The sequence below is a fragment of the Natrialba swarupiae genome, assembly GCF_008245225.1.
GTDB classification, from domain to species: Archaea; Halobacteriota; Halobacteria; order Halobacteriales; family Natrialbaceae; genus Natrarchaeobius; species Natrarchaeobius swarupiae.
The window spans coordinates 168,667-222,772 of the sequence record NZ_VTAW01000002.1 but is presented as its reverse complement, the minus strand read 5'-3'; the positions used below and the strand labels follow the sequence as shown (position 1 = coordinate 222,772).

The window sequence follows — 54,106 nt, the reverse complement described above, 5'->3', positions numbered from 1 at the left end:
GACTGTCGGACCAACCACCACTCTCGCCCACCTCAAACCCGACCTCGCGTTCATCGAGGACATCGTTCGCCTCGGAACGCCGAGTATGATCGAACAGAGCACGAGCGCGCTGGCGATGATCGCCCTGACTGCGATGGTCGTCACGTTCTCGCCGCCGGTCGTCGCCGCCTACGGGCTCGGCAATCGGCTCATCTCGCTCGTGTTCCTGCCGGCGATGGGGCTAGGTCGGGCGATCGACACGATGGTCGGACAAAATCTCGGCGCTGGTCGGGCCGATCGAGCGTCCCGTTCGGCGTGGCTCGCCGCGTCGACCGGCGCTGGCGTCATGTTCCTCGTCGCGGTCGTCGCCGTGACGTTCACCGAGCCGATCGTCGGCGTGTTCCTGGGGGACGTCCCCGACGCGCCGGCGACGATCGCCTACGGCGTCGAGTACGTCCGAATTCGCTCGGTCGAGTTCGCGTTCATCGGCGTCTCGCAGGTGATGCTCGGCGCTTTCCGCGGCGCCGGCAACACCAAGATCGCGATGACGATCTCCGTGATCACGCTGTGGGTCGGCCGCGTCGGAACCGTCTTCGTCCTCGTTTTCGGGCTCGGCTGGGGCGAGACCGGCATCTGGACCGGGATGGCCGTCGGCAACGTCCTCGGCGCGATCGTCGGCGTCGCCTGGTTCTCTCGAGGAACGTGGAAGAGCACCTATATCGACGAGTCCGACGCTGAACCGGTCGCGGAAGAACCAGCAGGCTGATACGGACTGCGATGCGTCTGTCCCGGTCGATCGCAGATCGGTAAGCGATCGACCGGCAATCAGTCATCGCAACCCGTAGAGTCGAGCCGGGTGTTCGACGTCGCCGCCAAATCGTCAGCTCTCTCGTCGCAATTCACTCGTCATCGTCGTCTGACCCCATTGGCCTGGCGGGGACGCCGGCGACGGTCCCGCCCGGAGGGACGTCCTTCGTCACTAGCGAATTGGCCGCAACCCGTGCGTCTGCCCCGATTTCGACGCCGGGCAAGACGATGGCACCGGCGCCGATCATCGCCCGTTCGCCGACGACGACTCGGCCGGTTCGGTACTCGTCTTGCAGGAACTCGTGACAGAGCAACGTCGCGTCGTAACCGACGATAGCGTGATCTTCGACCGTGAGGAGTTCCGGCCAGAAGACGTCCGGCGTTGCCTCGAGTCCCCAGGAGACGCCCTCACCAACCGTCGTACCGATTCGGCGAAGGAGCCAGCGCTTGAGCCGGAGGCTCGGCGAGATGCGGACGAGCCAGACGACGACGTAGTTGATCGCGATCCGTATGGGGTGTTTCGCCGCGGTCCAGGTGGCGAGCGAGTTTCCGACCCCGGGCGTGGCGTGGCGGCTAATACGGTCGTGTCGGGTCCTATCCTCGGTCACTGTCGGTCCTTCGACGTATCGTTACAAGAAACCGACCGTTCCGGCACGGACTCGAGACCCGATTCCACGTCGGCGTCTGTCGCCGACCGGCCACGAAGCGGACCGACGAGAGAGCGAAACTCTTCGGCCGAGAGCCCACAGCGGTACGCCGGCTTGTACATCATGTTCGACCCGCCCGCCCGTACGTTCCAGCCCGCCTCGATCGACTCGCGGAGATAGTACTGTGCACGAACGTTACCCGGTTTCACCTCGTACTCGCTGAGGCGGATCGGATGACGATCGAAGAGGCCACCCGGTTCGCGCCCGTCGACGAAGACGACCGTCTTCTCCTCGAGGTAGAGCGTCCCGTCTCGAGCGCGCTTCGCGTGAGCGTTCTCCGCGTGTCGCTCGAGGATTGCCTCTCGCTCGGCTCGTGGGGTGTCGGGCGTGACGACGTCGACCCGGTCGACCGTTGCGTATCCGATCAGGTACCGGTGTGCCCTGTCGCCATCGGGACGGCGCAGGCCGACGTAGAACCCCACGACGTCCCCGTCCTCGAGCGACTGGAGCCGAGAGACGTAGCCGCTGGTCCTGTGCTCGCCGTAGGTGAGCGCCTCGAAGTTCGGGTCGTGGTGAAGCGGCCAGGACTCGAGTTCGGAACCGCTGACGGCGTCGACCCCTCCGCGGACGGGCTGTGGCTCGATTCGCGTCGTCAGGTCGGCCGCGACGCGACCGTCTGCCGATAAGGACCAATCCCCGAGGGTCGTGGATTCGGTCGTCTCGGCCGTCTTCTCCGGAATCGGGACGTACTCGAACCGGCCGTCGTCGTACAGCGGCCCGAGAGCCCCGAGATTGGTGCTATCGGCGCCGACACCTGCCAGAACCACCGTCATAGTACTAGATCCGGATGACGACGGGTTAAACGCCTCGAATTTCGAGGAAGGTACGGACGACTCGAGCCGAATCCTGAGCAGATTACCGGTGGCTCGAGCGTGACGTGTAGAACAGTGGAATCAGGAGGACGAGAAAGAGCGATCCCATGACCGCGATTCCGATCCAGATCGTCGACAACAGCGCTTCCGGGATCAGTCCCGCGACGTCAGCGACCCAGAGCAGACTGTACACCCCGGCGACGAGCAAACTTCCCACGTACAGCCGCAACACGAGACGCACGACGTGATACAGCGTCGTCCTCGTAACCTCTGGCGGCAGTCGGTTCTCGAGTACGCCGATCATCGACTCACCGTTCGACCCGTGTCCCCGCCTCCGTCGAACGCACACGTCGTCGTGAGGTCGCCGAACGAGACCAGTGTTCCCGAACGACACGTCGATCTGTGGGAGTGATGCCGTCCCTTGCGGTCATTGAACGTACACTCCTATCTGGACGGTCCGACCGCTTGAATCTTTGTATCAGTTTACAGCTCGAGTCGGAACCGTTTCGGTCCGTACAGTGCTTGCTCCATACTTTTGGGTCCACGGCCCGATTCGACGGTATGGCGTCGAAAACTCCCGTCGAGTGCCCCCTCTGTCGTCGAGTCGTCGAGCCGACGCTGACGCTCGAGAACCATCTGCTCGAGAATCACTCGAAGCGGGAGTTGGCGAGGTTCGTCGTTTGCGAGAACGAAACGTTGACGTACGGTGACGTCTCCTGACAAGAAGTACCGAGAATCTGCTTTTGTTTCAGGGCTTGAGGACTGCTCGCCCTTGGATTTCACCGTCTTCCAGTTTTGCGGCGACGTCGTTTATTTCCGCGAGCGGATACTCGACGGTCCGAACGTCAATTTGTCCATCCTCTACCAACGACATCAATTCTTGGAGTTCAGTGAATGATCCGCACAGCGTTCCACAGTAATTGATCTCGAGACCCACCATCGCCTGAGCCGGTGCAGTCACGTGACCGCCATAGCCGACGACGTAGTGATCCCCGCCCTGTTTCAGCAACGACAAGCCGAGATCAAGCGTCTCGTCGGAACCAACAAAATCGAGTATCGCATCGATACCGTGTTCATCAGTCACTGTATCGACTAGCTCAGATATCTCCTCGTCTCTGAGATTTACAGTATGGTCGGCAGAATCTGCTAATGCGAGCGCCTCATCTTTGATGTCTGCGGCGATGATTGTAGCTGCTGTCAGTTCATCGAGCAATTGAATGCCGATGTGTCCGAGGCCACCAACTCCGATTGCAAGCACCGTATCACCTGGTACGAGATTGGCACGTGCGCGCTTGACTGCTCGATAGGCCGTAAGTCCAGCGTCTGCGTGAGGTGCCGCCTCGACGGGATCTACGTTGGTTAGCTGGACTGCACTCCGTTCGCTTGTTCGCATATACTCTGCGAATCCACCGTCCGTGTCCATACCGCAAAACACGTGTTCATCGCAGTACATTTCTTCACCGAGTCGACAGGAGCGACAGGTTCCACACGTGAGTGCTGGATGAAGGACTACCTCATCACCGGGGTCCACTGCTGTCACTTCGTCACCGACCGACTCTACGGTGCCAGCGTTCTCGTGGCCTGGGGTGTGCGGCAAATTGATATCCGCAACCCCTTCAAAATCTCCATGGACGATATGGTTGTCGGTGTGACACCACCCTGCTGCTTCGATGCGAACGACAATATCGTCTGATCGTTCCGGTTCCGGCCTTGGTAACTCCTCAAACGAAAACGCCATCGACATCTCGTCTGTGTATTCATGCAGGCGTGCAGCGTCCATGATTGGTGTAAGTTAACTCATCACAGTTATTTCTTGTGTGAGAGTGCCAATGTAGGCAGAAATGGTTCTTTATGTATCTGTTTATTCAATGTCCATTTGAGAAAGGATTTTGAAGGATATTCACCATGTATGGTGTATGGTATCATTGGACGATACCCTCGTGGTCGACGCCGTATCACATTCATACAACCTGTCGCCCTCGAATTATCGGGTTGCCGAACAAGCCGAGCCGGTCGCCAGAAACGGATACGGGTTGGAATCGTCGATGCCAGACAAATACGTTCGAACAGAAGAGACGTTCCTCGACGACTGGCAACTCGCAGACACTGAGTCCACGCTATTTCAGGAGAGTGCTACCGACTTCAGTGTTTTCCACCCGCAAACGATCATGGTCTTCGAGGATGGGTTAACCTCATACGAGAAAGCAAAGCAATTCGTAGAGAGGAACCCGAACCAGGGGGCAGCCCTGGCCGGAATCGATCCGATTGGAATGGATAATCCGAAAGAAGAGTTGACGAGACAGGTCGAAGAGTTAGGTGCACACGGTGTGAAGATATACCCATCATACTGGGAAGCAGACGGCACTCATCGCGGTTTCAGAATGGACGATCCAGAAACTGCATTTCCACTATGGGAACACGCTGCCGATCTTGGACTGGATGTCGTAGCCGTACACAAAGCGTTCCCCTTCGGTACGGTTCCGATGAAACCGTATAAGGTCGATGATATTGAGGAAGCCGCGATCAGTTTCCCAGATCTGAACTTCGAGATAGTTCACGGTGGTCTGACCTTCGCGGAGGAGACTGGCTGGCAGATCATGCGCCACCCCAACGTCTACATCAATCTGGAGTTGACACTGTCCGAAGCCGTAACCACGCCGAAAACGTTCGTAGACACAATGCAGGAACTTCTGTACGCAGGTGGAAAACAGGCGGTAGACAAACTCATTTGGGGCACGGGTGCTCCTCACTTCCATCCGCAACTGCTTCTCGAGCGGTTCTGGGAGTTCGATTTCCCGGAGATGGATGGTTTTGCCGGAACGTTCACAATAACTCAGGAAGACAAACAAAAAATCCTCGGCGAGAATTTTGCTAAGGCACACGGATTTGACCTCGACGAACTCAGGGCACAAACCGAAGCTGATGAGTCTGACGGTGAGGTCGCGGATCCGTGGTCAACAACGAACTTCGAGGTGGCCACAACATGAGCACGACTGAACGGGTCCGTGACTCCCTGCGTGAGATCGTCGATCCGTGTAGTGCTGCGACTGGTTCGAACCTCGACATCGTCGAGATGGGGCTTGTCGAATCTATCGAAATTAGAGAAGACAAAGCACTCATCCAGATGCGGCTTACTACACCGTCCTGTCACATGATTCCATACTTCATGGAGGAAGTCGAGGATTGCCTGGAAGACTTCTCGGAGATTAAAACGGTCGAGTTGGAAACCGACAATGGGTTCGAGTGGTCTCCTGATATGATGACTGAGCAGGCCAAACAGCGGCGACAGGCAGTTATAGACGAACACAAACGGAGGTATCTCCGTGAACAAGCAGATGAGTGAACAAATCAAGCGGACCGCTCAGGGTAGTAGCTCCCAGAAGGTGTCATATTTACTAGGATTCTAGTGGGTCGGGCTCAATTATTGGTCATGTCGCAAACTCGTAGGCCGTAACCGATTCCTCTGGAAACAGGGTCATCTCTAATATCCAACTCGAAGTGACCCGTACGCGCGGCGGAACTCACCAGTGACGTGACTACCACATTTCTGATACCGGTTTCGAGCCGATACGCTGGATTTCCAGTGTATCATTTATTGCACACCTCGGTATGAGAACGTTGAACAAAGAGGTGTCTGAGGTTCTTATTTTCTCGTGTTATTAAAATTCCAGTGGGACCGCCGAGAATTGAACTCGGGTCCTACGGACCCCATCCGCAGAGGATACCACTACCCCACGGTCCCGCACGTGGATCGACGGCCGTCTGCTGTTTAAGCGTGTCGTTTCGCTTTGCCCACACGGATCGGAACTCGAGTCGTTGGCCGGAGTTAGACGAGAACACGCTCGAGATCCACGACGACACCCGAATCGGCCTCACGGCTGCCGACGAGTTCACCGAGACAGACCGCCGCACCTGCGGGTGTGAAACAGGCGACGAGGTCACCGTGGCTGGCGTCGCTGCCGACGTCGAGTACGCCGGGTGCGTAGACCGGTGCGCCGTTTGCAACTTCGTGTGCGGCGCTCTCGGCGATCGTTACCCGCGCCAGATTTTCGAGAATTCGCTCGGCTGGGTCGACGACGTCGTACAGCGGTTCCGGATCGTCGTCCTCGAGCCAGAACGCGAGTGCATCGAGGAACTCGGTCGCGGTATGAAGGTCCGTATCGTCGAACGGCTCCGTCATCGTTCGGCGGAGCGCGCCCATGTGACCGCCCGTCCCCATCGCAAGTCCAAGGTCGTGACAGAGTTTTCGAACGTAAGTGCCGCTCTCACACCGGATCCGTAACAGGATCCGTCGCTCTTCTCGTTCCAGAACGTCGAGGTCGTGAATGGTTCGAACGCGCAACCGACGAGAGACGGCGCTCTTTCGCGGCGGCTTCTGGTAGATCGGTCCCTCGAACTCGGCGACGATCGATTCTGCGTCCGACGGCACCCGACCGTGACACTCGAGGACAGCAACGTACTCCTTTTTCCCCTCGAGAAACACCTGCGCGAGACGGGTTGCGTCGCCGAGCATAACCGGAAGACAGCCAGTTACCTTCGGATCGAGCGTCCCCGCGTGCGCGGCACGATCGATCGGTTCGCTCGCCTCGAGCGTCGAGAGTTTCTCGTCGACGGCGTCACGTATCCACCCACTGACCTGATGCGAGGATGGACCCGGCGGTTTGTCCAGGTTGACGACGCCGAACGTCAGGAGTTCGGCCGGCGACCGATCGCCGGGCGGGCCACGGAGCGTCATTCGAACTCGTACTCGAGTGAGACGTTCGCTTTTCCTTCGTCGCCGACGGCTTCGTACTCGTCGACGGCGGTCACGAGCATGTCGAGGACCGCATCCGGCTCCCACCGAGCGGTATTCACCGAGAGATCGTATATCGTTAGGTCCCGAATGTCGATGCCGTAGTACTCTTGATACCGTTGGGCCTCGCTGGCTTCACGCGCTTTCGTCTCTTCGGTTGCCCGGTCGGGATCTTTCTGTTCTCGTTCGGCGATCCGTTCGCCGCGGACTCGAGCCGGCGCATCGAGCCAGAATCTGAAGTTCGCCTCGTCGCCGGCGAGCCACCCTGCGAGTCGGGACTCGAGGACGAGATCGTCCTCCTGGAGGGCGATTTCGCGGAGCCGTCGATCCAGATCACGATCGATCTGATCGTTCTCCTCGGCCAGCTTGTTGAACTCGAGGGGGGTGTAGCCCCGTTCGTCCGCGAGTTCTCGGAAGATGTCGCCGCCGCTGACGTGATCGAGGTCGAACGCCTCGGCGAGCAACCCGGCGGTGGTGCTCTTCCCGCTACCCGGCGGACCGGAGACGGTGAGTAACATATTCGACCTGCGACGGCGTGACTAAAAGGGGTTTTGAATCCGTCGGGGCTCGATCAGGTTCCTGCTGGGGTCATATCGATGTTCAGCGCCTTGCGCAACAGCTGCGTAAAGCCCATCGAACAGAGGAAATACCAGACGATCCACGCCCACATCGGGCCGACGAGACCCTGGTTCAGCCGCACTTCGCCCGCGATCGGCATGATCATCGTCAATTCGGCCTCGCTGACGTGACCGTCGAGGATCTTCCAGTACATCCAGAGAAACAACGGAATGGTAAACAACATGATCCAGACCATCGGTCGGAACTGCTCTTTGAACATTCCGATGTTGTCGGCCATCGCCTCCATCTGTTCCTCGCGGACGCGGTCCATCTCGTTTTCGAGGCGTTCGATCTCGGCGTCGCTCGCGTCGCGTTCTTCGGCTTCTTTCTTGCGCTCGCGGACGTCTTTCTGTTTTTCCTGCATCGCCTTCATCCGCTTTTGGTACTTCCCGATGATCTCCGGATTCATCAGGTTGGCCTGCAACAGCGTCGAGTAGAGGCCGGTCAACAGCGCCACGGAGAGAATCACGGCGTAAAACGGGAGCGCGGCGTCGAGCGGTGCAAGCAGAAAGTCGATCGCTCCGCCGACCGTGTTCCGAACCGAATCGAGCCAGTAGCCGATCATCAATAGGACCGAGCCGACTGCGGCGATCTTGTCCCACTGGGACCACTTCGACTCCTCGTCGCTGATGTCGACGTCCGGCACTCCCGTCTCGCCGTCGCCGTCGCCGTCCAGCGCTTCGTCGTACGCCTCTCTGTCGGCGATCTCGAACCCCTCGTCCCCGTCAACCAACACTCCCTTCTCGATCAGTCGTCCCCATTGTCCGCTGGTCAGGTCGTCGTTGACGTCCTGCCAGGTAACCTCGCCGCCGTTTTCGTCGGCTTGCTCGCGGATCGTCTCGAGGCCGTCGGCGAGCGAGGAATCCTCACGAACGAGGGAGTTGATCTTCTCGGCTGTACGCGTCATCTGATTGTTCTAGCGGCCGTTCGGTATACAAGTGTTTATCTTCGTCGGAAGAGCGACGAACGAACGAGTGGTGGCCTCCCTCGGCGACATTCGACCGCTTGCTGGGGATTCTTTTCGGACATTGCCTCAGCACAGTGATTTGGACAACATTTATTATCTCGAAAACTAAATCAGTACAAAATAATGACTCCGGGAGCTGACCGACTCCGTCAGACACTGCGTGGAGACCGGGGGGTGTCTCACGTAGTGGGGTTTACGCTGTTACTCGGGATCGTGCTGATGGGTTCAGTGCTCGTTCTCGTGTTGGGGATCGGATTACTCGAGTCGCTCGAGGACGACAGCGAAGCGGAGATTACGCACTCCGCGATCGATACGACCGAACACAGTATCGAGACGACCGCATCGACGGACCAGACGACGTCTATTCCGATAGACAACTACCGGCCCGATGGCGAAGTTCACATCGCGTGGTACAACGCCTCCGCTGGTGCTACTAAACACGATGCGGTCGAAGCCGGGAACGAAACGGTCGAGATCGATCCACTCGGTGCACTCGTGGACGAATCAGACGACATGACGGTCATCCTCCAGGGTGGTGGAAGCTGGGTGGATCGAAACGGCGAGTACCGCGTAAATTCCGAACCGGACATCGGGTACGAGGACGAGTCCCTTCAGCTTCGACTGTTGACGTTGACCGAAGACGAGGTCCAGCAAAGCGAAGGGACTGCACAGCCAAACCCCGACAGCGATCTCTCCGAACGGCTCGAGGAAGCCAGCGAAAACGCGACCAGAGACGGCTACAACGATATGGCACTCGTGATCGAAAGCGAGTATCACGACGGCTGGTCGGAGTTTCTCACCTCCGAGTTCGACAATCGCGAAAACTTCACGGTGAACAGCGGCGAGACGAGCCCCGTGGTCGGTACCGGAAGCGACGAAACCGTCGAGGTCATCATGGAGAACGTCACCGACTCGAGTGCGGACTTCTGGATCAAAGAGGACCACGGCGTCGTCAGCGGCGAGGACGGCGAGAACAAACACGTCGGTACCGACGACCTCGAGTTCAAAGCGACCCTCGAGAACGTCGGTGAAGTAGAGGAAGAACAGGACGTCAAACTTGATATCATCGGCGGTCCGACGGTCCCAACATCCGAACCGGTTAACCTCTCTAGTGGTGATGAGGAGAATGTCACCTTCATCCTCGAGGACCCCCACGATTACCTCGAACAGGGAGAAGAGTACGACTACCAGATCTATACTGATCAGGACCGACTCGAACAGCCGGGTTCGTTTTACTTTAGCCCGGAACCGGAACCGTACCTCGATATCGACGTCCCGCACGTAGACGGGATGGATGCCAGTGACGAGGACGATCCGGTGGAAGCAACCGAGGAGAAGGTCACGCTCGAGGTAGACGTGACGAACACCGGCGGCTCCGACCTCTCAGAGTGGGGGACGGAGATGGGTGAACTCGAGTTGAGTCTCGAGCCCGACGAAACCTCTGAGAGTGACCCCTACGGTCTCGAGGGCTATACCGGAGAGATTCACGACCGAGACGTCGGAGAAACCGGAACAGCGACCTTTACTCTCGATCCTGACGATCTGTACGAAGGCGGCCACGAGTTTACCGTCTCGGCGTCGAACGGAGACAGCGCCACCGGGTACTTTACCGTCCCTGATGGAATTGATGTCGGAGACACGGAGGTCGTCATCGAACCGGGAACCGACGTTGACGTTTCAGTTGTTGGTACTGAAGTATCTGCAGAATATGAGTGGTATGGGAGTTGGCGGAAAGAGAATCCCGCAATTTCTGTTGACGTCAAAACACAACCAGTCGACGAAAACGGTGATTCAACCGGAGAACCCGCAAACTATTGGGATACTGGATGGGACGACAAGAACCTGAACACCTATCAGAACCGATGGGAGATCTGGGGGTCCAGTTTCACGGTCGAAGAGCGATCGAGCCTCCAACTCGAGGCCACATCGTACGAACGTGAAACGTGTCCATCGTGGGGATACAAAGACACCGTCGAATACGTCGATAGAGACTGGGATATTTATCAGTGTGACGAGGACGACCTTCCGGCCCACACCGAAGATAACATACTTCACACCATCGAGGCGGATACCGATAGTGATACTGCCGGTGTTCGCGTCCTGAGTCAGGAAAACAACCACCTACCTGAACTACGGGGTGGACACTACACACAGTTGAGCGCCGACGAAGTTCTCGAACGAGATGGCGTCGATGTCGACGTTGAAAAGGGTGAAGACGGCGAAGGGTACCTCCAACTCGATGAACACGAGTACATCTTCGTCTTTGAGATCACCGACGCGCCCGATTCGGGACAAAGTGCCGACGACTATTGGGAGGAAGCGTTCGGTGAGGGAAGCGACGATCCGAACTTCAACGACGCGATCGCACACGTCGAAATTACGCCACCGGAAGGTGAAACTCTTGATCCCCCCTCCTTCGATCCGGGAAGCGGTAGTGGCTCTGATTTCGAGCCCGGTGACGAATCCCACCGAGAGCAGGGTAACATAACCGAAAGCGACATCGACGTCGGAACGGACGAAATCATCATCGGGTAGCGTCGACTCGTGTCGCCATTTTCACAGTCGAACCTTCTTCAGATCGAATACTGCGTGCACTGAACGCGGAGAAAATCAGCTTACGCCGCGTCTTCGATCGTCGCCTTCACGTCTTCCCACACCTCGTCGGGAGCCTGCTCGCCGTCGACGCGCTCGAGGACGCCCTGCTCGTCGTAGTGGTCGATGACGGGTTCGGTGTTCTCGCGGTAGACGCGGAGTCGCTCTTTGACGGTCTCCTCGGTGTCGTCTTCGCGTTGCTCGAGTCGGTCCTCCACCTCGGGGTCCTCGGGCGGGTTGTACTCGAGGTGGTAGATCTCGCCGGTCTCGGGGTCGAGTCGGCGACCGGTCAGCCGGTGGACGAGTTCCTCCTCGCCGACGTCGAGAGAGAGGACGACGTCGAGGTCGGTCATCTCCTCGAGTTCTTCGGCCTGCTCGGGGTTGCGGGGGTAGCCATCGAGAACGAAGCCGTCGGCCTGGGTAAGTGCCTCGTCGACGATCGCGTTGACGACCTCGTCGGGGACGAGTTCACCCTGGTCCATGTACTCGCGTGGCGTGTCGTACTCGGTGTCCATCTCGGAGATGTCCATCTCCTTGTTCGCACGGAGTGCGTCCCCAGTCGTCACGTGTTCGACGTCGAACTCGGAGGCGATCTTCGAACTCTGGGTTCCCTTCCCTGCTCCCGGCGCGCCGAGAATCAGGACTCGTGGTTGTGCCATGTCGCCCCGTTCACCGCCAGCGCATAAAGGCTTAAAGAAACGAGGCCGAGGTGTATCGTATGACTCGATTCGAGGCCACCGATCCGACCGAGCGACAGAAACTCTACGTCGATTCCATTACGGCTCACCGGACTCGAGGGAGCCACTTCCTGACGCTCGAAGCCGACAACGACCGTCTCGAGAGCGATATGATGGCGAGTCCGTCCGACGAAAACGAACCGGGGACGGCGTCGACCGCCAGCGACGACGCCGAACTCGCTACCCCTCCGTGGATCCAGTTCGGTGACGGGACGATCAATCTCGACTGTACAGAGGACGAACTCGAGACCCTGAAGGGGCTGCTCGAGGAGTTTCCGGCGTTCAAGATCGACGAACTGACGCGTCCCGAGGAGGCCGAAGGAGTGAACGCCCGCGTGAGTGCGAAGGCGGATCCGAACCGAATCGCTCAGTTCGTCGACAGCGTCTTCCGTCGCGTGTACGACCTCCCCGAGGGATTTCGCGTCTGGGCTGTCGAAATCTAATCGCCCTCTGTGTGGTTATCCGATGTGCAGGTCGCCGTCCGTTCCGTCCTCGCCTTCGTCCCACTCGAGTTCGAACTCGACGCCGAGTTCGTCTGGCCCGCCGGAACTCGAGGTTTCACGCTCGGCTTTGATTTCGAACGTCGGTCGAGACGGCGGCGCCAGTGTCACCGACTCACCACCGGATTCGAGGGTGAGGTCCTCGTCCGACTCGAGGCTGTCGGCGACGGTTCTGAGGTAGTCGGCGATCTCCGCACGGTCCATTCGCCGTTCGAACTTGAAGAGGACTTCTTCCGTCATACCTGAACGTTGGGCCGAACGGTATAGAGCGTTACGCCGTGACCGGCGCGCGCGAAGCGAACGTCGTCCGTCCTGGCGACAGTCGAACGTCATCCGTCCTGCCGTACCCGCGTTCGAACCGAAGGTGTTCGACTCGGGTCGGCACGCGATCGAATAGCTGTCAACACGGATATAGGAAGCCGATCGATCAGCGATAGAAACAAGGTCGATGAATCCTACGAATCGGTGAGGGACCGAAGCGGGCAAACGGGGACAACCGGCGGTACCCGTGTGGTTTCGGCCGGTTTCGAGACAAAGCCACTATCGGCTCGTTTCCAAATAGATAAGTGCCCCCAGCGACCATCGTCCGACATATAAGCGGTCTTCAATAGAGGTGGATACAATCTACAGCGCACTCACGATCCCGATGCAGGTGCAGACACGCGTCGACGTGTTCGAGATGATTTTCCTCGTCTTCCTCGGACTCGGCACGCTCGTTGGTGCCGTCGTCATCGCGTACACTTTGTACAACGCGTACAAGTACCGCGACGAGGGCGAGACGAGCGACGGCGACGATGTACCAACACTCGGGGAACTACCGACGGGTGGAAAGGGCGGAAAGAAACTGTTCGTATCCTTCGGGCTGAGCGCCATCATCGTTATTTCGTTGATCATCTGGACGTACGGCTGGTTGCTGTACGTCGAGGATGGCCCACAGGAAGCCCCCGAAGACGCAATCGAAGTCGATGTCGAGGGATGGGCGTTCGACTGGGGATTCACCTACGAAAACGGTGTCGAGACGAACTCCCTCGGTGAGGGAATGGTCGTTCCGGCGGACACCCCGGTCTGGCTCGAGGTGACTGGCACCGACGTCTGGCATACGTTCGGGATCTCAGAACTCAAGGTGAAAGCCGACGCGATCCCGGGTGAAGTCGACGAAACCTGGTTCATGGCAGAGGAACCTGGCGAGTACACCGCCGAGTGTTTCGAACTCTGTGGACCCGGTCACTCGGATATGGACTCCGACGTAATCGTCCTTCCACAAGACGAGTTCGATCAGTGGATGGACGATCAGCTCACGCTGACGATCACTCTCGAGGACGAGAACGAAGAACCAGTCACCGACGGCTTCGAACTCTCCATCGAGCACCAGGAGAACGACGAGTTCGACGAGGATCTCTCGGCGACGCTCGGACCCGACGACTTCGAGGACGGAACGGTCGAACTCGGGGACTTCGAGCAGGGCGGTGCGTACGACGTGACGATCACGCCGACCGACGACGAGTTCGAAGCGATCGAAGACACGATCGACTTCACCGGTCCAACCGACGAAACCTACGAACTTGAGGACCCTGATGCAGACGACGAAGACGATGACAACAATAACGACGGAGGTGACGACGAATGAGTGACCTTCCCCCGATGACGTCAGTCAAACGGTGGCTGGTTACGACGAACCACAAGGACGTCGGGATTCTCTACATCGTGACGGCCCTGTTTTTCCTCCTCTTTGGAGGAGTAATGGCGCTCGCGTTTCGCGCACATCTGTGGGAGGCCGGCGGAATCGGACTCCTGAGCGGTAACGAGTTCAATCAGGCAGTCACGGCTCACGGCCTGTTGATGGTGTTCTGGTTCCTCTCGCCGATCGCATCCGGGTTCGCGAACTATTTCGTTCCGCTCCAGATTGGTGCAAAGGACCTCGCGTTCCCCCGGATGAACGCACTCAGCTACTGGTTCTACCTCTTCTCCGGCGTTCTCATCGCCTTCTCGTTCTTCCAGGGCGGGGCGTACGCCGGCGGGTGGACGATGTACGCGCCGTTGAACGTACCGACGTACACACCCGCAATGGAGGCGACGACGGGTGGCAACGCGACGATCCTCGGCTTGATGTTGTTCGTCATCTCGATCACCATCGGTACCGTAAACTTCCTGGTGACGATCCACCGGTCGCGCGCCGAGGGCCTCGGCCTCTGGAACATGCCGATTTTCACCTGGTCGTGGCTGCTCACGGTCTGGATGATGTTGTTCGCGTTCGCGGCGCTGCTCGCCGCGTTGCTGTTGCTCGCGACTGACCGGGTCTTCCTCACACAGTACTTCGCGGCCGAACAGGGTTCGAGCCTGCTGTGGGCGCACCTGTTCTGGTTCTTCGGCCATCCGGAGGTCTATATCGTCTTCTTCCCTGCGTTGGGAATCATGTTCGAGACGTTCCAGACGTTCACTGGTCGACGGTTAGTCGGCCGAAAGTGGGTCATCATCGCGATGGTTCTGGTGGCAGTCCAGTCGTTCCTCGTCTGGATGCACCACATGTACCTGACGACCATCAACTTAGAGATCAAGACGCTGATGATGGCGACGACCATCGGGATCTCGTTGCCGTTCGACCTGATGGTCTTCGCGTTGATCTACACGATGGTCAAAGGGCGCGTCCGGTTTACGACGCCGTTCCTGTTCAGCCTGGGCGCACTCGTACTGTTCATCCTCGGTGGGATCACCGGGGTGTTCCTCGGCGCAGTCGTGCTGGACTACGAGTTCCGGGGAACCTACTGGGTCGTTGCTCACTTCCACTACGTGATGGTCTCCGGTGTGACCGCGTTAGTCGCCGGCCTCTACTACTGGTGGCCGAAGATCTCCGGGAAGATGTACTCCGAGACGCTCGGAAAGATCAACTTCGCCGTCTACTTCGTCGGCTTCAACCTGTTGTACTTCCCGCAGTTCCTCGCCTGGGAGACGCCACGACGTGTCTTCCACTTCGCCGAGGGTGCCGAGTTCTACCACCAGCTTTCGACCGTGGGCGCGTTCGTCTTCGGCGCATCGTTCCTGATCATGTTCGCAACGTTCGCCCACAGCTATCTCTACGGACCGCGAGCACCCGACAACCCGTGGGAGTACTCGCGTACTGCTGAGTGGGCCGTTCCATCGCCGCCGCCACTCGAGAACTGGACTGGTCGGCCGAGCTACAGGACCGGCAATCTCGAGTTCGTCGAGGACTCGAAGGCGGCGACCGACGGCGGCGTCGCCCAGGGTGAGGCGGCGGCTGCCGAGGTTGCCTCGACTCACGAAGAAGACCACCCCGATCACGCGAGTATCTGGCCGCTCGGGATCGGTATCTCGACGTTCCTGTTCTTCTTCGGGTTAACGGGAATCACGCCGTATATCGCCGAATTCGCACAGGGAACCGAGACACCGCCCGAAGGTTTCGTCGGTATGGCTGGAGAGCCGAACATCGTCTATCCGATCCTGACGGTAGTCGGCATCGTGGCGATGGGATACACGCTGTTCAAGTTCGGCGTCGAACAGTTCGACGTCCCCGAGATGGCGGTCGCCGAACGATGGCCGTTCGGCGGCGTCGGTAACACGAAATTCGGTGTCTGGGTGTTCCTCGCATCCGACGTCGTCGTCTTCGGTGCCGTGATCGGTGCGTTCATCTTCATGCGCCTTCATACGGGCTGGAGCGACTGGACGACCGTTCCATTCGCCTCGTGGCCAGGTCTGCTCAACACCTACGTCCTGCTCACCTCGAGTTTCACCGTCATCCTGGCGCTCGTCTTCGCCGAACGCCAGAGTAAGAAGGGTCTACTCGGGGCGATGGGTGCGACGCTGTTGCTCGCGCTGACGTTCATGGGCGTGAAAGCCTACGAGTACGGCGTCAAGTTCCAGCAAGGCGAGTTCTGGTGGACCGGAATCGAGTACTCCATCTACTTCGTGACCACCGGCTTGCACGCGCTTCACGTGATATTCGGCGTGCTCATCGCGCTGTTCATGATCTACCGGATCGTCAGCGTGGATGCCTACCTCGAGGACCACCGGCCGGTCGAGTTCTTCGGACTCTACTGGCACTTCGTCGACATCGTCTGGGTCATCCTCTTCCCGCTGTTCTACCTGATGTAGCGGCGATTCGTTACATCAGTTCTCTCGACTTTCGACTCCGATAGTAATCGTCGAAACGATTTCCCCTCTGCACTCGAGCACTCAGCACGGCCAGTGCTGGCCGCTGTTTCGTGAGCGGGTGAGTGTTGGCGTTCAGTGGTTACTATTGGCGTGAACGAGCACGTCGAGTCGGATACTGCACCAACGACACGGATCTACACAGTGATCGTCCGGGCGCTGTGTCCGGACGAGAACTGATGGTCAATAGCGACGAGAGCCCGTAATCGGCGGAAACTGTCTCATACGAGTTCCTGTCCGTCAGTGCCGGCGCAGCCGCGACCCGTGGGGGATCCGCCGAGGCGTCGGCACAGTGATCCATCTCAGACGTCTCGGTCGAAAAAGGTGAGACCAGTTTCCGCGTAGTCGGGGTCCTGGCGATAGGTCAGCGCTTGGCTTCGGCGTATCTCCCGTGGGTCCCTCGTCAGATACGCGGAACCGATAAAGCGAATGTCCTCTCCGTCGGTCCTACTGGCCGATATCGTTACTTCGACATCCTCTGGCGGAACGTCGAACTCCGAGAATCCTTTTCGAAGCTGTTTCCCTTCGTGTTTATTCGTCGCCGTGGCGCTCCCGTAGACGCCGATTTCGCTTTCGGTGCTACGCGGGGTGACGGTCCACTCGCCGACGTGTCGGTCGTAGGACTCCGTCGTAGTCGGTTCGATCACCGCAAGTGACGATTCGTTGGGGCGGAACTCGCCCTCGATTTCTATACTATATCTCTTCTCATCTTAGATAGGACACAGAGTTTTTCTCTAGAAGGTTAAGTTCGGAGATCACGTGTCGATATTTCGGGCAACTACGACGAAAAGCCCCAACAGGACGGCAGCGACGGTGAGCACGATAACCTCGCCGATGGGAGACGTTGACATCGATTCGAGCCACGATTCGGCTTCAACATCGTCGGTCGAGTGGTCGTCACTCGCCTGTGTGCTGGCGACTTCCTCGGGTTCGACGCGTTCGTCAACTAACTGGGTCGCCGCGGCGTCTGCGTCGACGATCCCGTATCCGTACCGAGTGTCTTTCTCATCCGGTGCGTCAGCTGGCTTCCACGCTGTCTCCGTGAGGATTCTCGAGACGTCAGATGGCGTCGTATCCGGTTCGATCTCCAGTAACAACGCGATCGTTCCGGCGACGTGTGGCGTGGCCATCGACGTTCCGGGGAACGGTTCGTATCCCCCGCCAGGAACCGCGCTGTCGATCGCAACGCCAGGTGCGACGACGTCGGGCGCAACGTACGTTTCCGGCCCCGTCTCCCACTCAGTCCGCTCGAGACGTTCTCCCCCCGAGAAAGACGCGACGGTCCCGTCCGGACCCACCGCGCCGACGCTGATCGAATTGTAGACGTTCGCGGGCGATCCAGAGGTGTCCTCTCCCTCGTTTCCGATCGCCGCAACCACGGCAACGCCGCTCTCTTCTGCGTTCCGAACCGGGTCGGTCAGCTGGTGGTGTCGGCCGGTCGCCCCGAAGCTCATACTGATCACGTCGGCCTCTTCCTCGAGTGCCCACTCCATTCCGGCGATGATCTGTGCAAACGTCCCGCCTTCCTCGTCCAGGACGAGTCCGTGGAGCAACTCGGCCTCGGGAGCGACACCGATCGCCGTTCCGCTCTGATTTCCACCGGCGACGGTGGCACTGACGTGTGTTCCGTGCGCTCCCGAATCGTACGGCGTCGATCCCACGACGCGATCACCGCTCTCGTTGAACTCCGCCCAGCCGCCGGGATACGTCGGATCGGTTGGGTCGTCCGTGTGTAACTCGATGTCCGGATGGTCCGCGTCGACACCGGTGTCGAGGACGGCGACGCGGACGCCATCTCCACGAGCGTCGTGCTCTTCCCAGACCGTGGGTGCGTTCACCGCTTCGACACCCCAGGTTGCCGACGGATCGTCATCCTCATCGGCAACGTCGTCGCGTTCGTCCGGTTCCGGTGGCACCGATAGTTCGAAGTTCTCGTGGATCGCTTCGATTGCATCGAATCGCTCGAACGCCTCGAGGTCGACGCGATCCGTCTCGACCTCGAGTAAGACGGCATTGGTCACCCAGAACTCCTCTTCGACGGAGATCCACGCTGTTTCGGTCGCGTAATCGAGCAACGGTGCTTGTGTTTTTGCTGCGTGTTCCTCGAGGCGATACTCGACCTCGTCGTCGCTTGCATCCTCGGGGACGGTTGCTTCCTCGAATCGAACGACGAGTTCGACCGTTTCCGAGTCTTCGAGATCACGAAGACTGTCGTCGATTTCGAGGTCATCGTCACTGCTAACGAGGTCCGCGTTCTGGTTCGCTACTATGGGCACCACGAACCCCGAGATCACGAGAGAAGACACCAGCAACGCGCAGACGACGCAAGCGATCGTCCGTGACGTTGGCCGAAAGCGTACCACGATACGATAACTGGGAAGTCATCGAACAAAGACATTCTGGTGGCGCACTCGTTTGATATCCCACTATCGCCGCCGATGCGGACTCCTGTGGCGGTCAGTACCGACATACCGACGACGAGTTTACCGTTGTTCGATGACAACTTGTCCGGACGGACTCGAGGGCGTTGAGGAAGGTATAAGTGCCCCTCGCCCCGAATACCCAGCAATGGCTAACGTTCGAACGTACTCGCTGATCTACGTCGCATTGCTGGTGTTGGGTACGGGCAAGTTCGCCTTTTTCGAGTTTCTGACGTACGAAATGGCCCTCGCAGGGACGATCGTGCTCGCGGTGGCCAAGATACTGTTGATCGCGGGCTACTACCAACACCTCCTCGAAGAGCCACGGTCTATCTCCTACATGATGGGCCTCGCCGTGTTCATGGTATTTCTGCTGACGATCGCAGCAGGATACTCCATCCAGTAACGCCCGAGCACTCTGTTCTCCGTTCATCTTGGCGACAGTTCGATTCCGTCTCCTGTAGGAACCGGTACGGACCGCGATGTGTCTGTCTCGGTCGATCCCAAACCGCCGAGCGATCGACCGGCAATCAGTCATCGCAGGCCGTCTGACACACTCGAGCCACAGTGGCGGGTTTTCGAATGCGCTTGTTGCAAGCGATCCAATCGGCTTACGAGAAGAGATGGACGGTTCGAATCGTGGTCGCTCTCGAAGCGGATTGCGCTGTAGTGGCCATGGCTCGTACGCCTATTGTGATACGATTTACTGTAAATCATTTCCGGCGCAACCGCGACCCGGGCAGCCGGTGTGGCGGAACTGACTGATAGTAAACTGTAACAGTGACCGACTGGCCAGCAGAAAGAAAGAGACGCAGTCCGAACGAAATCGGGCCAAAGCGGCCCGGAGGTCCGTTACTCCTTGCCGAACATCTGGCGCATCATCGGATGCATCTCCATCATCTGCTCCTCGGCGATCTCTTCGTACAGTTTGTACGTGATCGAGACAGCCAGCAGCAGACCCGTTCCGGTAACGGCACCGATCGTTCCGAGCATGTTCGCCCAGACCGCCAGGATACCGACGAGCGCGCCGCCGATGACGGTCACCTGCGGAATGTACCGTTCCATGACTTTCTCGATGACGCCGACGTTCTGTCGGAAGCCAGGGATCTGCATCCCGGAGTTTTGGATCTGACGGGCCGTCGCTTCCGGCCCCATGTTCGTCGTTTCGACCCAGAAGATCGCGAAGATCGCGCCGCCGATGACCATAAACGTCAGGTCCACGGAGATACGGATCATCACCATCCACGCCTGCTGGGCGACTTCACCCGTCCACCACATCCAGTCGTTTGGCGAGTAGATCGGTGCGGTGTAGTAGAAGAATCCGCTCACGGGCTGGCCTTGACTATCGTAGACGCCGAGCCACGGTAACTCTCGGCCGAGCAACGCGATGGTCGACGCGTCGCCAGTCTGGCGGTTGAGAATCTGACCGATGAACTGAACGTTCGCCTGCAACGCGCGAACGAGGATCATCGGCAGGACGCTCGCGTAGATGAGCTTCACGGGGAAGCGACCGCGAGCACCCTTCACTCTGGCGTGACTCAGTGGGATCTCGACGCGGACAGACTCCGCATAGACGACGATCCCGAAGATCAACAGCGTCGTAAAGAGGGCGATAATGTGCCCGTCCTGTAGTAACAGCGTGTAGAGGCCGTCACCAGCAACGAGCGAGCCAACTTCTACCTGGCCGGTAAAGATCCGATACCAGTCGTAGAAGAACCCTCCCTCAGCTGGTTGGATAAACCCAGTAACGAGCTTCTGGCTCACGCCAGCGATGATGAACAGCCCGATCCCGCTGCCGACCCCCCACTTACTGACGACCTCGTCCATATAGAGGATGAGGACACCCCCGATGAAGATCTGGGTGAACATCAGCGCCTGAATCTGGGTCTGATCGAAAGTGAACCCGCCGAGCGTCAGCGACTGCTGGGGTGGCAGGAAGCCGCCGGCGAACACCATCGGGAGTGCGGTCAGCGCCGTCATGACGATGACGAGCAGCTTCTGTAGGCCCTGGTAGAGCACCTGATCTCGGGGATCGTCCGTATCCAGCCCGAGAAGGTTCGCCCCGCCGAGCAACTGCATGACGATGCTCGCCGTGACGATCGGTCCGATACCGACCTGCATCAGCGAGCCCTGTTCACCCGCAAGAACCGCACGGAACTCGCCGAAGAGGTCGTCCCCTGCACCGGATTCCATTCCGAACAGTCCGATGTTCGTCAGGAAGAAGTACAACACGAGGATCCCCGCCGTCCAGGTCAGCTTGCGCTTGAAGGGAACGTGTCCCTCCGGTCGCTGGACTGCGGGCATCCGCGTCAAGACCGGTTCGGCGGCTTCCTTCCATCCCATACGTTAGTCCTCGTTCTGTTCGGAGTCGTCGTCTTCAGCGTCCTGTGCTCGCTCCGAGAGCACTGCCTCACCGCCGGCAGCCTCGAGTTTCTCTCGAGCGGCCTCGGAGAAGGCGTCGGCCGTCACCGTCAGCTGGTTGCGGACCTGGCCGGATCCGAGGACTTTGACGACGTCGGCTTCGTGTCCGTCTTCGACGATGTCGCGAGCATCCAGTTCGTAGCCACCGTTGGCCTCGTCGGCGAGATCGTCGGCAACGTAGAGGATGGCGTCCTCGTCTAACTTCTGGACATCGATCTCTACGACCTCCTCGCGGATGTCGTGTGGACGTTTGAAGCCGTGTTTGCCTTTCGGTTCGTAGTTGTGGAACTCGTGTTTGCTTCGTCCGGCGCGGCCGCGTCCGCCACGGTGGCCAGCACCCCGTCGATTCTTGTGGGTACCACCGCTATGTGTCCGCGATCCGCGCTGACGTCGTTTTTTACTCGTCATGGTTATCGCATCGATTCTAGCAGGTCGTTAATCTGCTCTGTTGTATGCTTTCCGAGTTGGCCTCCCTCGACGGTCGGCTTTTTGATACCGTCGTGACCACCACGTGGTGGGTGGAGCCGAAGCGTCGGCGACAGCCCAACGTCTCGAAGCGTCGTCTCCTCTGTGAGGAGGGCGTTCGCGAGTGCGTCGAAGTCGTCGTACTCGGTGTTCTCCGCGAGCCACTCCCCGTCGACGTCGGACTGGTTGCCCTCGAGGGGTTCGGCGCGCTTTTCGAGCAGCGTCGCGAGAACGTCCTCCGTCGGCTCACCGTGTGCGACGTAGTCGTTGACCTTGGTGATCATCCCCTGATAGGTGTCGGTCTCGGGGACGAGCGCACAGTGGTTGACGCTGTGGATGTTGAGCATCTCCAGGGTGTCCTGGACGTCCTGCTGGCGGTTCACTTCACCGCGAATCTGGACGATTGCCTTCATTGGTCGGCCACCTCGGCTTCGTCACGGTCGCTTGTGCGCGGTGCCGGTTGTCGGGACTGCGAAGCGTTCTCGAGCGCGTTGAACGTCGCCTTCGCGAGGTTGACGGTCGTGCGCGTATTGCCGTGGCTCTTGGTCCAAGCGTTCTCGAGACCGGCCAGTTCGAGGACGTGGCGGACGGTGTCACTCGCGGCCAGTCCGAGCCCTTCGGGGGCCGGGATGACCTCAACCTCGACGGAGCCGGCCTTTCCGGTCGTCCGTCGGCTCAGCGAGTGTGGCCGCTCCGAACGGTCCTCCCACGAGCCGGATCCTCGAGGGACCTTGAGCATGTTCAGCTTCGCGATACCGATCGCCTTCTGGATGGCGGAGCCGACCTGATCGTCTCGGCCTTCCGCGTAGCCGACGTAGCCGTCGCGGTTGCCCACGACGACGACACATCGGAACTTCACGCGGCGGCCCGAGTCGGTCATTCGCTGGACCATGTTGATGTCCAGCACTTCGTCGTCCAGTCCAGGGAGGAGCTGGTCGACGATCTCGGGTTCCTTCAGCGGGAGCCCCGAGTTGAGGGCGGCTTCCATCGTGTCGATTTCGCCCTCCTGGACCTTCCGGCCGAGACGGGTGACGGGTTCCCATCCGTCGTCATTGTAGTTGTTTCCACTCATTCGAGAATCGCCTCTCGTACGTCGTCGAAGTGTTCTGGGAGTTCGGTCGCGTCGAACTCGCCGCTGTACAGCGGCTCGTCTAGCTGTTCTGCGTACTCGGCGATATGCTCGCCGCGGGTACGCGACCAGTCCGCGAGCACGCTATCGTTGTGCGGTATCTCGAGGCCGGCGTCGATTGCGCCTTCCTGAACCGCGAACACCTTGTTGCCGGGCGTCGCGGTGTTGAGGCCGATATCGAGAACCGCTTCCTCGAGACCAGCGTCGACGGCTCGCTGGCCGGCTAGCAGGCCGGTCAGGTACGCCGCCGAAATGTTGCTCGTGGGGGCGTCCCAGCCGTACTCCTCGAGATCGCTCGAGTGTGCGCTCGCGAGCGTTTCGTCGCCGTTGGGTCCGGGAACGATCAGCTGCGCCGTAGTGTGCTTGTTGCTCTTGCGAGCAACGAGGCGGGGCTTGCCCGATTTTAGCAGGCGCAACCTCTGATGGTAGTCCGTCCGGACCTCGCGCCGACGCCGCATCGGCACCTTGTATCGTGGTCCTGTCGCCATTATTGGTCACCGTAGTTTTCGTTGATATAATTCAACAGGTATTGGACGCTACGGAACTCCCCACCGCCAGCCTTCTTGTAGAGCTCGCGGTACTGCGTGGGCGTAACCTCGCCCTTGTCACGGAGTTCGCGCAGCTTCCGTCGCTGTGCACGAATCTTGTTCTGCCACTCGTCTTTGGGATTCTGGCGGGCACCCTTCTTGCCGCGGCGCTTGCCTGGCCCCTTCTGGTGGCCGTAGGCGCGCTTTGCGTTGCGCTCGCGGGCTCGGCCGCGGGAGTTGCCCGTTGCGTCTTCGGCCTGGATGAGGCCCTCGTCGACGAGTTCGCGGATCTCGTCGCGCGTGATCGCTTCGGCGATATCGGCCTGGGCGCTCGGGTCGAGCCAGATGCGATTCTTTCCGACGTCCAAGACGTCGGCCGCGAGTCGCTTCTGTGCGGAGAGATCAGTCATCGGATTCCACCTCGACTTCTTCGTACGTTGGGTTCAGGACACGAATGCCCTCGTCTTCCGCCGTCTCCTCGATCCGCTCGCGCTTGCGCGCGCCAACCGAGGACGCGATACGGACCGCTTCCGTGTCGCCGTCGACGCCCTCGAGGTCGTCCGTGTTCTCGACGTAGACCTCCTCGAAGCCGCTGGGGTGTTTTCCCCGAACGGCGTCGGGCGTTCGGTAGCCGGCTTCGACAGTCGGCCCTTTGCCCTTGACGCCACGGCGCTGTTTCGAGAGCTGTCCGCGGGGGCGGCGCCAGGATTCCGGCGTCCGTTTTTTCATGTGGTAATCCTGGCGGTTGAACTGCGGCTTCCCCTCGCTCTTACGGCGCTCGAGAAGCCGTGTCTCCTCATCGGAGAGCTCCGGCGTCTTCTCGACCAGTCCACGAGGCTGCAGTTCCGTCTCGACGTCCTCGGCCAGTTCCTCTTCTTCGTCAACGCCGTCGTCTTCGATCTCCGCTTCGGTCTCCTCGGAGACCTCGAGATCGCCGACGTCAGCCTTGATACGCGCGGCGAGCGCGTTGCCGATACCCTCGGCTTCGGCCAGATCGTCCTGGTCGGCTTCCTTGACGTCCTCGATGGACTCGAAGCCGGCCTCGCGCAAGGCATCGGCCTTGCTTGCGCCGACGCCACTGATGTCCTCGAGTTCCTCCGGTCCGTCGTCGGCCGGCGTCTCCTCAGTTTCTGGTTCGTCGTCTGCCATCTATCAGACACCTCTTTTGGCGGGTTTCTCGGTGATGTAGACCCCGTCCTGGAAGACGCGGGTGTCCTTGCCGCTGACTCGGGTCAGCTGTTCGATGTCTGCCGCCGTCTGGCCGACGTCCTCTTTGTTCGGGCCGGAGAGGACGACGACTTCGCCGTCGACGGAGACGTCGGTGTCACCGTGGATGTTCGTTCGTCGCGGTGCCTTCTCGCCGAGGAAGTTCTCGATGACGACTTCCTCGCCCTCCGCGCGGACCTGCATTGGAAAGTGAGAGTAGAAGACTTCCATCTTGTACTCCCATCCATCGGTCACGCCGCGGAAGGCGTTCTCGACGTGGCTCTCGAAGGTGCCGACGGTCGCGTTCGTTTTCGCGTCCTCGGACTCGCTTTCGATTACCACGCTGTCGTCTTCCACGTCGACGCTCACGTCGGGGTACCAGAGACGCCGGGTAACGGTGCCTTCTGGGCCGTCGACGGTCACGTCGAGATGGTCGATCTCGACGGTTACGTTGTCGGGGATTTCCAGTTCGACTCGCATGGTTAGTAGACGTATGCGATCACCTGGCCGCCGATCCCCTGTTCGCGCGCTTCGTAGTGGCTCATGATGCCACTGCTCGTCGTGACGACGAGTGCACCGAAGTCTCGAGCCGGGAGGAATCGTTTCTCCCACTTCTCGAAGTCGTCGGCACCGGCGCTGTATCGGGGTTTGACGGGTCCGCAGGCGTTGATCGCTCCTCGCAGTTCGATCTCGAACTGACCGGCTTTACCGTCGTCGACGTACTCGAAGCCGTCGATGTACCCGCGGTCGTAGAAGACCTCGAGTACGCTGCCGATCTCGTTCGAGGCGGGCGTTACCTCGTGGCTCAGTTTACCGACGCTCTCGGCGTTGTCGAGCCCCGAGAGCGCGTTGCTGAGTGGATCATTTCCAGTCATGTTATCGGTACTTCTTGAATCCCATGTCGCGGGCGATCTCGCGGAAGCACTGCCGGCAGAGGTTGATGTCGTACTTGCCAACCAGGCCTTGCTTGCGGCCACAACGCTGGCAGGCCGCTTCCTGGCCCGTGCGCTTTGCGGCGTGCTCGCCCGTGCTGTCGTGTTCGTGTTCGCTTTCACTCATCCTCGGGGTCCTCTACGGTGACGTCGAAGTTCGCCTCGAGGAACGCGACCGCGTCCTCGGGGGTGAGTCGGTGACTCGAGGGGATCGACCGCGTCGCCTTGTCACGTTTGGCGATACGGTAGCCCGGACGGACCAGGTTCACGGTGACGTCCAGACCGTAGATCCCGACGTTCGGGTCGTACTCCTGACTCGGGAAATCCGTGTGTTCGGCGATGCCGAAGCTGAAGTTGCCCGTGTCGTCGAACTGCGACGACGAGAGCTCCGCGATCGGCAGAGCCGTCTCGAGGAACTCGTGGGCGTCTTCGCCACGGATGGTGACCTTCGTGCCGATCGGGTCGCCCTGGCGGATGCCGAAGTCGGGTTCGGTGTGTTTGGCCTGGGTACGGACGCTCTGTTGGTCCGTGACCTCCTCGATGATGTCCTCGGCTTTGCCGAGTTCACGGCCACCCTGACCGACGCCCATGTGGACGACGACCTTCTCGACGCGGGGTTTGCGCATCTCGTGGAACTCGCCGGATTCGGCTTCGCTCATTCGTCGTCACCTCCGTCGTCAGTAAAGTTCTCGTCGATCACGACGACGTACTCTTCGACGGTCTCGAACCCGCCGTCGTCAGTGGAGACGGTGACGGTGTTCGAGCCACTTCCGGGCGTGACATCGATCGCTTCGATCTCGCCGATCTTGCCGCCGTGGTTGCCCTGGATGGCGGTGACGAGCGCACCTTCCTCGTAGGGGAAGTGTGCGACGATCGATTTGTCCTCGTTGTCGACGACGATGGAGTCGTTTGCGCTGTAGGATGGGTCGTCGACGATGACGTTCGTCCCATCGTGAAGCGTAAGCTGGGTGTCGCCGCCGGAGACCTGGCGTTTGCCGTCGATCTTGCCGAGGCGACTCCCGGCGGCCTCCTCGTCGATTTCGGTCAGCGCGAGCCGACCGCCCTCGTCGGGGAAGACACGGTAGTACTCCTCTCGTCCGGGGAAGGCGATGATGTCGAAGATTCCGATCGGACGCTGTTCGTCGTTGATCGCGACGCCGTTGACGAGGATCGAATCCTCCGAAAGGGCGTAGCGCGCTTCCTTCGTGGAGTCCACGTAGCCGAGGACGTCCCGCAGAAGAACGACGAGTGGAACGCCGTCTTCGCCGTGCGGTCCGCCACCGGCTTTGACCGTGAAGACATCGGTCTTTCGCTCGACCGGCCAGGAGTTCGGAACTGAGAGTCGTTTCTGGTGTTTCGTCATTCGCTATCACCTTCGAGACGCGCCTCGCGACGCTCGTCCGAGAGATCGAGGTCCGTAATTCGAACGTTCGAAGAGTCGAGCGGACGGGGAACTTCCTCGCCGTCGGCCGTCTCGATCGTCACGTCCTCGACGTGGATGACGCCGTCCTCGAGGACGACGCGTAGAACCTCGCCTTCCTCGCCGGCGTGGTCGCCACGCATGACCTCGACCGTATCGCCCGCGTTGACGCGGGTTCGACGCGTGTCGTACTCCTCGCGGAGGTCCTCGGAGAGCGTCGCGTGAAGCTGCTTCCCTCGCTGGTGCAGCGGGGCACGCTCCGTCTGATTTCGCTGTTTGTGTGGTTGTTTGCTCATTGTCTATACGATCATCGTCGCCGTGCTGGCGATTGCTCCGAAGCGCTCTGCGACTTCGCGGGCGATCGGCCCCTTGATCTCCGTGCCGCGGGGCTCTTCGTTCTCGTCGATGATGACCGCCGCGTTGTCCTCGAACTTGAGTCGAGTGCCGTCCGGTCGGCGGACCGACTTCCGCTGGCGGACGATGACTGCCTCGAGAACCTGTCGGCGCATCTCGGGGGTCCCCTTCGTGACCGAGACGGTCACTTTGTCACCGAGTCCCGCCTTCGGCTGGCGGTTCTTGGTGCCGTGGTAGCCCGCGACGCTGATGACTTTGAGTTCACGTGCGCCCGTGTTGTCGGCACACGTGACCAGCGACCCCTTCTTGAGTCCCTGGGTGACGTCAGCTTTCATCGCCTCCATCACTCATCACCTTCGTCTGCAGCCGCGGCGAGGTCTTCGTCCGAGAGTTCCGGCTCAGGCTCTGCCTGCCCCGTCAGCTCGGCGACGTCCACCGCAGTCGCTTCTTCGGTTATTTCGACGACCACGTGCGATTTCGTCTTCGACAGTGGTCGGGTCTCTGCGATCTTGACCGTGTCACCGACCGAGAGCGGCTCGAGCACGCCCGGCACGTGAGCCGGAATGCGCGAGCGTCGTTTCATGGAGCGGTCGTACTTCGGAACCGCTACATCGTACTCTCGTTCGACGACTACGGTCTTGTCCATGTCCGTCGAGACGACCTGCCCCTCGAGGATCTGTCCTCGAACGGAAAGGTCGCCGTAGAACGGGCACTTCTCGTAGTCGTATTCCTCCGGATTCTCAGGTTCCGGAGGGGTTTCAACGTCTAGTCCTATTGCCATGGTGAGTCACCATTCGTTTCCGTGCGTCGGGCGGGTCGTGAGAGCAGTCGCGATCCATCGACCGTAACGTAGGCTACACCCTCGCCAGCGCTGTCTGATGGTGCCGATCGCTCGGTTCCACCAGGTTGAGTGTCGGCCAGTTTGGACGTAGTCCCCGACTCCTTCGTGGAGTCGGCGGCTTCATCTGTGATCGCGAACTCGAACGTCGAGCCCGATTTTGGCACCGTGACGACCCGGGACTCCCCGTCGGTTCGAACCTCTATCGAGAGTGTGTTCGTCGTCTCGATGACGACGCGGCCCTCGAGGCCGACCCGTCCGTCGTCGTCGCTGTCGACGACGCGGACCGGAAGCCCGTTGAGTTCGTGTCGGGGGAGCGTCTCGGGTGTCAGTGCCATTGCTGTGTTATTCGTCGTCGAAATCGTCTTCTTCCTGCTGGATCGTCTTGATCCGCGCGATCGTCCGTCCGAGTTCGCCGATTCGACCCGGGTTCTCCGGGGCACCACCGGCTGCGAGGACGGATTTGGCGTTCAGGAGTTCGGTCTCGAGTTCCTCGAGTTCCTCCTCGCGTTCGGCGGGCGTCATGTCGCGAATTTCCTCGACGTGGATGATCGCCATCAGGCGTCACCTCCCTCGTCGTCGCTTTCGTCTGTGGCTTCCTCGTCTTCCATCTCGGCCATCAGCTCTTCGGCTTCGGCCTCGACGTCCTCTTCGAGGTCCTCGAGGTCCTCCTCGGCGTCGGCCTCGTCGTCCGCGTCGGCGTCAGCGTCGGCCTCAGCGTCGTCGTCCTCGAGTTCCTCCTCGATGACCTCTTCGACGACTTCCTCGTCGAGGTCGCCGTCCTCGTCAGCCGCCGTCTCGACGGCCTCGTCGGCCGGCGCTTCGACGCCGGCCTCGACGGCTTCCGCTTCCTCGGGTTCGCCCTCGAGCAGTTCCTCGACACCCTCGGCCTCGTTGGCCTCGACGGCATCGGGAACGAGCTCTTCGGGATCGAGGTCCTCGTGGACGCCGAAGTCGTCGGGGAGTTCGGCGTTCGGCGGGATGATCTTGACCGTGACGCCGATCGTTCCGAGCTTCATGACGGCGACGCCCTGACCGTGGTCGACGATCTCCTCGGCGGGTTCGCCGTTGTGCTTGATGTATCCTCGGTTGAACTTCTCGACGCGCGAGCGAGCGCCCGTGACCTTCCCGGAGAGGACGATCTCGGCGCCGAGCGCACCGGCTTCCATGATCCGGTCGATCGTCGTGTGACCGGCTTTGCGGAAGTACCAGCCGCGCTCGAGTGCGTTCGCCAGTCGGTCCGCGACGATCCGGGCGTTGAGATCCGGCTCGTCGACCTCCTGGACGTCGATCTGGGGATCCTCGAGGTTGAAGCGCTCTTCGAGCGCCGTCGTGACCTTTCGGATGTTCTCGCCGCCTTTGCCGATGACCATCCCTGGCTTCTCTGCCTTGAGGACGATCTGGGTTCCCATCGGCGTTTTGGCGACGTCCATGCCACCGTAGCCCGCGCGGCCGAGCTCTTCCTGGAAGAACTCGTCTATCTGGGACCGCTGCAGGCCGTTTTCGATGAACTGGTGTTCGTCAGCCATTAGTTGTCGTCCTCCTCGGATTCGCTTTCGTCGGCGTCCTCGACGACGATTTCGACGTCGACTTCGGGCGTGTTCCAGGCCGATGCTCGGCCCATCGCACGGGGTTTACGACCGACCGCCTCGCCGACCTTGTGGGCGGCGACGTGGACGATCTCCATCGACGAACCGTCGAATCCCTGATGGTCGGCGTTGGCCTCGACGTTCTCGAGTAAGTCGAGAAACGCCTTGGAGGCCTTCTCGGGATACCGGCCTGCGTCCCAGCCGTCGATGTCGGAACGGTGTCCGACGCCGCTGTTGTGGGACTTGAACGGAACCGACTGTTCGCCGTCGATCACGTCCTGAAGGTACGCCTGTGCGTCGTCGACGGTTCGTCCCTTCAGTTCGCGCGCGATTTCTTTGCTGTGCTTGTGGCTCATGTGACGCTCCCGAAGCATCGCTTTCGCGGTGGCGTCCGGGTCGGCGTCGACTGAGTAGTTGATTCCCATGCGTGGATCACTTCAGTGGGACGAACTTCGACGATCGAGTCGCGCCGATACCAGCCTGTCCGTGTTCGACGGAGTTGCGAGTCAGCTGGAACTCGCCGAGATAGTGTCCGATCATCTCGGGCTCGACGCGGACGCGCTCGAACGACTGTCCGTTGTACACCTCGAACGTGAGACCGACGAACTCCGGCAGGATCGGCATATCACGAAGGTGGGTCCGGATCGGCGCGTTTGCCGTCTCCTCTTCGCCTTTCTCGCGGGCCTTCTCGAGAAGCTTTTGTTTCTCGACGGAGAGGCCGCGTTTGATACTTCGCCGCTTGCGTGCGGGCAGCAGTTCCGCGACGTCTTCGAGCTCCATCTCCTGCAGCTCCTCGACGGTGTGACCGCGGTAGGTGAACTCCTCACCCTCACGGCCGGTTCGGTACTCCTGGCTCATTTGTTTCCACCTCGGCCGGTTCGGCGCGAGGAAATGTCACCGACTTTGCGTCCCGGCGGGGCGTCCCGCGAGACGGATTTCGGTTTCCCCGGGTGTTGGCGGCCGCCGCCACCGAACGGGTGGTCGACGGCGTTCATCGCGACACCGCGGACGCGGGGCCACTTGGTCCCGCGGGCTTTCATCTTGTGGTACTTGTTTCCGGCTTTGACCATCGGTTTCTCCGTGCGTCCGCCACCGGCGACGACGCCGATGGTGGCACGACACTGCGGATCGAGGCGCTTGACCTCGCCGCTTGGCAGCTGGACGACCGCGGCGTTGCGGTCGTGGGTGATCAGGTCCGCGTTCGTTCCAGACGCCCGGGCGAACTTCCCGCCGTCGCCGGGGTTGGCTTCGACGTTACAGACCGGCACACCTTCGGGAATCTCCGCGAGCGGCATCGTGTTGCCGGGTTTGATCTCCGCGGAGACGCCGACTTGGATCTCCTCGCCGACGCCGATTCCTTCCGGAGCGAGCACGAGTCGCTGATCACCGTCGTCGAACTCGATGGCGGCAATCGGCGCTGAGCGGGCCGGATCGTGTTCGATATCCACAACCGTTCCGCGAACGACGTCGCCGTCCTCTTCTTTCTTGTGATCGAGCTTCGCCTTGTATCGGTGCGACGGGGCACGGAACGTGGAGGTACCGCGACCACGTCGCTGTCCGAGAATTCGTCGTCCCATCTCAGAACACCCCGATACGCGAGGCGACTTCCTGGGCGTCGTCGTCCTCGGAGAGTCGAACTGTCGCTTTCTTCTTGCCCTTCATCGTTAGCTGGGTGTTGATGTTGTCGACCGAGACGTCGAAGCGCTCTTCGACCGCATCACGAATGTCGTGTTTGGTCGCATCCGGGTTGACGACGAACTGGAGCTTGTTCTCGAAGTCCATGTCGTTCATCGCCTTCTCCGTCACGAGCGGGTGTTCGATGATACCGGTCATCGGTCCGCCACCTCCTCGAGTGCGCTTTCGGTCCAGACGGTTAGTCGACCCGGCTGTGCGCCGGGTGCGAGATCCTCTGCGTTGACCTCGGCGGCCGTCGCGACGTCGGCCCCGGCGAGATTTCGTGCGGCCCGGGATGGGCCGGTCTCGCTCGAGGTGACGAAAAGGATCGACTTTGGCGTCTTGTACTTCCGGCCACGGGCTTTCCCCTGACCAGAGCGGACGCTGCGGCCCTCCTCGGCGCGTTCGATGTCGTCGGCGATGCCGGCGGCCTCGAGGAACTCGACGACCTCCTTCGTCTTCTGGAGGTCCTCGAACTCGTCGTCGACGACGACCGGAACGTCCGTGTCGGCGTCGAAGCGGTGGCCACGTTCGGCGACCAGTTCGGCGTCGGTCGTCGCGGCGACCGCGCTTCGGATGGCGAGTTTCTTCGTCTTCGTGTTGATCGATTCTCCCTGCTCTTTCTCGGCTTTCGGCGGGTGTGCCTTGCGTCCCTTGACCGCCTGGGGAACGCGGCGGGCACGACCGTCCTGTCGCGGGACGTGTGCCATCCCGCGACCGCTACCGAGCGATTCGGCCGGCGTTCGTTTGCCGGCGAACTCGTCGGCGCCGTAATCCTGTTTTCGGTTTGCCTGGGCGACGCGAACGGCACGAGCGATCAGATCCGGGCGGTACTGCGTGTCGAAGACCGCCGGGAGCTCGACCGAGTCCGCGTCCGAGCCGTCCAGGTTGCGTACTGTTACTTCCATTGTTTAGCCCTGGTTGGATGCGGTAGAGACGAACCGGACCTCGGGATCGAGGCGCGGCTGGTCTCCGGGTCGGATCGCCGGGCGGAAGCGTACGAGACGCTTCTGTGGCCCGGGGAGCGAGCCCTTGATCAACGCGTGCGGGCCGTCGACTTCGCCGTAGTTGACGAAGCCGCCGTCGACCGTCGCGTCAGCACCGTCGCCGATATCGACGAGGCGCTTGTTCAGTTCAGTCCGCTGATGGTAGCCCGTCTGACCCTGCTGTGGAACCGTCGAGCGAACGCGGCTCGGGTTCCACGGGCCGAGGTTACCGATGCGGCGACGCCAGCCCTGCCGGGCGTGTTTGCCCTTGCGTTTCTGGACGCCCCAGCGCTTGACGGGGCCCTGGGTCCCTTTTCCTTTCGTGACGCCGCTTGCGTCGACGTACTCGCCGGCGCGGAACACGTCGTTCATAACGTGCTCGCCGCCCTCGGCGATCGTCTCGAGCCCAAAGTCGACGCGTTCCTCGGCGGAACCGCCGCCGACTCGAGTTTCCATCACGTCGGGTTTCTTCTTGGGCACCGATGGAACGTCGCCAGGAACCGTGTGGGTGATGACGCGAACGTCGTCGACGCGACCCTCCGCTAGGAGGCCCCGAAGCTCGTCTTCGGCGGCGTCGACGTCGTAGTCATCACCGGGCAGGTCGAGGACGCGGTCGAGTTCGGGAACGAACTCGTCGGTCCAGACCTCGGTTACCGGCTGCTTTCCGTACGGTGTATCTTCGTACGCTCGCAGAGCGACGGCGCGCATTGGCGGCGTCTCCACGATCGTCACGGGGACGGTGGTCTCCATCCCCTCGGTCGCCGAGTTCGCTTTGTCGTCGACCATGACGGCGTGGGTCATGCCGGCCTTGTAGCCCGCGAAACCCTGGAGCGTCGGCTGTCCTTCGTCGTCCGGCCACGAGTTGAAGCGTGGGACCTCGCTGGTCGCACGCTTTCGTGGGCCGAACCCGAGTGAGCCTTTGCGTGGTGCGTTTGGTTGTGGCATTCTATCACGCTCTCAGTGAGAGGGGCGCGAGGGTGGCGAACAGAGCCTCCTCCGTTCGCACGACCTTGCTCCCCTGGTTCGGAACCGTGTTCAGCCAGAGGTCGAACCCTAGATCGCTGGGTTCGACTCTGCCACCACCGTCGTCGGTGGATGACACCTCGATTCCGAGGATGTCCGGCAGCCCTCTCTCGGGCGCACCGAACGCGACGGTCGTTCCGTCGGATTCGACGCGTCCGGCCAGCGTCTCGAGTCGCCCGACGGTGAGTTCTTCACCGTAGCGGGACGACGCGATGCAAACGCCGGCGTCCTCACGGCCGAGTGCTGCCGAAAGGTCCGTCCGCTCGACTGAGAGCCCCGGGAGGGGCTCGTCGACGAGTTTCGCCCGGACCGGTCGTCGCGAAGAGATCCTGATGGTCACGCGCTCGCCCTCGGAAACCGCCATTTTCGGCGGTACGTTGAGGGAGATCGGGTGTTGCATGCCGCAATTGACCCGCACGCGTTGATCAGGTCCGACCTCGGTCACGATCCCTTGTCTTGTCGACCCCGAACCGTTCGATTCGGAGCCGGTCTGTGTCGTGGCGCGGAGCGGCGGTAGGACGCCCGCATACTCCAGTTCGTCCCGCATGCCCCAGACCTCGTTTCTGAGGTACGGCGGCGTTGCGGCGTACCGCAAGACGGTGTTTACGAACCCGCCGTCGAATCGCCCGGTTTCGCCGTCCCGATCGGGATAGACGAGCAGGCGATCGACCCGAAAGATCGTCGCCGCGCGGGCGACGTATCCGAGCTTGCGAGTTGCCTCGCGTTTGTCCTCGGCTTCCCGGGTCAGTGACGACGGAACGAGTACGCTGACGGTCATGCCGAAACGCTTCGGCGCCGCGTCACTAGACTGTAGCGCTTTGTTGCCGATAGGGTCTTAAAAGGGTAGCGGAATCCATCCCGGCTGTGACGGCCTCACAGGGTGGTATTGAGGCAGTTTGGGCGACATTCACACGCGATGCAATTCATCGGCGATTGTTACGGACCGGTATCGTTCGGTGCCGGCGATCGCTCGGACGGGACCGACCCGGTCTCGCTACTCGAGAGCCGGTGATCCGGACAGTCTTCAAAAATCGATCGACGGCGTCGCGTTCGTCGTGGTGGCGCGTACCGAACCCGACTCGATTCGCAACCCTTATACATCCCTCCGGGAGTAGAATAGAGTGCAACAGGGCGCTGGTAGTGTAGTGGTATCACGTGACCTTGCCATGGTCACAACCTGGGTTCAAATCCCAGCCAGCGCATTTTCACTGGACAACAACGACGAGCGAAGCGAGTCGTCTGTCCAGTGAAAATCGAACCTGGATTTGAATCAGGGAGGAGCTTTGCTCCGACCGTGGTTCAAATCCCAGCCAGCGCATTTTTCGACGAACAATACCGACGACCAGAGCGAGTCGTCCGTTCCTCGAGGCGGTGCCTACTCCTCGAAGAGTGCGGTCAGTACCGCCGCTTCGGCTTTCCTGAGGTGTTCTGCCGCGGTCGACGTTGCACAGCCGAGCTCGCGTGCGACGTCTTCGCTCGTCGCTTCGCGGGGAGTGTCGTAGTAGCCGAGTTCGATCGCGGATTCGACCGCTTCCCGCTGGCGCTCGGAGAGTCGGTCGACGACGGTGTCGGGTGCGACCCGCGTTCCGCCGACGGAGTCGATCTCGACCGTGATGTCGTCAGGAATGTCTGCCACGGTGGACTGGGCGTTCGTGACCGCGGTCTGGACGTCGCCGTCTGAACCCACGACGGTGAACGTGTAGGTACCATCGGGGTTCCACTCCGCCGGCGGGATCGTCATCAGACTCCCCCGTTTGAAGTTCTCCCAGAGTGCCCGAGCGCTCGCCGACCCCGTCCCCCGCACGAAACAGTAACACTTCTCCGCCGACAGCGAGAGCAGTTCGTACTCGCTGATCGCATCGTCGCGCTCGAGAACCGATTCGAAACGCGACGTGTCGCCGCGGACCCGCAACAGAAAGGTTGCGGGTGACTCCGTGACGTTCCAGTTGACGACCGCCACTCGAGCGAACTCCTCGTCCGCCCCCGTGACGGCGTCGTACGTGAGTGGCAGATCCGAATCGCCCGGATCGATCGTCACTTGGACGCGTTTCATACAGCGTTGATTTCGCGATCCGGTGAAAAGCGTTGGCGAACGCGTCACAGCGCGGAACGGATCTCAGCCGTCGAAATATAAAGGTGGGAGAAATATGCGGCAGGAGTGCTTCCTCCCGTCGGAGCGTCTCCACCCGTATGAAGCGGATCGTTGCCGGAACCGGTCGGACCGCGGAGGGAATTGCGAGAATCGTCACGCTAGTGGGTGCGACCGTGGCGTCTCTCGAGGGCCGACGGACCAACGCGCTATTCGGGATCGATATCAGCGACCACTATCACGGCGACCGAACGGTGAGGCCGGAATGAACGGAAGTTGGATGGTGACTCTCGGGACGATCGCCGTGTCACTGCTCTTGATTCCCGGCGGACTCACCTACTTCTTCTCGAACGGCGGTCTGGCCGCGGTTGACGGCTCGCGGATGATCGTCGTCGGGCTGATCGCGATGCTTCCCGGGATTTTGATGGGGTCGACGGCGCTGTGGGTCACAGCCCAGGGGTAAGTGTATCGGGACTCGAGCAGTGAGTGGACTGGTTCGACGACGACTCGATTGGCGACGTCACTCGAGAACGAAGAGACGAGTCGTGGATCGGTATCGGCTCCCGGAACAGGGACGTCGGCCGTGAAAATTGGAACCGGTCGCGGAGATCGGTTAGTCGTCGTTGTCGTCGTCTTTCATCCCGTCGAGCTGGGAGACGAGTTCGTTCGTCGAGAGATCGGACTCGAACGACAGCTGGCCGTCGTGGTCGTTCTCGTGGACGTTGACCGCCTCGACGTCCTCCTCGTCCTCGCTCGTCTGCTCTCGCTGTTCGGACTCGTCGTAGCTACCAAAACCCATAGGACTACTGGTCGGTAGGTGGGTAAAGGCGTGGCGGTTCGTTGCCGTACTGCGAACTGCTCACACGTGTCGACGCGATCCGACCGCCAGTGTTCGTCGGCCCTCAGGGGCAACCGGTTCCGACCGTGGTCGGTCACAGTCGATGGTTCGCTCGAGGCCCGTCGACCGGGTGGCGACCACGTTACTTCAGCCGGAGGTACTGTCTGTCGTAGTCGGGTTCGTCCTGTCGGGGGTGAATCGTGATGAACGACTCCGGGGGCAGTTCGGCGAGTCTGGCTGGCAGGTCCTCGAGTTCGGAGTGCCAGCCGACGTCGCCACGACGCGGCGAGATGGCGACGATAAGATCGTCCTCGTCCGTCTGAGACTCGAGTAACGGCAGAAGGCGGCCCCAGTCGTCGATCGAATCGAACTCGGCTGGAACGTCCTCCTCGACGAGCTCGAACAGCTGTTCGAACTGGTGGGACGATCCCTCGACGACGACGACGTTCAGTTCGGCGCCGAGTCCAGACGTGATACGCTTGACCAGGTGGACCGCCTCGTAGAACCCCTCGTGGTGGTCGGCACCGATCGGGACGACGACGAAGATGCGGCGAGTCGTGTTGACCGGGTGACCGAGTCGCGAGATGAGCACGGGGAGTTTGGTTCGCTCGAGGACCTGGTCGATGATGCTCCCGAAGATGCGGTGGCGGAAGCTCTGTTTCGCGTCCCAGCCCATGATGATCTGGTCGGCCTGGACCTCGATCGAGCCCTGGACGATGCCGGAGGCGACGTTGTGGTTGATCCGAGTTTCGGTCTCGATGGGAACCTCTGCAGCGCTTCCGGCCGCGGCCAGGTCGTCGAGATCAGCTTGCACGTCGGTGACGCGGCGCTCCGTCTCCGCCTCGCCATCCGGTTGGACGACCGTGATAACGTTGACCGGCTCGGTTCCGCGATCGCCCTTGATCACGAACGCGAGCTCGAGCAGCCGTTGCTGGAGTTCGGCGTTACGAGACAGGGGCAACAGAATGCTCGGATCGTCGGTGTCGGCCTCGCCGTCGCCGACCTCGCGCTCGAGGGCGAGGCGGGTCGCCGCGCGCTCGGTAATCCAGGGGCTGACGAGGGCGGTCACGAGCAACATCAGGACGACAGCGTTGAGGACGCTGTCACCGAACAGACCGGCATCGTAGCCGACGAGAGTGATCGCAAGCGCCGCAGCGGCCTGCCCGGTCGAGAGCCCGAAGATGACCGCGCGTTCGTTGGCGGTGTATCCCTGGATCCGTGAAACGATCCAGGCGGCACTGCCCTTGGTGAGGAGCATGATTCCGATGATGGTGGCGGCGATCAGGAGCGTCGTCGGTCCGTCGAAGATGACGACCGGGTTGACGAGCATCCCGACGTGCAACAGAAAAAACGGGATAAAGAAGGCGTTGCCGACGAACTCGATGCGGTTCATCAGGGTACCTCCCTCCGGAATCAGCTGGTTGACGGCGATGCCGGCGACGAACGCGCCGAGGATCGGATCGAGCTGGAGCACTTCGGCGAGACTGGCGGCGGCGAAGATGGCGACCATCACGAACAGGAACTCGAAGTAGCTCTCCTCGCTGAAATTCTGGAAGAACCACCGCGATCCACGCGGCAAGACGAGCCAGACGGTTCCGAAGAGGACGACCAACGCGAGCAGTACCTGGGCGATCAGCCAGACGGTGAGTTCACCCTCCGTCGCGCCGGTGACGATCGCGAGGACGACCAACGCGAGCGTGTCCGTAAAGAGAATACCGCCGAAGACAGCGGTGACGGCCCGGTTTTTGGTCACGCCGAGTCGGTTGACGATCGGGTAGGCGAGCAACGTATGTGAAGCGAAGACAGCCGACAGCAACAGGGCGGCCCAAGGGTCGAATTCGAACACGAAGTACATCACCGCGGTGCCGACGGTAAACGGGAAGAAGAAACTCGTCAGCCCGAACAGCGCCGCGTTCTCCGGAGCCTCTTTGAACCCACGGAGATCGAGTTCGAGCCCGACGGTAAACAACAGATAGATGAGCCCGACCTCACCGAGCAACACGATCGCGCCGGAGTGGTCGACGATCTCGAGCGCGTCGGGGCCGACGAGCGCACCGAACACCACGATGCCGACGATTCCCGGCTGTCCCAGCCGTTTGACGATCAGCGGACCGGCGAGAAAGATCGCCATGGCGATGGTAAACACCAGCACCGGCTCTTCGAGCGGCATCTCGAGGACGTTCGCGACTGGTGTAGTGTTCATTCCGTCTCGGACCGACGTTCTCTGTTGCCGTGGCGATCGTTCGGTTCAGGCTATTGTTGCCGCATTCGTCGAATTTCAGATCGAAAGGCCGTGATTATCGCGGAATGATGTTCGGGGAGTTAATAAAATGTCTGACTTCTCCCGAGTTCGAGGGTTGATTGTGTTATTTCCTGCTACTAGCGGACGAGCTACTGAGTGAATGTACGAAACATCGGCTCCGTTCGACGAACGGTCGGATTCGATGGTCGTTCGGTGCCTACTCGCGATTCATCGAGGGGTACTCGGCGTTCGTGACGTCGTACTGCGGACGCCGATTGCTGTTCGATGGACATACTCCGGTTTAGACGGACATTCGAGTGGCTTTGCTCTCAGTTAGACGAGAAAGTCGACCGAACGTTGGGTGCGTGACGCGGAGGCGACGTCGCGGCCGGTCCAGCGAGTCGTCGTGTAGTCGACTGTTCAGGGACGTATTACGGTGTCTCGCCCCTGTCTAGTAGCCCGTCTATAGTAATGGGTTCGGACTGCCTGTGCTCCGATCATGTACGATACGGGATTTTCGTTGTACGCGAGGCGAGTGTCGGCAGCGTTCGACGGGGTGAGTCGCTGATGTGTGGGATCATCGGTCACGTCGGAAACGGCGACGCACTCGAAACGCTGTTGACCGGGCTGGAGAATCTCGAGTACCGTGGCTACGACTCGGCGGGCGTCGCCGTCCAGAACGGCTCCGGAATCGCCGTCGAAAAGCGCTCCGGAAAGGTCCAGGAACTCAAAGACTCGATCGAAGAAGTCTCACTCACGGGCGAGGTCGGCATCGGCCACACGCGCTGGAGTACACACGGTCCGCCGACCGACGAGAACGCACATCCACACACGGACGAGACGGAAGACGTCGCCGTCGTGCACAACGGAATCGTCGAGAACTACGCCGAGCTTCGGGAGTGGCTTCGCGGGAAGGGACACGAGTTCACGAGCGACACCGATACGGAGGTTATCCCACATCTCATCCAGTACCACATCGATCGTGGACTCGACAGCGAAGCCGCGTTCCGTCGCGCGATCGACGAACTCGAGGGGAGCTACGCCATCACCGCCATGTTCTCGGGCGAGCACGTCCTCTACGCTGCTCGTCAGGGATCTCCCCTGGTCGTCGGCATCGAGGACGATCAGTTCTTCCTCGCGAGCGACGTTCCCGCGTTCCTCGAGTACACGGACACGGTCGTCTATCTCGAGGACGGCGACGTTGCGATCGTCGACGAGGACGGAATCGAGTGTACCGATCTGGCGGGAGAGCCGATCACGCGCGAGCCAGAAACCGTCGAATGGGACCCGGAACAGGCGGGAAAGGGCGAGTACGACCATTTCATGCTCAAAGAGATTCACGAGCAACCGGTGTCGCTCTCGCAGGCGATCGAAGGCCGGGTTGATCCCGCACGGGGACGGATCGCTCTCGAGGAGTTCGGTCCGGCGACGTTCGAGGGAGTCGAGTCCGTCCAGCTGATCGCCTGCGGGACGTCCTATCACGCCGCCCTCTACGGCTCGCTCGCGCTGAACCGGGCCGGCGTTCGTGCGAGGGCGTTGCTCGCAAACGAGTACAGCGTTGGGGCTCCACCCGTCGACGAGAACACGCTGGTGATCGCGGTTTCACAGAGCGGTGAGACGGCGGATACGCTCAACGCACTCCGCCAGGCCAGTGCCGAAGGTGCAGCAACGCTCACCGTGACCAACGTCGTCGGCTCGACCGCCGCGCGGGTAGCCGACGAGACGCTCTTTATCAGGGCCGGACCCGAGATCGGTGTCGCCGCGACCAAGACGTTCTCCTCTCAGGCAGTGATGCTCGTCTTGCTCGCCCAACGAATCGCCGACGACGTCCGTGGCGGGCCAGGCGCAGACCTCGAGTCCCTGTTGACGGAGCTTTCCCGAATGCCGGCGGCGATCGACGACCTGCTCTCGTCGACCAACGCCCGATCGATCGCCAGGCGCTACGAGGGCTGTCAGTCGTACTTCTTCATCGGTCGCGGGCTCGGATTCCCCGTCGCGCTCGAGGGAGCGCTGAAGTTCAAGGAGATCACGTACGACCACGCCGAAGGGTTCGCGTCGGGCGAGTTGAAACACGGGCCGCTCGCACTCGTGACGCCGGAGACGCCCGTCTTCGCGGTGTTCACCGGAACCGAAGACGAGAAGACGTTGAAAAACGCCGAGGAAGCCCAGACCCGAGGAGCGCCGGTGATCGCCGTCTGTCCCGACGGCCATCGAGCGGTCGACGTCGCGGACGCACACCTCGAGATCCCCGACACCGACAGTATGCTCGCAGGGTTGTTCGCGAACGTACAGCTCCAGCTCGTCTCCTATCACGCGGCGCGCCTGCTCGAGCGACCGATCGACAAGCCGAGAAATCTGGCGAAAAGCGTCACTGTCGAGTAACAGGTTCGTTGTGGCAACGAGAATCGAGTACGAGTCTTCGAGACCAGAGGGACCGAAGGCCACCCCCGTAGCCCGACGTCCGATCGGCCTCGTCTACGGCGACTCGAACTCGAACGCGTCGGAATCGAATCTGGAGGGAATGCGGTGATCGAGTAGTGGTGTGATACCGATCGACACCCTCCAGTTTCTCTAGGAGTTCGATATTATATAAACCCAGCACCTGATCACTACGGGAACCGTCTCCTCCGTCGGAGAAAACCGCGAGACTGTGCGGGGTCGTTCGGATTGCCCGAACGCGAACGCGGTCGTCGTCGCGTTCTCACTCACGGACTGTCTTCGTTACCGGGTATCGGTGACTCCGGTCCGAACGATCACCGGTAGAATAGTACGACGATCCGTAACTATAGTAGCCACTGCAGGTCTTGCACACCTGATCGCCAGACAGATCAGCGATCAGTGTGCGAATCGTTTCATACGGTTTACTGTACGTCATTTCCGGCGCAACCGCCGCCTGGGTCGCGGTTGCGCCGGTACATCGTTACAGCAATCCGTATCAGTTGTTACTATTATCGATCGCGTTCGACGGTCTCACCTGGAGCCGTCGTCGTCCCAGTATCGAGTTTGAGCCCCGGTGTCAGGCTGGTGTTGATACCGGTTTTGACCCTGTCACCAGCGACGACACCGAACTTCCGACGTCCGGTAGAGACCCGCTTTCCTTTCACCGTAAACCGAACGGGATCGCCGTCGTGACGGAGGTTAGCGACGGTCGTCCCTGCACCGAAGTTCACGTTCCGGCCGAGCACGCTGTCACCGACGTACGAGAGGTGCCCGACCGTCGCTCCAGAGGACAGAACGCTGTTTTTCACCTCGACGCTGTGACCCACTTTCGCGTCGGTCCCGATCACCGTCGCGCCGCGAACGTACGCGTTCGGGCCGATCGTCGCACCCGACCGGACGAGAACCGGCCCCTCGACGACGACACCCGATCGTACCGTCGCGCCTTCCTCGACGATTACGTCTCCCTCGAGGAACGCGGCGTCGCTCACCTCGCCGTCGACCCGCCGCTCGAGCGTCCCGGCTTTCCACTCGTTGGCTTCGAGCAGTTCCCACGGACGGCCGACGTCCATCCACCGGTCGGTGGTGATCGGCGTGACGGAGTACTCGCCGATGACCCTGGCGAGTACGTCGGTGATCTCGTGTTCCCCACGTTCGCTCGCGGGGACGTCGAGCCACCGTCGTGCTTCCGCCGGAAACGCATACGCGCCTGCGTTCGCGAGGTTCGTCGGCGGGTCGGCAGGCTTCTCGACGATGTCGGTGACCGTTCCGTCAGTCGTGCTGAGCACGCCATACTGGCGCGGATCGTCGACTTCGACGGCACAGACGGCTGGACACGCGTCGAACAGCTGCTCGATCGCGTCCGGGTCGTACAGGTTGTCGCCGTTGAGGACGGCGAACGGGCCGTCGAGGTGCTCACGGGCGGTGTTGACCGCGTGTGCGGTTCCCGCCTGTTCGGTCTGGTGTGCGTAGCTGACGGGGACGTTCCGGTACCTCGAGCCGAAGTGCTCTTCGACGGTCTCGCTCTCGTAGCCGACGACAAGGACGATTTCGTCTGCGCCGGCGTCGACAGCCGCGTCGACCGTGTGTGCGGCGAGCGGCCGATCCGCCACGGGCAGCATCGGTTTCGGGACCGCGGTCGAGAGCGGTCTGATCCGCGTACCTTCACCTGCCGCGAGGACGACAGCTTTCATGGACCTCGCTACACCGATTCGTCGGATAACTATCCCCTCGCTACTCCGCCCTCTCCTGAGAGTGGGACGGAGAGATCTTCGAGTCAACTCGTCTGCGTGGCCATTCGACGCGGGAACAGGGTCGTTGGCAAAACTGCGATACGTTCATCCGTCGTTTACCCCACCTCGTAGATCAGGATAGAATCGTCGTTTGGAAAACCGCCATTCCGACCGTCCGTCGAAACGGTCCGCCGAGTCGTATCGACGATGGGGCTTGGAACCGGGCCTGGATTTCGGCGGAAAACATCCCATTACCGACCGGAAATATTTGATTTCGTGGCTAAGAAGCCGTGAATGCCAGGATATTCGAACCGTCACGAGCACCCATCTGTCGGGTGTGAAAGCCGAAACTAACCGATTCGAAACGAGTTATGCGGTCTATAGTAAATACCGTTCTGTGGTTACGGGTTGGTGATGTCGACGGAACCAACCGATGCCAAGTGGACGCCGATGACGTCCGGACACCAGACCAGCGCTCCGCAGTGTGTCAACTGTGGCAATCAGGTAACGCGCCAGTTCGCCCGCGTCTTCGGCGACAATCGGGACGTCGTCCACGCCTGCCCTGACTGCTCGACGTACCGCGAGATGAAAACGTCCGATTTTATCCCGAAAGAGCTCCGGTGACCCTCGGTCCTATCGATCGGCTGAGAGGACGCGTCGATGGCGTAGTCGGCTCTGGCCGGCTTACTCGTGTCGGCCGATCGACTCCGAGACGAGTGTCGTCGCTTCGTCGAAAACGGCGTCGACGTTCGATTCGGTGCGTGACTCCGCGGTGACGCGCACCAGCGGTTCGGTTCCGCTGGCACGGATCAAAAACCAGCCGTCGTCGGTTTCGACGCGAACCCCATCGAGCGTGTCGACGTCGTCGTATCGGTCGTCGACGCGCCGCCGAAGGTCGTCCACGACGGCGTCTTTCCCCTCGACCGAGACGGACGTTCGCCGGATCGGATACCGATCGATTTCCTCGACCATCGCGGAAAGCGATCCTCGCTCGTCGGCCAGTTCGACGAGAGCAGCGGCGGCGAGCGGGCCATCCGGACAGAGCGTTTCGTCCGGCCAGATCCAGGCCCCGCTTGGCTCTCCCCCGAAGACGACGTCCGCTTCGGTCGCACGTTCGGCGACGAACACGTCACCGACGCGCGTTCGCGTTACCGACGCCCCGACCTCGGCAACGGCGTCGTCGACCGCGAGACTCGTGTCGACGGGCGCGGCGATGCGGTCTCCCTCACCCGCGACGGTTCGCGCGAAGATCGCCAGCAGCGCGTCCTTCGGAACGAACCGCCCCGTCTCGTCGACGGCGAGCATTCGGTCCGCGTCGCCGTCGTGTGCGATACCGAGATCAGCCTCCGTCTGCCCGACCAGCGTGGCGAGGGTCTCGAGGGTCTCTTCGGTTGGCTCACTCGGCCGACCCGGAAAGGAACCGTCTCGCTGTCCGTTTAGCGTTCGGACGCGACAGCCCAGCTCGGCGAGAACCGCGGGCGTAATTCCGCCGGCACCGGTTCCGAGATCGACGATTACGTCCGGCGTTCCTTCCAGGTCGACTGTGCCTGCGATGCGTTCGGCGTGGGCCTCCCTCGCTCGCTCACGGCGTCGGCAAACGCCGAGTTCGTCCCAGGGAACGGGTTCGTAATCGCCGTCGCGGATCCGTCGTTCGATCGCCCTCCGACGATCGGGACCGAACGCTTTTCCCGACCGTGTCCAGAGTTTGATCCCGTTGTCCGGTGCGGGGTTGTGCGACGCTGTAACGACGACGCCCGCGTCAGCGTCGAACAATTCGACCGCGCGTGCGATCGTCGGCGTCGACTCGACACCGACCGTGAGGACGTCCGCACCGCACTCACGAAGACCGGCCGTGAGTGCGTCGACGAGCATCCGGCCGCTCTCGCGGACGTCCCGCCCGACGACGACGGTTCCACTCCCCTCCGAGGCGACGGCGCGGCCGACCGAGAGCGCGAGTTCGGCCGTTACGGTCGTTCCGACCCGTCCACGAATGCCGCTAGTTCCAAACATACCCGTCACTGACGTACCCCATCGCCTTACTATTCGCCGTCTACTCCCGGCCGGGACACACCTGTCCGTCGACGGTCGAGTTCACGGAACAGTCGCACCCGTCGACCGGCTCTAGTCGTCTCGAGAGAAAGACACGATCGGTAGCACGTCCCTATATCGCTAAACTGTCGACACCGACTATGTGGGGTCGGATCGACCCATTCGAACGAACCCATCCACATGAGTGCAACCGATCACGACGTCGACGACGGATCTAGCACCGCGATCTCGGAGCTCTCACCGAGTGCGAAGCTCGTCTACAAGGTCCTCGAGTACGAGGGCGAGATGACCCAAGAGCAGATCGTCTCCGAGTCGCGACTCTGCTCGCGGACGGTCAGGTATGCCCTCGGCAAACTCGAGGAGAGCGGTCTGGTCGCGAGTCGCGTTCACCTCGAGGACGCCCGTCAGTCGAAGTACCGGATCGACGGCTGAGACGGATTGTTGTACCGATCTACCTGTAACCGTAAAATGGATCGTACCGCGACTGACGGACGACAGGCTGGATGATTCGTACCGGTCGTCGAATCTCGACCGACTCCGGAGTCACTGCAGCTTTCGATACTGATCGATCACCAGATCAAGTCCGAACGCCCCCGCGGTGATCTCGTAGGTGGTCTCGAGGCGAGGGTTGAACTTCGCTTTGTACCGGTTGATACTCGGGACGCCAGCCCCGACGAGGTCGTAGCGATCGAGTCCCTCCCGGAGACCGTCGCGCATAACCGTCCAGTCGAGCAGATCGTTGATCGGGAGGTCGACGTCGACGTCGGGTTTGACGCCGCCTTGCCAGCGGTATCGGGTCGTTTCGGATTCGACGACGAGGATTCCTCCGAGGAACTCGCCGTCGCTCCGGCAGACGTAGGGACGGATTGCGCCGTCCGGTAGCGTTTCGTATGCCGATCGGGCGAACTCCGGGCTCAGGTGAAACGCACGCCCCTGGTTCTCGTATCGGTTTGCCACCTGGTCGACGATACGCTCGACATCGACGCCGTTGCCCTCCTCGACGATGTAGGCGTCCTCGTCGGCGTTTCGGACGTTGCTCCGTGCGTCGCTGCTGAACCGGTCGAGTAACGCCGATTCGTCTCCCTCGAGGTCGACGACGTAGGTGTAGCCGGGCGTGACGTCGTACTCGTTCCAGACGAACGGACGCACGTCCTCGAACTCGGCGGCGACGAACTTGCTGTACTGGGGTGCGATTTCCTCGTCGATCCACTCGAGAGTCCCCTCGAGAAACCGTGAGATTCGCCGATCGGCCTTGCGCTGTTTGAGTTTGTCGACGTTCAGCGTTGCGGGGCCGAGATAACACGACCACGACCGGGGTGCTGGAGAGAACACGCCGGTGATCGGTCCCTTCGTGTACTCGAAGACCGGAAAGATCCCGACAGCCTCCTGTCCCTTGAATCCAGCCAGGAGGTGTGCTCTGGTCCCCGTGTCCTCGGCCTGGAGTCGAAGCGCTTCGGCCCGGAAAAACGGGTTCGTCCCGTCCGATCGTTCGACGTACCGGTTCCACTCGTCGGCGTCGGTCCGCGGATTGAGAACGGTGATATCGACGCTCATAGATATCCGAGATCCGAGAGTCGATCCTCGACCGCTCGATCGTCCGTCGCCATGACCGGGGTCGACTCGTAGGCCGGATACTCGGCTTCGGCGCTCCCCTCGACGATCGAGAGCGTTTCCCCGTCGAAGTCGGCATCGACCGGTATCCCGAACAGCGAGCAGATCGTCGGTGCAACGTCGAAGATCGTCGCGCCCTCGAGCGAGCCGTGCTCGTCGAATGCCGGCCCCGTCGCCGCGACGATGCCCGTCCGCTTGTGGTTCCAGGACTCCATCGGCTCGCCGAATTGCGCTGTGCCGAGATCGGCGGCGAGCGCGGTGTCGAACGCCGCTGGAACGGTTACAATGTCGGGTGCATCCGCTACGTGCGGGCCGTCGAAGAACGCCTCTCGTGGCCCGACCGTCTCGAACATCGGTCCACCGTCAGGCGTTCGGACGTCCGACAGCGCCTCGACGACCTCCGCCCGAACCTCCTCGTACTCCGACTCGGAGACGGTCCCCTCGGGCTCGCGGCCCTCGAGGTTGATCCGGAGACCGAGTTCGCTCTTCGAGCGCATGTAGACCGCGGAGTTCGGGAAATCGACCTGTTCGCTGGCCGCCCGGATCATCTCGTTCGGAACCCGCCGCCCGATCGGCTCTTTGAGCCCGACCCGATCGAGGGCGTTCGCGACTCGCTGGGTCGTAATTCCGGCGCGGGCGGCGACGTTCATCGCTCGTTCGAGGACAGTCTCCTCGTATTCACCCGCGTCCTCGCCCTCGAGGAGGTCGTTCTCCCAGGCACGAGACCAGTCGGGCATTCCCTCGCCGCCGTTTTGCGCCGTGAGATAGCCCCGATCGCGGAGGAACTCGTTGATGCGGAACTCGAGACCCGACACCGGGCCGATGCCGTGGTCGCTGACGACGAGGACGTTGTCAGGATCGGTCTCGGCGAGCGTCTCCTCGAGTTGGCGGTCGACCGCGCGGTAGACCGCCTCGATCGCCGCCTTGTCGCCCGGGCGCTCGTGAAAGACGCTGTCGGTCTGTTGAAACTGGAGGAATCCGAACTCGGGTTTCATCCGGCGACAGAGGTACCGAAACGCCTTTCCGCGCCGTTCGATCGTCAGTTCGTACCCCTCGATCGACCGATCGGCGGCGGGCGTACTCTGTGGATAGACGTGATAGTCGCCACAGGCGATTTTGACGTCCTCGAGGACGCCATCCGGGTGACAGTCGGGGTCTTCGGGGGCGGTCATTCCTGGAATCAATGCACCGTCGAACTCGCGGGCGGGGTGAGTGACCGGCACGTTGACGACGACGCTTCTGATCCCGTGTTCGCCCAGGAGTTCCCAGATCGGCCGTTCGCGCACGTGAGTCGCGTTGACGACGTTCCAGTGGTAGCCGTCGAACGAGAGAAAGTCGTAGACGCCGTGTTTCCCCGGGTTCTTTCCGGTGAACATCGAGGGCCAGGCGCTCGCCGTCCACGGGGGAATCTGGGACTCGAGTGGTCCGTCGATTCCCGTCTCGAACAGTCCCTCGAGGGTTGGAATCTCGCCCGACTCGAACAGCGGCTCGAGCACCGGTCGACAGCCGGCGTCGAGCCCGACGACGAGCAGGCGAAGGTCGGTTTCGTCGGTCGGTTCCGTCATGGTCGGGCTCTCCGTGCGTCCGGGCTTTGTTATGCGAGTGCTTTGGGCCTGTAAGCCGGCTCTTCACGGCGTGTCGATAGTCGGTGATCCCGAGGAAACACGACTCCCCGTTCTCACGGCGGCGGTCGATCGAGGTCGTCTACAGGTCTCCTGGCTGGTCGGACTGTGCGAACGAACGCCAGTGTAAGGATCGGTTTCAGGCGCTATCTCGAGCGTACTGCACCCATCACTAAGGCCACTCTCGACGAGTTACCGACGGTATGGGCCAGGTAGTCGAGGCATGTTCTCTGACAACACGGGTCGTCGGTCGGGAGGGGCGTCGTCGATGATCGACGGAACGCCGTCGCTGTTCGTCGCCTCGCTGTCGAACCAACGGCCGGCCGGTATCGAACTGTTCGTCGAGCAGTTCGTTCGCGAATTCGCCTACTACGGGTCGGGAAAGGCCGCACTCAGGGATGGTCTCGCCGGACTCGTCGAACCGGGAGAGAACGTCCTCGTTCCGGCGTATCTCCCCGACGGCGTCGCCGAACCGTTCGCCGAACTCGGTCTCGAGACCCGTTACTACCGGATCGAGCCGTCGCTGGCACCCGACCTCGCCGACCTCGAGCAGCGGTTGGACGACGAGACGGCCGCCGTGGTCTCGGTCAACTACTTCGGCTTTCCACAACCGGGGCTCGCCGAGCTCGAGGCACTCGTCGCCGAGTACGACTGCTATCACGTCGACGACAACGCACACGGCTCGTTCAGCGTCGACGACGGAACGTTGCTCGGAACGCGGGGCCACCTCGGGATTACGAGCCTCTGGAAGGTGTTGCCGATCCCCGACGGTGCGCTCCTCTATCTGACCGACGAAACGGTAGCGGACCGGTACGACCCCTCGTCGTCGGCCGGTGTGCGAAACGGCATCGGGACCGTCGACTGTCGGTTCGTCGCGTCGTCGATCGTCGACGACCTGTTCGGGGCTAACGGAGCGGTTCGCCGATCCATCGACGCGCTCGTCGCTGGACGGGGTGACACGCCGGCCGTTGGCGGACCGCGTGAACGCTACGAGCGGGGAAAGCGGCCGATGGCGAAGCTCTCCTGGGACGTTCTCGAGGATGTCGACCCCGACGGAGTCCGGGCCGAACGCCGGAGAAACTACCGGGCGTGGCAGGAGATCCTCCAGGCGCGAGACGACCTCCAGGTCGTCTTCGACTCCCTCCCTACAGGAATCTGCCCCCAGGTGGTTCCGGTTCGTGCCGACCATCCCGAGGGCTTTCTCGCGGAACTCGAGGCCTGTGCGGTCGATGGCGTCCACACCTGGCCGCGGCTGTCCTCGTCAGTTCTCGACGACCCGGATTACGACACCGCGAGGCGTCTCTCCAGGGAGATCGTTACGCTTCCCGTTCACCAGCAGATCGACCCCGCGGCGATCGTCGATGCCGGAAATCGACTGGTTCGGTGATTTCACCGGCGACGACTCGTACGGTTTCCTGTATGTCGGTTCCTCACTCGTCACCGGCCACCAACACGAGCTTCGATCGAACGTCGTCAGCCAGCCCGTACCGCCGGTCGTCACTCCGATCGAGGATCGACTCGCTCCGAAGCTCGGAGAGTAAGCTCTGGACTGCGACCGGGGAGCGGCCAACCCGAACGGAAAGCGAGTCGACGTCGAGCGGTCCCTCACTGGCCAGTATCGCCAGAACCACCGCCGCAGTCTCCGTCGAACACCGCGATCGCTCGCTCCCCCGCTCGACCGGTTCGGCGATCCCGGCCGTCTCGAGGTAGTCAGAGAACTCCCGTCGATCGTTCGCGACGACGATCCGTGAACTGGTTTCCGGGTCGTCGACGCTGACGTAGCCGAACTCGAACTCTTCACCGCCGCCGTGGACGATCGCGTCGTCGGTCGACGAGTCGCCCGCCTCGACGTCCGCGACTGCGTTTTCGATCTCCTCGGCGTCCGCGGAGACGCTCGCGTCCGCGGATTCGTCCGGACGCTCGCCGTCGCGCTCGAGTTCGTCGACGCGGTTTCGAAGCCGTTCGGTCTCGTCTCTGAGCCGTCGGATCAGGTCCGAACGAGAGTCGAGTTCCGACTCGAGGGCTTCGATGCGCTCCTCGCGGTCCTCGAGTTCGGTCTGGAGCGTCTCGATGCGCCCCTTGCGGGCCTCGAGGTCGGCCTTCAGGTCGTCGCGTTCGTCCTCGAGTTCCACGACCTCGTCGTGGAGGCGGCGAAGCTCCTCGTCGCCGTTCGGTAACTTCGACTGGACGGTGTTCGGGTTGCTCAACGCGTCGGCCATCTGTTTCGCTGCGTTCGAGACGTCCCGGGCGGACTCGAGTTCGTTCTCCAAGGTTTCGATCCGTTTTTCCTTTTTCTGGAGTTCGGACTCGAGTTCGTGAACCCGATCCTGTTTGCGCTCCTTTCGTTCCGAGATCTCCTGGAGGTCGCCGACGAGCGCGTCGGAGACGGATTTGAGTTCGGGTCGTTCGAAGTCGTCGAGGCCGGGTGTCGCGCCCGCGTCGAACGTCCGCTTGCGCCGAAACTGCACCTTGCGGACGTCGGCTTCGGTCCAGTCGGTCTGGACGAACGCCTGGCCGTCGCCGAGATCGGAGACGAGTTCGGCGTACTCGGTGTCGATGATCCGGCCGACGACCTTGGTGTCGTTCTCCCAGGTGAGTCGGTGCCAGACGAGCCAGTTCGCCTGCGTGATAAAGTCCTTCTTGACGTCCGCGGGACGCTGGCTAATCCCCAGGATGCCGAGGCCGTGTTTCCGGCCGCGTTTGCCGATCTTGATGAGGAGTTTGCCGGTCTCGCCGACGCCGCCGCCCTCGGGGATGTACTCGTGGACCTCCTCGACGACGAGTAAGAACGGCTTTTTCAGTTTCTTCTCCTTGACGAACAGCTGGCGGGCGATCTCCTTGATGAGTTCGTCCGCGACCTCCTCGTCCAAGTAGCCGGAGACGTCGAGGATAACGGGGACGTTCTCCTCTAAGGCGAGCGTCGCCATCTGTTCGGCGTGTTCCGGACCGATCTGGATGTCACACTCCTCGTCTGCGCCCGCGTGCAACATCTCGTACTCCTCTTTCAGGCCGTAGTACTCCCCGTCGGTGTCGACGATGAGCAGCGGAAATCCCGCGTCGAGTAACTCCTCGGCGATCACCGACGCGGTATTGGACTTGCCGCTTCCGGACTTCCCCGTCACGAAGCCGCGACCGGTTAACAGTTGGACCACCGGAAGCGCGACGTCGGAGCCGTCGGCGGTCTCGCCGACGATCACCCGCTCGTCGCTCACGACCCGTTCACCTCGACCCGGTTCGATCCACACACGCTAGTCATAGAATTACCGTTTCAACACGACACCTTGAATATTCGTGTCGACGGGGCGGTCCTCTCGAGCCAACAGTGAAGCGGCCACCCCGATACGGACAGCGACGAGCCGATCCCGGTCGATCGACGAACGGCAGACGATCGACCGACAATCAGTCACAGCAGTCCGTATGAGCCGGCGGTGGAGCGCGTTCCGACGTCGATCCGTACCGGGAGGAAACCGGAATCGAGCCGCCGGTGGGCGACCGACCACCAATCGTACGGGAGTTCACAACTCGGTAATGCCATGATATACCACGCCTGAGAAACAATTATGTCATTCCCGGCAGACGTTTGGATCGACGGGTCGCACACCGCGACCGTTTCGACCGATGACCGCGCTCACAACCCATATCTCGGCTTTCGCACGCGTCAATAGCGCTGCGGAGGCTATCGCCGCCCCTGCTGAAGGAACCGGGGCGGCCTGGGGCGGGTTCGGCGCGGTCGTCGGCTATCCGATGTCGATTATCGGTGATATCGGGTCCGTCCGCGCCGCGTAAGCCCCGAACGCTGGCCGGACGGATCTCACCTTCTTCCACTCTCACGAAGTAGACGGTGTCGACCGTTCGGCCAGCCACGACGACCCTCGTGGGCTGGCCAGCCGGGTTCGGTCCCGGCCTCGAGTTCGACTCTCGACGAGGGCGTATGGCACGACAACTGCACGCCGTCGTGGTGAGACTCGCCGTGCGCGTTCCAGTGAACGCCACCGGGAGCCTCGCCGACGGTGCGACGAGAGTCGTCGAACGAATAGACGCCGTCTCCCACCTCGAGGACGTCGAAGTCAGGGGCGTCCAGCCCGGACTCAACGACACCGTCGTCGAACTCCACGTTCGCGCCGACCTGACGTTCGACGACGAGGGCGCGGACGACGCGCTGGTGAGACGCGAACTCGAGGGCGGCGTCGGCGTCCGACGCGTCGACGAGGTCGAAACCGTCGACGCCGAGCGGACGCCGGTCGCCGAAGTCGGCTGACCGAGGACGGACAGTGGGCCGCTCCGAACACCGGGAGATCGGTACGACTGTTCGTATCAGCTCTCGTCGGACGAATCGACCGTCCGTTCGCGAACCGTCATCCCCTTCCTCCCGAGATGCTGGAGCTGTCGGCGGGCGAACTCCTCCTCGCGCGTGCCCCGCGTCGCGAGCACGTAGACGAGCGCGCCGCCGGCGGGTCGCATCGTCCGGCCAGCCCGCTGGGTCCCCTGTCGTCGCGAGCCGCCGAGACCCGAGGCGACGATCGCGAGATCCGCCGTCGGGAGGTCGATCCCCTCGTCGCCGACCCGCGAGATCACGAGGAGGTCGCGTTCGTCGCGGCGAAACTCCTCTAACAGGCGCTGGCGCTCGTGGTGGTGGGTCTCGCCGCTGAGGAAGGGAACGTCGAGTGCGGCGGCGATCTCCCAGCCCTGTTCGAGATAGTCGACGAAGACGAGCGCCTTCGAGTTCGGGTGAGCCGACAGCAGGTAGCTGACCTCGTCGACCTTCCCTCGGTTCTCGGCGGCGATCCGGTACTTCTTGCGGCCCTCCGCCGAGACGTAGGCGTTTCGTTGCTCCTCGTCACCCCAGGGGACGTACCTGATCTCGAGTTCGGGCTCGGCGACGAAGCCGGCGTCGAACAGCGCCTGCCAGTCGGTGCCGATCGGCGGCCCAACGAGGGTGAAAATCTCCGTCTGTCGGTCGTCTTCACGGATTGGCGACGCTGACAGTCCCAGTCGGTTCCGCGACTGGAGGTGCGTACTCCGCCGGTAGACGTCCGAGGGAACGTGTTGGCACTCGTCGAAGACGACGAGCCCCCACTCCCGATCGTCGAACAGCGACCGGTGGCGGTCCATCCCGGCGATCTGGTACGTGGCGATCGTTACCGGTCTGACCTGCTTTTGCCCGCCGTGGTACTGTCCGACCTGTGCTGGCTCGAGGGAGGTGTACTCGACGACGGCCTCGGCCCACTGGCGGGCCAGATCCCGGCTCGGAACGAGAATCAGGGTCTCGCCGCCGACGTGGGCCATCGCACCCATCGCCGCGACAGTCTTGCCGCTGCCTGGCGGACCGACGAAGATCCCCTCGCCACTCTCAGCGAAGCGATCGACCCACGTTCGCTGGTACTCCCGCAGGCTGACCTCGAGGTCGATCGACAGCGACTCGCCAGAGTCGAGATCCCGGTGGTCCTGGACGGGGTAGCCAGCCTCGTAGAGAATTCGCTTGATCGCGGCTTCTGCCCCCTCACGGACCCAGTCTTCGGTCTCCGAGATCGGCGCGTGGACGTGTTCCTCGTCGAGTTTCTGGCGGGCGACGTTACCCATTACCTCCGGACTGTTCGCCTCGAGGACCGTGTAGCCGTCCTCGTGGGTCCGCAAGCGGAACTGGTGGGCACGATCCCACTGGCTGTGGACCCACTCCTCGAGCTCGTCGTTTCGCGATCCGAGCGCCTGGCGCATCGTCCGCTCGAGGGCCTCGAAGGAGTCGTGTGGGGCCTGCCAGACGTCCTCCGGTCGGACGACGTATCGGTAGCCGTCCGCGCCGTTCGCGTCGGCGAGGTGGGCGAACTGT

General features: G+C 61.5%; 62 protein-coding genes and 2 tRNA genes (2 of these 64 running past the window's edge). 18 read left to right on the top strand and 46 right to left on the bottom strand.

From position 1 onward, the window contains the following. Positions 1-745, top strand: partial view of an MATE family efflux transporter gene (locus tag FYC77_RS03160; protein WP_149080058.1) — the 3' portion only. The gene continues 845 nt to the left of window position 1, outside the view; only the last 745 of its 1,590 coding nucleotides appear in the window; its start codon lies off the left edge, out of view; it ends in the stop codon at positions 743-745. A gap of 133 nt (positions 746-878) precedes the next feature. On the opposite strand, the gene FYC77_RS03155 is transcribed toward FYC77_RS03160, so the two are convergent. From FYC77_RS03155 to FYC77_RS03145, 3 genes are all read right to left on the bottom strand, one after another. Then, positions 879-1,394 (bottom strand): acyltransferase, encoded by a 516-nt coding sequence (locus FYC77_RS03155; RefSeq protein WP_149080057.1) that lies wholly within the window; start codon positions 1,392-1,394, stop codon positions 879-881. Next, positions 1,391-2,266 carry an Nmad3 family putative nucleotide modification protein gene (locus tag FYC77_RS03150; RefSeq protein WP_149080056.1) on the bottom strand — a complete coding sequence of 292 codons (876 nt, stop codon included), beginning with the start codon at positions 2,264-2,266 and terminating at the stop codon, positions 1,391-1,393. Before FYC77_RS03150 ends, FYC77_RS03155 begins: the two co-directional genes overlap by 4 nt. 82 nt (positions 2,267-2,348) lie before the next feature. Next, a complete protein-coding gene (locus FYC77_RS03145) occupies positions 2,349-2,609 on the bottom strand; it encodes a hypothetical protein (RefSeq protein WP_149080055.1) in 261 nt (86 codons plus the stop codon). Between the two features lie 257 nt (positions 2,610-2,866). Here FYC77_RS03145 and FYC77_RS20330 point away from each other — a divergent pair, with 257 nt between their 5' ends. After that, positions 2,867-3,025: a hypothetical protein gene (locus tag FYC77_RS20330; protein ID WP_202911763.1), complete on the top strand. Its 159-nt coding sequence runs from the start codon at positions 2,867-2,869 to the stop codon at positions 3,023-3,025. A gap of 28 nt (positions 3,026-3,053) precedes the next feature. Here FYC77_RS20330 and FYC77_RS03140 read toward each other — a convergent pair whose 3' ends face one another. Continuing rightward, a complete protein-coding gene (locus FYC77_RS03140; protein ID WP_149080054.1) occupies positions 3,054-4,085 on the bottom strand; it encodes an NAD(P)-dependent alcohol dehydrogenase in 1,032 nt (343 codons plus the stop codon). 136 nt (positions 4,086-4,221) lie between these two features. Here FYC77_RS03140 and FYC77_RS03135 point away from each other — a divergent pair, with 136 nt between their 5' ends. Both FYC77_RS03135 and FYC77_RS03130 read left to right on the top strand, forming a co-directional pair. Then, a complete protein-coding gene (locus FYC77_RS03135) occupies positions 4,222-5,292 on the top strand; it encodes an amidohydrolase family protein (RefSeq protein ID WP_149080053.1) in 1,071 nt (356 codons plus the stop codon). Then, positions 5,289-5,648: a metal-sulfur cluster assembly factor gene (locus tag FYC77_RS03130; protein WP_202911762.1), complete on the top strand. Its 360-nt coding sequence runs from the start codon at positions 5,289-5,291 to the stop codon at positions 5,646-5,648. The genes FYC77_RS03135 and FYC77_RS03130 overlap by 4 nt, the downstream gene beginning before the upstream one ends. Positions 5,649-5,976: 328 nt before the next feature. On the opposite strand, the gene FYC77_RS03125 is transcribed toward FYC77_RS03130, so the two are convergent. From FYC77_RS03125 to FYC77_RS03110, 4 genes are all read right to left on the bottom strand, one after another. Next, a tRNA-Pro gene (locus tag FYC77_RS03125) sits at positions 5,977-6,047 on the bottom strand. Between the two features lie 84 nt (positions 6,048-6,131). After that, positions 6,132-7,040: an RNA-guided pseudouridylation complex pseudouridine synthase subunit Cbf5 gene (locus FYC77_RS03120; RefSeq protein ID WP_149080051.1), complete on the bottom strand. Its 909-nt coding sequence runs from the start codon at positions 7,038-7,040 to the stop codon at positions 6,132-6,134. Beyond that, positions 7,037-7,615, bottom strand: coding sequence for a (d)CMP kinase (cmk, locus tag FYC77_RS03115; protein WP_149080050.1), 579 nt, complete (start codon positions 7,613-7,615; stop codon positions 7,037-7,039). The genes FYC77_RS03120 and cmk overlap by 4 nt, the downstream gene beginning before the upstream one ends. A 53-nt stretch (positions 7,616-7,668) precedes the next feature. Then, positions 7,669-8,622 (bottom strand): DUF106 domain-containing protein, encoded by a 954-nt coding sequence (locus FYC77_RS03110; protein ID WP_149080049.1) that lies wholly within the window; start codon positions 8,620-8,622, stop codon positions 7,669-7,671. Positions 8,623-8,856: 234 nt separating this feature from the next. Here FYC77_RS03110 and FYC77_RS03105 point away from each other — a divergent pair, with 234 nt between their 5' ends. After that, positions 8,857-11,217 carry a DUF7289 family protein gene (locus tag FYC77_RS03105; RefSeq protein WP_149080048.1) on the top strand — a complete coding sequence of 787 codons (2,361 nt, stop codon included), beginning with the start codon at positions 8,857-8,859 and terminating at the stop codon, positions 11,215-11,217. A gap of 80 nt (positions 11,218-11,297) precedes the next feature. Here the strand turns inward: FYC77_RS03105 and FYC77_RS03100 are convergent, their stop codons facing one another. Then, on the bottom strand, positions 11,298-11,933 hold the full coding sequence (locus FYC77_RS03100) for an adenylate kinase (protein WP_149080047.1): 636 nt from the start codon (positions 11,931-11,933) through the stop codon (positions 11,298-11,300). 59 nt (positions 11,934-11,992) lie between these two features. Between FYC77_RS03100 and FYC77_RS03095 the strand changes: the two genes are divergently transcribed. After that, complete coding sequence (locus tag FYC77_RS03095; protein ID WP_149080046.1) at positions 11,993-12,454, top strand: hypothetical protein; 462 nt, start codon at positions 11,993-11,995, stop codon at positions 12,452-12,454. A 15-nt stretch (positions 12,455-12,469) separates the two neighbouring features. Here FYC77_RS03095 and FYC77_RS03090 read toward each other — a convergent pair whose 3' ends face one another. Further along, a complete protein-coding gene (locus FYC77_RS03090) occupies positions 12,470-12,751 on the bottom strand; it encodes an amphi-Trp domain-containing protein (RefSeq protein WP_149080045.1) in 282 nt (93 codons plus the stop codon). 406 nt (positions 12,752-13,157) lie between these two features. Between FYC77_RS03090 and coxB the strand changes: the two genes are divergently transcribed. Together coxB and FYC77_RS03080 are read left to right on the top strand one after the other, a co-directional pair. After that, the gene (gene coxB / locus FYC77_RS03085) at positions 13,158-14,138 is read left to right on the top strand and encodes a cytochrome c oxidase subunit II (protein WP_149080115.1); all 981 of its coding nucleotides are present in this window, start codon (positions 13,158-13,160) and stop codon (positions 14,136-14,138) included. After that, positions 14,135-16,618, top strand: a complete 2,484-nt coding sequence (locus FYC77_RS03080) for a cbb3-type cytochrome c oxidase subunit I (RefSeq protein ID WP_149080044.1) — start codon at positions 14,135-14,137, stop codon at positions 16,616-16,618. Before coxB ends, FYC77_RS03080 begins: the two co-directional genes overlap by 4 nt. A 359-nt stretch (positions 16,619-16,977) precedes the next feature. On the opposite strand, the gene FYC77_RS03075 is transcribed toward FYC77_RS03080, so the two are convergent. Then, entirely contained in the window at positions 16,978-17,322 is a 345-nt protein-coding gene (locus FYC77_RS03075) for a hypothetical protein (protein WP_149080043.1), read from the bottom strand. Positions 17,323-17,430: 108 nt separating this feature from the next. Then, positions 17,431-18,951 carry a S8 family serine peptidase gene (locus tag FYC77_RS03070; protein ID WP_238386777.1) on the bottom strand — a complete coding sequence of 507 codons (1,521 nt, stop codon included), beginning with the start codon at positions 18,949-18,951 and terminating at the stop codon, positions 17,431-17,433. Between the two features lie 292 nt (positions 18,952-19,243). Here FYC77_RS03070 and FYC77_RS03065 point away from each other — a divergent pair, with 292 nt between their 5' ends. Next, the gene (locus tag FYC77_RS03065) at positions 19,244-19,501 is read left to right on the top strand and encodes a cytochrome C oxidase subunit IV family protein (protein WP_149080041.1); all 258 of its coding nucleotides are present in this window, start codon (positions 19,244-19,246) and stop codon (positions 19,499-19,501) included. 446 nt (positions 19,502-19,947) lie between these two features. Here FYC77_RS03065 and secY read toward each other — a convergent pair whose 3' ends face one another. From secY to FYC77_RS02940, 25 genes are read right to left on the bottom strand one after another with little or no spacing between them, the layout of a single operon-like run. Then, on the bottom strand, positions 19,948-21,438 hold the full coding sequence (secY, locus tag FYC77_RS03060) for a preprotein translocase subunit SecY (RefSeq protein ID WP_149080040.1): 1,491 nt from the start codon (positions 21,436-21,438) through the stop codon (positions 19,948-19,950). A gap of 3 nt (positions 21,439-21,441) precedes the next feature. Further along, positions 21,442-21,924, bottom strand: a complete 483-nt coding sequence (locus FYC77_RS03055) for an uL15m family ribosomal protein (RefSeq protein WP_149080039.1) — start codon at positions 21,922-21,924, stop codon at positions 21,442-21,444. Positions 21,925-21,926: 2 nt separating this feature from the next. Beyond that, positions 21,927-22,394, bottom strand: a complete 468-nt coding sequence (locus FYC77_RS03050; RefSeq protein ID WP_149080038.1) for a 50S ribosomal protein L30 — start codon at positions 22,392-22,394, stop codon at positions 21,927-21,929. Further along, positions 22,391-23,053: a 30S ribosomal protein S5 gene (locus FYC77_RS03045; protein WP_149080037.1), complete on the bottom strand. Its 663-nt coding sequence runs from the start codon at positions 23,051-23,053 to the stop codon at positions 22,391-22,393. The genes FYC77_RS03050 and FYC77_RS03045 overlap by 4 nt, the downstream gene beginning before the upstream one ends. Continuing rightward, positions 23,050-23,598, bottom strand: a complete 549-nt coding sequence (locus FYC77_RS03040; protein WP_149080036.1) for a 50S ribosomal protein L18 — start codon at positions 23,596-23,598, stop codon at positions 23,050-23,052. The genes FYC77_RS03045 and FYC77_RS03040 overlap by 4 nt, the downstream gene beginning before the upstream one ends. Beyond that, positions 23,598-24,047 carry a 50S ribosomal protein L19e gene (locus FYC77_RS03035; RefSeq protein ID WP_149080035.1) on the bottom strand — a complete coding sequence of 150 codons (450 nt, stop codon included), beginning with the start codon at positions 24,045-24,047 and terminating at the stop codon, positions 23,598-23,600. Before FYC77_RS03035 ends, FYC77_RS03040 begins: the two co-directional genes overlap by 1 nt. After that, a complete protein-coding gene (locus FYC77_RS03030) occupies positions 24,040-24,786 on the bottom strand; it encodes a 50S ribosomal protein L32e (RefSeq protein ID WP_149080034.1) in 747 nt (248 codons plus the stop codon). The genes FYC77_RS03035 and FYC77_RS03030 overlap by 8 nt, the downstream gene beginning before the upstream one ends. A gap of 3 nt (positions 24,787-24,789) precedes the next feature. Then, complete coding sequence (locus tag FYC77_RS03025) at positions 24,790-25,323, bottom strand: 50S ribosomal protein L6 (RefSeq protein ID WP_149080033.1); 534 nt, start codon at positions 25,321-25,323, stop codon at positions 24,790-24,792. A 2-nt stretch (positions 25,324-25,325) separates the two neighbouring features. Next, positions 25,326-25,718: a 30S ribosomal protein S8 gene (locus FYC77_RS03020; RefSeq protein ID WP_149080032.1), complete on the bottom strand. Its 393-nt coding sequence runs from the start codon at positions 25,716-25,718 to the stop codon at positions 25,326-25,328. 1 nt (position 25,719) lies between these two features. After that, on the bottom strand, positions 25,720-25,902 hold the full coding sequence (locus FYC77_RS03015; protein ID WP_149080031.1) for a 30S ribosomal protein S14: 183 nt from the start codon (positions 25,900-25,902) through the stop codon (positions 25,720-25,722). Next, positions 25,895-26,434, bottom strand: coding sequence for a 50S ribosomal protein L5 (locus tag FYC77_RS03010; RefSeq protein ID WP_149080030.1), 540 nt, complete (start codon positions 26,432-26,434; stop codon positions 25,895-25,897). The genes FYC77_RS03015 and FYC77_RS03010 overlap by 8 nt, the downstream gene beginning before the upstream one ends. Continuing rightward, positions 26,431-27,138 (bottom strand): 30S ribosomal protein S4e, encoded by a 708-nt coding sequence (locus tag FYC77_RS03005; protein WP_149080029.1) that lies wholly within the window; start codon positions 27,136-27,138, stop codon positions 26,431-26,433. Before FYC77_RS03005 ends, FYC77_RS03010 begins: the two co-directional genes overlap by 4 nt. Beyond that, positions 27,135-27,491, bottom strand: a complete 357-nt coding sequence (gene rplX, locus FYC77_RS03000) for a 50S ribosomal protein L24 (protein ID WP_149080028.1) — start codon at positions 27,489-27,491, stop codon at positions 27,135-27,137. The genes FYC77_RS03005 and rplX overlap by 4 nt, the downstream gene beginning before the upstream one ends. 3 nt (positions 27,492-27,494) lie before the next feature. Next, positions 27,495-27,893, bottom strand: a complete 399-nt coding sequence (locus FYC77_RS02995) for a 50S ribosomal protein L14 (RefSeq protein ID WP_149080027.1) — start codon at positions 27,891-27,893, stop codon at positions 27,495-27,497. Continuing rightward, on the bottom strand, positions 27,893-28,330 hold the full coding sequence (locus FYC77_RS02990) for a 30S ribosomal protein S17 (RefSeq protein WP_149080026.1): 438 nt from the start codon (positions 28,328-28,330) through the stop codon (positions 27,893-27,895). Before FYC77_RS02990 ends, FYC77_RS02995 begins: the two co-directional genes overlap by 1 nt. Then, entirely contained in the window at positions 28,321-28,725 is a 405-nt protein-coding gene (locus FYC77_RS02985) for a ribonuclease P protein component 1 (RefSeq protein WP_149080025.1), read from the bottom strand. The genes FYC77_RS02990 and FYC77_RS02985 overlap by 10 nt, the downstream gene beginning before the upstream one ends. A gap of 7 nt (positions 28,726-28,732) precedes the next feature. Beyond that, complete coding sequence (rpmC, locus tag FYC77_RS02980; RefSeq protein WP_149080024.1) at positions 28,733-28,945, bottom strand: 50S ribosomal protein L29; 213 nt, start codon at positions 28,943-28,945, stop codon at positions 28,733-28,735. Further along, the gene (locus tag FYC77_RS02975; protein WP_149080023.1) at positions 28,945-29,916 is read right to left on the bottom strand and encodes a 30S ribosomal protein S3; all 972 of its coding nucleotides are present in this window, start codon (positions 29,914-29,916) and stop codon (positions 28,945-28,947) included. Before FYC77_RS02975 ends, rpmC begins: the two co-directional genes overlap by 1 nt. Beyond that, a complete protein-coding gene (locus FYC77_RS02970; protein WP_149080022.1) occupies positions 29,916-30,401 on the bottom strand; it encodes a 50S ribosomal protein L22 in 486 nt (161 codons plus the stop codon). The genes FYC77_RS02975 and FYC77_RS02970 overlap by 1 nt, the downstream gene beginning before the upstream one ends. A gap of 7 nt (positions 30,402-30,408) precedes the next feature. After that, the gene (locus FYC77_RS02965; RefSeq protein WP_149080021.1) at positions 30,409-30,834 is read right to left on the bottom strand and encodes a 30S ribosomal protein S19; all 426 of its coding nucleotides are present in this window, start codon (positions 30,832-30,834) and stop codon (positions 30,409-30,411) included. Then, complete coding sequence (locus FYC77_RS02960) at positions 30,831-31,553, bottom strand: 50S ribosomal protein L2 (RefSeq protein ID WP_149080020.1); 723 nt, start codon at positions 31,551-31,553, stop codon at positions 30,831-30,833. The genes FYC77_RS02965 and FYC77_RS02960 overlap by 4 nt, the downstream gene beginning before the upstream one ends. A 1-nt stretch (position 31,554) precedes the next feature. Further along, positions 31,555-31,809 (bottom strand): 50S ribosomal protein L23, encoded by a 255-nt coding sequence (locus FYC77_RS02955; protein ID WP_149080019.1) that lies wholly within the window; start codon positions 31,807-31,809, stop codon positions 31,555-31,557. Beyond that, on the bottom strand, positions 31,806-32,558 hold the full coding sequence (gene rpl4p, locus FYC77_RS02950; protein WP_149080018.1) for a 50S ribosomal protein L4: 753 nt from the start codon (positions 32,556-32,558) through the stop codon (positions 31,806-31,808). The genes FYC77_RS02955 and rpl4p overlap by 4 nt, the downstream gene beginning before the upstream one ends. A gap of 3 nt (positions 32,559-32,561) precedes the next feature. Then, positions 32,562-33,581, bottom strand: coding sequence for a 50S ribosomal protein L3 (locus FYC77_RS02945; protein ID WP_149080017.1), 1,020 nt, complete (start codon positions 33,579-33,581; stop codon positions 32,562-32,564). 4 nt (positions 33,582-33,585) lie between these two features. Then, positions 33,586-34,437 (bottom strand): putative RNA uridine N3 methyltransferase, encoded by an 852-nt coding sequence (locus FYC77_RS02940; RefSeq protein WP_149080016.1) that lies wholly within the window; start codon positions 34,435-34,437, stop codon positions 33,586-33,588. A 353-nt stretch (positions 34,438-34,790) separates the two neighbouring features. On the opposite strand from FYC77_RS02940, the gene FYC77_RS02935 reads away from it, so the two are divergent. Further along, positions 34,791-34,861, top strand: a tRNA-Gly gene (locus FYC77_RS02935). 173 nt (positions 34,862-35,034) lie between these two features. Here FYC77_RS02935 and FYC77_RS02930 read toward each other — a convergent pair. Further along, positions 35,035-35,712, bottom strand: coding sequence for a helix-turn-helix domain-containing protein (locus FYC77_RS02930; RefSeq protein WP_149080015.1), 678 nt, complete (start codon positions 35,710-35,712; stop codon positions 35,035-35,037). Positions 35,713-35,849: 137 nt separating this feature from the next. Between FYC77_RS02930 and FYC77_RS20090 the strand changes: the two genes are divergently transcribed. After that, positions 35,850-36,017 (top strand): hypothetical protein, encoded by a 168-nt coding sequence (locus FYC77_RS20090; RefSeq protein WP_162354466.1) that lies wholly within the window; start codon positions 35,850-35,852, stop codon positions 36,015-36,017. Next, positions 36,014-36,211 (top strand): hypothetical protein, encoded by a 198-nt coding sequence (locus FYC77_RS02925; RefSeq protein WP_149080014.1) that lies wholly within the window; start codon positions 36,014-36,016, stop codon positions 36,209-36,211. Before FYC77_RS20090 ends, FYC77_RS02925 begins: the two co-directional genes overlap by 4 nt. 150 nt (positions 36,212-36,361) lie before the next feature. On the opposite strand, the gene FYC77_RS02920 is transcribed toward FYC77_RS02925, so the two are convergent. Together FYC77_RS02920 and FYC77_RS02915 are read right to left on the bottom strand one after the other, a co-directional pair. Next, complete coding sequence (locus FYC77_RS02920; protein WP_149080013.1) at positions 36,362-36,547, bottom strand: DUF5786 family protein; 186 nt, start codon at positions 36,545-36,547, stop codon at positions 36,362-36,364. Between the two features lie 181 nt (positions 36,548-36,728). Beyond that, positions 36,729-38,789, bottom strand: a complete 2,061-nt coding sequence (locus FYC77_RS02915; RefSeq protein WP_149080012.1) for a cation:proton antiporter — start codon at positions 38,787-38,789, stop codon at positions 36,729-36,731. A gap of 606 nt (positions 38,790-39,395) precedes the next feature. Between FYC77_RS02915 and glmS the strand changes: the two genes are divergently transcribed. Next, on the top strand, positions 39,396-41,210 hold the full coding sequence (glmS, locus tag FYC77_RS02910) for a glutamine--fructose-6-phosphate transaminase (isomerizing) (protein WP_149080011.1): 1,815 nt from the start codon (positions 39,396-39,398) through the stop codon (positions 41,208-41,210). 566 nt (positions 41,211-41,776) lie between these two features. On the opposite strand, the gene glmU is transcribed toward glmS, so the two are convergent. Beyond that, entirely contained in the window at positions 41,777-42,958 is a 1,182-nt protein-coding gene (gene glmU / locus FYC77_RS02905) for a bifunctional sugar-1-phosphate nucleotidylyltransferase/acetyltransferase (RefSeq protein ID WP_149080010.1), read from the bottom strand. 453 nt (positions 42,959-43,411) lie between these two features. Here glmU and FYC77_RS02900 point away from each other — a divergent pair, with 453 nt between their 5' ends. Further along, positions 43,412-43,621, top strand: coding sequence for a DUF7563 family protein (locus tag FYC77_RS02900; RefSeq protein ID WP_149080009.1), 210 nt, complete (start codon positions 43,412-43,414; stop codon positions 43,619-43,621). A gap of 60 nt (positions 43,622-43,681) precedes the next feature. Here FYC77_RS02900 and glmM read toward each other — a convergent pair whose 3' ends face one another. Next, positions 43,682-45,007, bottom strand: a complete 1,326-nt coding sequence (glmM, locus tag FYC77_RS02895) for a phosphoglucosamine mutase (RefSeq protein WP_149080008.1) — start codon at positions 45,005-45,007, stop codon at positions 43,682-43,684. A 219-nt stretch (positions 45,008-45,226) separates the two neighbouring features. Between glmM and FYC77_RS02890 the strand changes: the two genes are divergently transcribed. Further along, a complete protein-coding gene (locus FYC77_RS02890; protein WP_149080007.1) occupies positions 45,227-45,478 on the top strand; it encodes a transcription initiation factor IIE subunit alpha family protein in 252 nt (83 codons plus the stop codon). A gap of 111 nt (positions 45,479-45,589) precedes the next feature. On the opposite strand, the gene FYC77_RS02885 is transcribed toward FYC77_RS02890, so the two are convergent. Then, positions 45,590-46,600: a lipid II:glycine glycyltransferase FemX gene (locus FYC77_RS02885; RefSeq protein WP_149080006.1), complete on the bottom strand. Its 1,011-nt coding sequence runs from the start codon at positions 46,598-46,600 to the stop codon at positions 45,590-45,592. Further along, positions 46,597-48,222 carry an alkaline phosphatase family protein gene (locus FYC77_RS02880; RefSeq protein WP_149080005.1) on the bottom strand — a complete coding sequence of 542 codons (1,626 nt, stop codon included), beginning with the start codon at positions 48,220-48,222 and terminating at the stop codon, positions 46,597-46,599. The genes FYC77_RS02885 and FYC77_RS02880 overlap by 4 nt, the downstream gene beginning before the upstream one ends. A gap of 325 nt (positions 48,223-48,547) precedes the next feature. On the opposite strand from FYC77_RS02880, the gene FYC77_RS02875 reads away from it, so the two are divergent. Continuing rightward, a complete protein-coding gene (locus tag FYC77_RS02875) occupies positions 48,548-49,666 on the top strand; it encodes a DegT/DnrJ/EryC1/StrS family aminotransferase (RefSeq protein ID WP_149080004.1) in 1,119 nt (372 codons plus the stop codon). Positions 49,667-49,709: 43 nt separating this feature from the next. Here FYC77_RS02875 and FYC77_RS02870 read toward each other — a convergent pair whose 3' ends face one another. Then, the gene (locus FYC77_RS02870; RefSeq protein ID WP_149080003.1) at positions 49,710-51,491 is read right to left on the bottom strand and encodes an ATP-binding protein; all 1,782 of its coding nucleotides are present in this window, start codon (positions 51,489-51,491) and stop codon (positions 49,710-49,712) included. Between the two features lie 406 nt (positions 51,492-51,897). Between FYC77_RS02870 and FYC77_RS20085 the strand changes: the two genes are divergently transcribed. After that, entirely contained in the window at positions 51,898-52,065 is a 168-nt protein-coding gene (locus FYC77_RS20085; protein ID WP_162354465.1) for a hypothetical protein, read from the top strand. Positions 52,066-52,210: 145 nt separating this feature from the next. Continuing rightward, entirely contained in the window at positions 52,211-52,537 is a 327-nt protein-coding gene (locus tag FYC77_RS02865; protein WP_149080002.1) for a hypothetical protein, read from the top strand. A gap of 56 nt (positions 52,538-52,593) precedes the next feature. On the opposite strand, the gene FYC77_RS02860 is transcribed toward FYC77_RS02865, so the two are convergent. Then, positions 52,594-54,106, bottom strand: the 3' portion of a protein-coding gene (locus FYC77_RS02860) for a DEAD/DEAH box helicase (protein WP_238386776.1). The gene runs 470 nt beyond the window's last position; the window shows 1,513 of its 1,983 coding nt (coding positions 471-1,983); its start codon lies beyond the right edge, outside the window; its stop codon occupies positions 52,594-52,596.

What these genes read in the sequence shown, in the direction of transcription:
- FYC77_RS03150 (WP_149080056.1), bottom strand. Translation starts at nt 2,266, where the DNA reads ATGACGGTGGTTCTGGCAGGTGTCGGCGCCGATAGCACCAATCTCGGG.
- FYC77_RS03145 (WP_149080055.1), bottom strand. Translation starts at nt 2,609, where the DNA reads ATGATCGGCGTACTCGAGAACCGACTGCCGCCAGAGGTTACGAGGACG.
- FYC77_RS20330 (WP_202911763.1), top strand. Translation starts at nt 2,867, where the DNA reads ATGGCGTCGAAAACTCCCGTCGAGTGCCCCCTCTGTCGTCGAGTCGTC.
- FYC77_RS03140 (WP_149080054.1), bottom strand. Translation starts at nt 4,085, where the DNA reads ATGGACGCTGCACGCCTGCATGAATACACAGACGAGATGTCGATGGCG.
- FYC77_RS03135 (WP_149080053.1), top strand. Translation starts at nt 4,222, where the DNA reads ATGGTATCATTGGACGATACCCTCGTGGTCGACGCCGTATCACATTCA.
- FYC77_RS03130 (WP_202911762.1), top strand. Translation starts at nt 5,289, where the DNA reads ATGAGCACGACTGAACGGGTCCGTGACTCCCTGCGTGAGATCGTCGAT.
- FYC77_RS03120 (WP_149080051.1), bottom strand. Translation starts at nt 7,040, where the DNA reads ATGACGCTCCGTGGCCCGCCCGGCGATCGGTCGCCGGCCGAACTCCTG.
- cmk (WP_149080050.1), bottom strand. Translation starts at nt 7,615, where the DNA reads ATGTTACTCACCGTCTCCGGTCCGCCGGGTAGCGGGAAGAGCACCACC.
- FYC77_RS03110 (WP_149080049.1), bottom strand. Translation starts at nt 8,622, where the DNA reads ATGACGCGTACAGCCGAGAAGATCAACTCCCTCGTTCGTGAGGATTCC.
- FYC77_RS03100 (WP_149080047.1), bottom strand. Translation starts at nt 11,933, where the DNA reads ATGGCACAACCACGAGTCCTGATTCTCGGCGCGCCGGGAGCAGGGAAG.
- FYC77_RS03095 (WP_149080046.1), top strand. Translation starts at nt 11,993, where the DNA reads ATGACTCGATTCGAGGCCACCGATCCGACCGAGCGACAGAAACTCTAC.
- FYC77_RS03090 (WP_149080045.1), bottom strand. Translation starts at nt 12,751, where the DNA reads ATGACGGAAGAAGTCCTCTTCAAGTTCGAACGGCGAATGGACCGTGCG.
- coxB (WP_149080115.1), top strand. Translation starts at nt 13,158, where the DNA reads ATGCAGGTGCAGACACGCGTCGACGTGTTCGAGATGATTTTCCTCGTC.
- FYC77_RS03080 (WP_149080044.1), top strand. Translation starts at nt 14,135, where the DNA reads ATGAGTGACCTTCCCCCGATGACGTCAGTCAAACGGTGGCTGGTTACG.
- FYC77_RS03065 (WP_149080041.1), top strand. Translation starts at nt 19,244, where the DNA reads ATGGCTAACGTTCGAACGTACTCGCTGATCTACGTCGCATTGCTGGTG.
- secY (WP_149080040.1), bottom strand. Translation starts at nt 21,438, where the DNA reads ATGGGATGGAAGGAAGCCGCCGAACCGGTCTTGACGCGGATGCCCGCA.
- FYC77_RS03055 (WP_149080039.1), bottom strand. Translation starts at nt 21,924, where the DNA reads ATGACGAGTAAAAAACGACGTCAGCGCGGATCGCGGACACATAGCGGT.
- FYC77_RS03050 (WP_149080038.1), bottom strand. Translation starts at nt 22,394, where the DNA reads ATGAAGGCAATCGTCCAGATTCGCGGTGAAGTGAACCGCCAGCAGGAC.
- FYC77_RS03045 (WP_149080037.1), bottom strand. Translation starts at nt 23,053, where the DNA reads ATGAGTGGAAACAACTACAATGACGACGGATGGGAACCCGTCACCCGT.
- FYC77_RS03040 (WP_149080036.1), bottom strand. Translation starts at nt 23,598, where the DNA reads ATGGCGACAGGACCACGATACAAGGTGCCGATGCGGCGTCGGCGCGAG.
- FYC77_RS03035 (WP_149080035.1), bottom strand. Translation starts at nt 24,047, where the DNA reads ATGACTGATCTCTCCGCACAGAAGCGACTCGCGGCCGACGTCTTGGAC.
- FYC77_RS03030 (WP_149080034.1), bottom strand. Translation starts at nt 24,786, where the DNA reads ATGGCAGACGACGAACCAGAAACTGAGGAGACGCCGGCCGACGACGGA.
- FYC77_RS03025 (WP_149080033.1), bottom strand. Translation starts at nt 25,323, where the DNA reads ATGCGAGTCGAACTGGAAATCCCCGACAACGTAACCGTCGAGATCGAC.
- FYC77_RS03020 (WP_149080032.1), bottom strand. Translation starts at nt 25,718, where the DNA reads ATGACTGGAAATGATCCACTCAGCAACGCGCTCTCGGGGCTCGACAAC.
- FYC77_RS03015 (WP_149080031.1), bottom strand. Translation starts at nt 25,902, where the DNA reads ATGAGTGAAAGCGAACACGAACACGACAGCACGGGCGAGCACGCCGCA.
- FYC77_RS03010 (WP_149080030.1), bottom strand. Translation starts at nt 26,434, where the DNA reads ATGAGCGAAGCCGAATCCGGCGAGTTCCACGAGATGCGCAAACCCCGC.
- FYC77_RS03005 (WP_149080029.1), bottom strand. Translation starts at nt 27,138, where the DNA reads ATGACGAAACACCAGAAACGACTCTCAGTTCCGAACTCCTGGCCGGTC.
- rplX (WP_149080028.1), bottom strand. Translation starts at nt 27,491, where the DNA reads ATGAGCAAACAACCACACAAACAGCGAAATCAGACGGAGCGTGCCCCG.
- FYC77_RS02995 (WP_149080027.1), bottom strand. Translation starts at nt 27,893, where the DNA reads ATGGAGGCGATGAAAGCTGACGTCACCCAGGGACTCAAGAAGGGGTCG.
- FYC77_RS02990 (WP_149080026.1), bottom strand. Translation starts at nt 28,330, where the DNA reads ATGGCAATAGGACTAGACGTTGAAACCCCTCCGGAACCTGAGAATCCG.
- FYC77_RS02985 (WP_149080025.1), bottom strand. Translation starts at nt 28,725, where the DNA reads ATGGCACTGACACCCGAGACGCTCCCCCGACACGAACTCAACGGGCTT.
- rpmC (WP_149080024.1), bottom strand. Translation starts at nt 28,945, where the DNA reads ATGGCGATCATCCACGTCGAGGAAATTCGCGACATGACGCCCGCCGAA.
- FYC77_RS02975 (WP_149080023.1), bottom strand. Translation starts at nt 29,916, where the DNA reads ATGGCTGACGAACACCAGTTCATCGAAAACGGCCTGCAGCGGTCCCAG.
- FYC77_RS02970 (WP_149080022.1), bottom strand. Translation starts at nt 30,401, where the DNA reads ATGGGAATCAACTACTCAGTCGACGCCGACCCGGACGCCACCGCGAAA.
- FYC77_RS02965 (WP_149080021.1), bottom strand. Translation starts at nt 30,834, where the DNA reads ATGAGCCAGGAGTACCGAACCGGCCGTGAGGGTGAGGAGTTCACCTAC.
- FYC77_RS02960 (WP_149080020.1), bottom strand. Translation starts at nt 31,553, where the DNA reads ATGGGACGACGAATTCTCGGACAGCGACGTGGTCGCGGTACCTCCACG.
- FYC77_RS02955 (WP_149080019.1), bottom strand. Translation starts at nt 31,809, where the DNA reads ATGACCGGTATCATCGAACACCCGCTCGTGACGGAGAAGGCGATGAAC.
- rpl4p (WP_149080018.1), bottom strand. Translation starts at nt 32,558, where the DNA reads ATGGAAGTAACAGTACGCAACCTGGACGGCTCGGACGCGGACTCGGTC.
- FYC77_RS02945 (WP_149080017.1), bottom strand. Translation starts at nt 33,581, where the DNA reads ATGCCACAACCAAACGCACCACGCAAAGGCTCACTCGGGTTCGGCCCA.
- FYC77_RS02940 (WP_149080016.1), bottom strand. Translation starts at nt 34,437, where the DNA reads ATGACCGTCAGCGTACTCGTTCCGTCGTCACTGACCCGGGAAGCCGAG.
- FYC77_RS02930 (WP_149080015.1), bottom strand. Translation starts at nt 35,712, where the DNA reads ATGAAACGCGTCCAAGTGACGATCGATCCGGGCGATTCGGATCTGCCA.
- FYC77_RS20090 (WP_162354466.1), top strand. Translation starts at nt 35,850, where the DNA reads ATGAAGCGGATCGTTGCCGGAACCGGTCGGACCGCGGAGGGAATTGCG.
- FYC77_RS02925 (WP_149080014.1), top strand. Translation starts at nt 36,014, where the DNA reads ATGAACGGAAGTTGGATGGTGACTCTCGGGACGATCGCCGTGTCACTG.
- FYC77_RS02920 (WP_149080013.1), bottom strand. Translation starts at nt 36,547, where the DNA reads ATGGGTTTTGGTAGCTACGACGAGTCCGAACAGCGAGAGCAGACGAGC.
- FYC77_RS02915 (WP_149080012.1), bottom strand. Translation starts at nt 38,789, where the DNA reads ATGAACACTACACCAGTCGCGAACGTCCTCGAGATGCCGCTCGAAGAG.
- glmS (WP_149080011.1), top strand. Translation starts at nt 39,396, where the DNA reads ATGTGTGGGATCATCGGTCACGTCGGAAACGGCGACGCACTCGAAACG.
- glmU (WP_149080010.1), bottom strand. Translation starts at nt 42,958, where the DNA reads ATGAAAGCTGTCGTCCTCGCGGCAGGTGAAGGTACGCGGATCAGACCG.
- FYC77_RS02900 (WP_149080009.1), top strand. Translation starts at nt 43,412, where the DNA reads ATGTCGACGGAACCAACCGATGCCAAGTGGACGCCGATGACGTCCGGA.
- glmM (WP_149080008.1), bottom strand. Translation starts at nt 45,007, where the DNA reads ATGTTTGGAACTAGCGGCATTCGTGGACGGGTCGGAACGACCGTAACG.
- FYC77_RS02890 (WP_149080007.1), top strand. Translation starts at nt 45,227, where the DNA reads ATGAGTGCAACCGATCACGACGTCGACGACGGATCTAGCACCGCGATC.
- FYC77_RS02885 (WP_149080006.1), bottom strand. Translation starts at nt 46,600, where the DNA reads ATGAGCGTCGATATCACCGTTCTCAATCCGCGGACCGACGCCGACGAG.
- FYC77_RS02880 (WP_149080005.1), bottom strand. Translation starts at nt 48,222, where the DNA reads ATGACGGAACCGACCGACGAAACCGACCTTCGCCTGCTCGTCGTCGGG.
- FYC77_RS02875 (WP_149080004.1), top strand. Translation starts at nt 48,548, where the DNA reads ATGATCGACGGAACGCCGTCGCTGTTCGTCGCCTCGCTGTCGAACCAA.
- FYC77_RS20085 (WP_162354465.1), top strand. Translation starts at nt 51,898, where the DNA reads ATGACCGCGCTCACAACCCATATCTCGGCTTTCGCACGCGTCAATAGC.
- FYC77_RS02865 (WP_149080002.1), top strand. Translation starts at nt 52,211, where the DNA reads ATGGCACGACAACTGCACGCCGTCGTGGTGAGACTCGCCGTGCGCGTT.